We start from the raw sequence: 55,290 nt of genomic DNA on the forward strand, positions 1-55,290 counted from the left end.
CACCCTACGGGCGGCCTCGACCTTGTACTCGGTCGTGAACGACCTGCGTTTGCGGGACATGGGGACATCCTTCCAGCGGAACTATCGGTCCCGCTATCTCGGTGTCCACCATCCGGGGGGAACCTCAAGCCTCCGACGCGTGATTCCAGAAGGTGTGCACCTGATCCCGGGCTATCAGGAATTGGCCATTGCCGGGCCGAGTCCATGCTGTGGTCACAGCGTGCGGCGATCCGATCAGCGTGGTGGCCTTGTCGAGTATTTTCTCCGATGCACTATCGGGCACGTCGCCCCATCTAGCTCCGAAGTCATCGGATTCCAACCAAAGCGTCCCCATTGCATAACCTTTCGACGGAATAGTTCGCGATCTGCGGAGGGCACGAGTGTATCGATCCTCCCGCTTGTCGTGGCGGAAGTGTCACAACGGATTTCCGTATCAGGCTCACCTGAATGGCACTCGGTCGGAGATCCATTCAGCTGCGGCAAGTCTCAGTAACCCAGCGAATGGGCAACAATGCTCTGTTGGTGCCACGGGTTGCGTGAACTAGCGGGAAGCCCGAGGCTAGTCGGTGGTTTGGCCCGGCCACGCGGCGATGCTGGAGCCGTTCAGCCACCACCTGAAGTCCTGCATTTCTTCCGTTGGAGCAGCGAATGTCACTCGGCATTCAGTCGTGTCTCCGACCGCGATGAGAGGTTGTGCACACGTCGTGCGGGTCCTCAGCCCGTAGCTTTCGTCGTGCTTCTCCCAGTGGGCATTGCCGGGGGTGAAGCCGAAACGAAGGTCATCAAGGATCGAGTCGTAATATCCGCGATCCTGGTGACGTTCGATGTGAAATGTGCCGGTGGCCTCGACTTTCGCGTCAATGAGCGGACCGAACTCTGGCAGGCCGACTGTGGTCAGTCGATAGTCGGAAAGCCTGCCTTCCCAAGTGTTTCCGTAGCCGACATCGCCATAGTCCCATGAGCCGTCGCTCGGCCCAACCCACGGCTCAGGTTCAAAGGTCCGCTCGGCTTGAGACGCCGCGGCGTCGGCTTCGATGGCAGGCGGGGGTGCTTGCTCGGCATCGCCGGGTGTCGACTCCGAACATGCGGTGAGTACGACGATGGGAAGTAGTAAGGCAACGATGGCAGGCAGGCGCATGTTTCTGACCATAGCGGCACCTGGTGTGCCGGACATAGACTCGCCAACTGGGACGGCGGTCCTTGTCGAGTGGGAAATCCTGGACGGTCTCGCCCCCGACGAGTACCCCGACCCCTCGCGCTGCGTCGCAACGTTCCACTCCGGTGGCGGCGGATACCTCTGTCTGTACGTCGACGGGGACGCCGCCCGAGGGGTGGTGTGGTCGTCAGACGAGGCCCCGTACCTCGTCGACTATTCCACCTACCTCGACATTTGGACTAACGTCGGGCTCGGAGCGTAGTCCCCGCGGCAGCCCTGTCCCTCACGGCAATCACCTGATGCGTCGCGGCGAGAACCAACGCAAGCAAGGCCGCCGGGACACTACCCACCATCGCTACCAGAGACGGGGTTGTGGAGCTGAACGCGACGGCGAAGCCCCACACCGCAGTGGAGAGCATCGCACCGGCAACGAGCCAAGACACCACAGGCCGCGGGATCACCGACGGAACGATGCACAGCGCCACAGGAATAGCCAACACCAGGAACAGTTGGCGACCGAAGTACTCGTGAACAGTGCCGAGGCATACCGCCGAAGGCAACGAGTCGAAACCGATTTCGCAACTGGTGATTTCGTACACCGGCCACTGAGCGCTCGCCGATCCCAATACCCCCACCGCGATTGCCAACGCAAGCCACGCGATCCGAATGCCAGTCATGCGACAAGATCATGCCACGGCCATGCGACTGCGAAGCGGTGGGTCAGACTACCCACCAGTGAGGGAATTGCGCACACGCGAGCCGTCAAGTCGGCATGGCTGAGGGCGGGCAGTCTGACGTCATAGCGTCGCGCCCTCGAGGTCCGGTCTGAGGTGTTCAGCAGAGTCCATGATCTCGTCGGTCATTCGTCGAATCAAAGGGTCTTCATCGTCAGCTCTTCGGGTGAGATGAACTTCGTAGGACAACTTTTCGTGGTTCGAGTCGAGGACAGGTACCCACTTGAACTTCTTTGCATCCTTGCCTGCGAACTCGTGCTGTTGTTTGTACATGCACGCGATGTCAGACCCGACGATCACCGTGCCGAGATGTTCTCTGCCGAGGGTGACGAGAACATTGGTTTCCCATGCCTGCTGGGCTGTGGTCAAGATAGCGTGGGGATCGTCCCGGCGGAGAGCGTGTAGGAGTAGTTGATATGACCGAGCGGCGTTCGGCGGCAACAGTAATGGTGTGGTCCCTAGCTCTGATGTTCGTAGGGATTGGCGCGGGTCGCGGCGGGATAGCATCGCCTGCAGATGTGGCGTGTAGAGGAGGGTGTTCTCCAATCGCACTGAGCCGCTGACGTTTCGGATATCTGGTGGGGGGCCGACGACGAGGTCGAGAAGTCCGGCACGTAACGGTTCGATGGCTTGGCGGTTGAACATCTCTGTCGACCGATATCGGTCCGGCAAAATTTGAATGGTCACTTGCGTAGTTGATTGAGGAGTTGCGTTGCGTGCTCGTTCCACTCGCGCGATAGCTCTGGCAAGAAATTGTGTGTGATGAGGCAGGAAAGAGACCGTCGCAGAGGGCGTCGTCATCTCGGTGAGCCCCTCGCAAAAACGGAGGATCTGCTCTGCTTGGCGCTGAACCGTTGTTCCCAGGGACGTCGGGACGAGCGTTCCGTCAGGAGATTTCTTGAGTAGGGCTCCGCCGTTGACATAGCCCTGCAGTTCGCTCACGGCGAGGCGGTAGGCGGCTTCGCTTTTCGCCGACTGCGAAGCAGCTGCACGATAGCTGCGAGCCTGGATAACTTCGAGGTACGCGGATAGTCGCGCTGGGGTGAACTTGAGTGCTTGTCCTGAGACCGGTGGAAGCATGTCAGGAAAAGTATCAGAAAAGCTGCGCAGGTTTGAGGATATTCTGGTTCAGAATTTCTGTGGACAGCCTCGTACGCTGCACATATGGTGATATCAGGGAGCTTGGCTCCCGGCCTGGCTAGGCCCTTGGAGAAAGGACCGCACCATCATGACCGCATCGACGAAATCTCGATTCGCAACCTGGATAGCAATCCCCGTACTCGTGGCCACCGTGATTTGCGGCACCGCAACTGCTACTCAGGCCTCGGCGAGCAGCTCCACGCTCAACCCTGAGGTCGCAGCTGCATGGGCACGCACACACGCGATGGACCCGCCGACGTTCGGCGCCGACTGCACCTACTTCGTCAGCCGTGCGTTGTATCACGGCGGCCTCGACGAGACCTCGCGTTGGAACTTCGACAGCTCCGATCCAGAGAATGTGGGGGGCGGTCGATTCGGCGCGTTCACACGACCGACCGCAACCGCCACAGTCGCTGACAAGCTCACCGACTACCTCGTGAAGGAAGCTAAAGTGGCGACGAAAATCCCTCTGAACTGGCGAAAGAACGAGGTGCCACAGGCTTCCGTCGGCGACCTGATCGCATATGACTGGGACAATGGAGCCGACGGCACGATCGACCACCTGTCCATGATCACCGGGTTCTCAGCGAAGAATGGTCAGTATCCGCTCGTCTCGCAACACACACCCGAACAGCGGGACCGCGGCTGGACTTGGGCCGCATCAGACGGAACGTGGATAGAATCCGCGCGACCTGGTGCGAAGGTCTTCCTGATTCACTTTCGCTAGCACACGAACTGGCAAGTTGCAGAGAGGTTTTAAGGGAACTGCAAGCGCTGCTTCTCCGCATGATTCGCTCCGGTCATCCAGTAGAGGGTGCCGGAGCGTTTCTGCGCTCGCCGGTCAGCCCGTCCCGGCGTGTTGCCGAGATCAGGCGCCGCTTTCCGAAGAACGGATCGACTGAAATGTTGTAACGAACCCGTCGACGGTTTCGCGCACCTCTTTCTCGTCTTGCGGTGCGCGGCTCGGGTCAGCGTGCCGTAGCGCGTTCATGATTTCGATCTGCAACCACGCCCAGCGTAGGTCTTCGTGGCGATCACGCTGTTCGAGCTCGTACTTGTCGACGATGGCTTCGTAGACGGTCACCAAGGCGTGCAAAGACGTTCGGCCGTGTACGTAGTCGTCGGCTACCTCCAGGATCAGCGTGTGAGGATCTGGCGATTCGGGTGAAGTGTCGTGCGTGCGATCGGAAGCCACAGCGGTGTGTCCTTTCGGTTGGCGGTCGGGGAGTTCCGGTGAGGGGGAATGATGCGACAACACTGTCGTCTTGGGATTGGGCTCGGACGCCGCTGTGGGTACTCATGGATGGCCACCTCAGTCCAGGCTGGGCCAGTTCCACGCTGCGATCGTGCCACCAGGTGTCGAAACGACGAGCACGTTCCCGGGTGCGGAGACGTTCCAGCTTTCGAAGTCCGGCGACGGTGGCACCGACAACACGGCACCTGTGTCGAACAGTACGACGAGTGATCCGTCTGCGGGGCAGGTGCTGAGTTCGATTGTCGCGCCGATCAGTTCTGCCGCGATGTCAGCCCCGGATGCACGTGCCGGAAGGGTGATGGTGATCTCGGTGTCGTCGGGGCGGGTGAGCACGGGATTCTCCTCGACAAAGTATCGAACGCGCTCGTCAGTTTCGAACTGCACCGCGTGCCCGACCTCGGCACGGGCAACCCGCTGTCCGGCACCAGGAAGAATCATCGCGTTCACGTCAGAAGACTAAGACGGCCCCGCCCGCAACGCCCGGCATGGGCGGGGGACGCACCGCGGGGGGTGCGCTGCCAGGTGATGACGGGCGACCAGACGGGTTGGAGTTACGGGCCACTGACCAGGCCCTGGCCCCCAATCCCTACGGCTGAGTGGTGGTGGTGCGACATTTTGCGGTGGGAGCGTCGGTGGTGTCGACGACGTCGATGTCGAGGGCACCGCCGGGGCGGTGGCGTATGAGATCGACCGCGACGGAGGCGACGTCGTAGTCCACCAGCGTCCCGTTCTCGGTGCGGCAGTGCAGCGAGAAGTACACGATCCCGTCCACCACACGGTAAGCCTGTGCTTGGACGCGGAAGTCGCCGCCCAACACCAGCCCGGCGCGGTACAAGGACATCGGCCCGTCGGGAAGTCCCGGTAGTAGGGGGATTTCGTCGATTCCGCCGTCGGGGAGCATTCCGTCGACGCCGTAGACGGTCGGATGTCCGTCCGATTGCTTCGACACCACTGCCAACGGCATCGACGCCACGTTGAACAAGATTCTGGGCGCACCGCATAGAAGGGCATCGATGACAAGGGAATCACCTTCTGAGCCGAAGGAAACTCCGATGACGCGAATCTCCTGCCCCGCGACCAGCCGAGGCGCGTGAATTTCCAGGGCGAGGGCAGGCATACTCGGCCAGGGCTTGCTTTCGACCAACATCACATCACTCCTTCAAAACGGGCGTCCCAGTCAGGGTGGTCGGCAGGCGCCGGTTCAGTGTTCGACGGGCCACACACCGTCGGAGGCTTTGATCTCGCGGATCATCGACGGGCTGCCAGCGGGCCAAGTCTGGATGAGATAGTCCTCGGTAGCCGAGTCGACGTCCATGTCCCAGTGCTCGGCACGTCCTCGCGTGGCGATACGGAAGCAACGCGCGCCGATGGGGGAGGTGAGTTCCCCGAACTCCTCGACGATTTCGTTCGACAAGGTGATGAAGAGCATCGGTTGGCGGCACACCACGTGGACCTCTTCGACGTTGTCCCAGGCGTCGAGGTCGATCGCGGGGCCACCGTTGAGAAACATGTCGTCGTCGCCGGAGAGCTGTTCGAGGGTGACGTTCACCGGTCCGTAGGCGATGCCGGTGTGAACGGAGATCAGGTTATTGCCTGCATCGAACACCTGCCCCTCGGAATAGGTTTCCGTGGGATCGGTGTCGGGCGCGGAGATGAGGAACGTGTGGTGCTCGGCATCGACCAAGCCTCGTGTGATCATGCCCCGATTAGACCAGCACAGACTGGAGACCCTGGTCGAGGATGATGTGTGTCGCCTTCGTGGTTGCGATAGCGGCTCTGGGTGAGTGGCGCCGAGCCAAGGGGGCGGCCCGAACGTACGGGTCGCTAGAGGTGCGCAACGTGCCGCCCACCGGAACGAGGTGTTCTAAGGCGTTGACCGGCTAGCGCTGCGCGACCGACGTCATCCACTGGCTCAGTGCCTGCGTGAACTGGCCTGAGAGGGGCACCGGCGCAATCGCGTCCCATTGCCCGGGTGCAAGGACGCCGATGTCGCCGAGTCCGTGGTTCGCGGTCGTCAGCTGCAGGAAGGTGGTCGCCTCGAGTGAGGCTGCCGAGTGCAAACGGTGCACCTGGTCGCAGCTGACGTTGAGATCCTTTTCGGAGCACGTGATCAGGACGGGCGTGGAAGGCGACAGGGCTGCGGCGAGCTCGGCTGGATCGTAGCGGTCGGCCTCGGAGAGGAAGCGGGCGTTGGCGGGGACGAATCCGACGGTTTCGAGTCGCGGATCCTGGTCGGCGGGGATGGTGCCGCTCTCTCGTAGGGACTGCACTGTGCGAGCGAGACTGTCGCGTGTGGCGTCAGCGTCGGTCTCCGAGAGTTGCCCACCCTGCACGGTGCGGTCGAGGCTGGCGCTTATCTGGTGCGAGAGCAGATCAAGGTATCGCTGCGAGAGAGGTTGCAGCAGGCCGAGTCCCGCGAGCGGCAGTGCAGTGCGCTGTTGCAGGGCGAGCGCGGTCAGGGCGCCTTCGCTGTGCCCGAGTACGACCGTGCGCGTGGCAGGTGTGGACGTCAGGTCGCCGAGCAAGTCGAGCGCGCTGTGCGCGTCATCCACTTGCATGTCGAAGCCGTAGTCGAAAGCGTCCGGCGACGTACCTGCAAGGCCTGTGCGCCCGGATCCGAACTTGTCGAACCGAAGGCTCGGAATCCCCTGTGCCGCAAGTGCGTCTGCCACATGCGCGAGAGTATTCGGGAAGACCATGGCGTTCTCCTGATTGCCGTTGCGGTCGGTCGGACCGCTTCCCGGCAGAAGCAGCACAGCGAGATCAGCATGCTCGACGCCCGAGGGTGACCTCAGGCTCCCGTAAAACGTGATCCCGCGAGATTCGAAGGTCACCTCGCTGTCGATACCCGCAGGCGTCTCGATCGATCCCGTCGCCGACGAACCCGTAGGTATCGCCGGAAGTGCGTGTGTTGCAGGAGCACCCATGATGGAAAAACTCGTCAGAAGGGCGAGGGAGGAGACGGCGATCGAGACGCGGCGGCAAACGGTGAACATGCTTTGTAACCGTACCGGTCGGCTTGGAATTGCTGCCAACGTGGCCCCTGCGGGTTGTCCCGGGCGGCTATGTTGTCGTGACGGCGAACAGGATCCGGTCCGGCTCGCGTTGCATACGGGTGATCGCGACGCGGCCCCCGATCCACGCGCCCAGTGCGCCAATCGCAGCAGAGACCGGGATGGCGAAATAGTTCACCGGGTTCGGTAGCAGCGCCCCGAGTAGAACGCCGGGCGCCGTTGTCGCGGCGAAGATGACGATGCCGAGGATGATCAGTCCGAAGGACGAGCCGTTGAAAGACCCGCGGGTGTTGAAGGAGAACGTCTTCTTCATCTCCGGAACCGGGTAGGGCGCTTTGGCGGATATCGCCACTACCAATCCTGCACCGACTCCCATCATCGAAATGCCGACGGCGATCGGCACGGCCAGTCGGTCGGTCCCGAGGTCCCCGAAGATCCGTACAGCAGCTGTTGCGACGACCACGAAGGGTGTCATCACGATTGCCCACGCGATTTGTCGGCCCCGGACGTCAGCGGCAGCGGCTTCGGGGATCATCACCAGATGCCAGATCGATGCGCCGTCGAATCCGTACAGATTCGATCCGGCTGCCATTGCCAGGTAGATCAGGAACCAGGCACCCCATGCGGCGGAGAAGGGGATCGATGACGAGATCAGCGGTCCGAAGCCGGAGACCAAGGTCATGATGGCAACGGAGAGCAGTTGTGTTCGTCGGCGCATGTCTCCGTGCCAGAGCGAAAGCTCGCGAGAGATGACGGTGCCCAGTCGGGATGCGCGCCAACCGGTTCGAATGTCGCGGCCCTGGTTCTTCAATTGCACGGAAGTGGCGCCCGCTGATTCTGCGACCTTCCCGTTGAAGTAGCGAACGACCAGGCGTTGCCATGACCACAGCAGTGCGAGATCGACCAGCACCAGGGCGAGGACTGCTCCGGCGGCGAGGAGCCAGGCGCCTCCTGCTGCTGCGTCGACACTGGTGATTCCCCACGCGAACGGGATCGAATGCGCGACCGTGAGCGGCCACGTGACGTCGCCGTCCACGACCGTGCCGAGGCGACTCTGCAGCGGAAATTGCAGCAGATACAGCCCGCCGAAGAACGTGCCGAATGCCAACAGTCCCAGTTCGCGGCTGCGACGACTCCGCAGGAGCTGCGACATCGCCAGCATCGCGACCCGTGAGGTGCCGACAATGAGCAGGACCGTTGCGGGCCAAGCGATAATGGCCAATGGCAGTGCGGCAGGGTGGTGTGTAGCGGCATAAATTGGAATCGCTGCTGCAGCCAACGCGGTAATCGGCACGGTCATACCGACCAGCGACGTCGAGAACAGTGCTCTGGCGAGTCGGACGGGTTCCAGGGGGAGTAGTTGGAACTGTCTGGGGTGAAGATTGTCATCTGACAGACCAGACATGATCGGCATCAAGATCCACATCACGCCGATAGCCGACAGTGCGAGACTGGTTGTGCCGCCGACGAGTTCGGAAGAGCTCGCGCTCGTCCCCGAGGCTTGCAGGCACAGCAGAGCTGCCCCCAGAACGCCGAAGAGTGCTGCCACGACCTTGATGACGGCTCTGCCGCCGGTGAATTGACGTTTGTAGAGGGTCACGCGCATGCGGAGAACAGTGCGCCACAGTGAGGTTCGGGCGCTGCGCGACGTCGGCAAGCTCGTAATGCTCATGCGCGCATCCATGACAGTCCGTCGGGACTGGGACTGCGGCTACCGACAAGGCGAACGAATGCCTCGTCGAGAGTGTTGCCTGCGCGCACCTCGTCGACCGTTCCTGAAGCCACGACGCGCCCGTCTGCGATGACTCCGATGTGAGTACACAGTTGTTCGACAAGGGCCATCACGTGACTGGAAAGAATGACCGAGCCACCTGAGTGGACGAACGAGAGCAGAATGCTCCGAATTCCGGCCGAAGAAATGGGGTCGACAGCTTCGAACGGCTCATCCAGTACCAGTAAGCGAGGGCCGTGCAACAAGGCCGAGGCCAACCCGATTTTCTTCGTCATACCCGCTGAATAATCGGCGATGACCGTTCCACCTGCATCGGCGAGATCGAGCGCGGCCAACAGTTCGTCGCGTCGTGACGCGATGACGTCCTCTGGCATACCGCGCAGTCGCCCGAAATAGGTGAGTAGTTCATGACCGGTGAACTGGGCAGGTAGCGCCAAACCGTCGGGTAGAACGCCGAGCAGACTCTTCGCTGCCACAGGGTCGTTCCACACGTCGTAGCCGTACACCAGGCTGCGACCGTAGTGCGGGCGAAGCAATCCGACAGCCATCGACAGTGTGGTCGTTTTTCCCGCACCGTTAGGGCCCACCAGGCCGAACAACGAACCTGAGGGCACCGCGAGGGAAAGGTCGTTCACAGCAACTTTCGCGCCGAACGCCATGCAGAGGTGTTCCACATGCAATGCCATCGGTCCGGGCGGTAACTGTCCAGGGTGGGGGAGAGGGTGCATTGGTCGAGGGTAACTGGATGGAGGCGCAGGCGCGGAGGCCTGGTTCTGGAGCGGGCGGCGCACTGCCGGTGTAGGTCTCAGGTGGGGTGCGTCTTCGACATGTTGGGCGCCAATGGAGTTCGAGGGGGGTGATGCTGAATGGTGGTATTCGCGACCGAGCGAGGCGGAGCGTCGTCGCCGGACCAGGGTGAACAGTTCGTCGTGCGGGCATGGGAAAGCCCCTGCCGACCTTCTCGGTGGGCAGGGGCTTGAGTGTTGTTGTGTACGAGTCGAATTTACACCCGATCCGCGTCAGCGGATTCGTAGTGCCCGGTCTCGGGGTTCCACTGCACGCCGGGAACGTACTTTGCCCTGTCGGGGTCGGGGCCAGCGATGTTCTCGGGGACGCCGCTGACGAGGTCGCTGCGGGTGGGTTCGTTCGTTGTCATGAGCTGTTTCTCCGATGCGGTCAGGTGCGGTTAGGTGTCGAGTGGTTCCCAGTAGTCCAAGCCGACCATCACGCCCTGTCCGTATCCGTTTCGAGTGAGGGCGTCGCGGGCGCTGGTGCCCTGGTAGTCGGTGCTCGGCTGTCCGTCCTTCCAGTGGAATCGGAAGGTCTTGAGTGGTGAATCTGATTCAGCGGCGGGGGAACTCATGCGTCGAGGATAGGTGAGAAATCCGTGTCGTGGTCGGGGAAGGTTGCTGCGGCTGAGGGGTTCTCGGATATGGCGCGGGCGTGCACTGGTGGACTGTGATCGACAAGAACGGCTCCCAACCCGGGGAAGGGGTGGGAGCCGTTGCGAGGGTGCGAGTGGGTGTCAGAACATCTTGCGGAGCAGATCGGTGTGGACCTTGCCCGGTGTGGCGATGTCGTGTGCTTCGCCGTTTACGTCGAACCAGCGGCCGTCCTCGAGGCTGGCGTAACTGCCCTCGACAGCGACGACGCGTGCGGTGAAACGGTCCTGGTTGGTGCCGACGCCGTCGGCGACGATCCTCTGGACGGTGTCCCCGGGACTGATGCTGGTGGCACTCATACGGTGGCTCTCTCTACTTCCTGGATTCCTGCGCGGAATCGACTGGCGGCGTTCGCGTTTGCTTCGACCTTCAGTATGACGCAATCGGTGGGCCCGTAGTCAGAACGCGCTGACGGTGACTTCGACGGAGGTGGCGGTCGCCGGAGCGAATCCGGTGACCGGTGTGGCCTCGTTGATCGTGCCGTTCGGCGGGATGGCGCTCTGCGTGAAACCGAACATGCCGCCGACGATTTCGCCGCCCGCATCACGGAAAACGTAGAAGATCCGCTGAGGGGACTTGAGGGTGGTCGCGCTGTCGGACTGCGCGGTCAATGCGACCCGAGTGTCGTACCCGGTTCCCAGGAGCTTGGCCTCAGCGGTGACGGTGACCTGCGGATCCGAACGCGACGGTGACCGGCCCGGATCGGTGGTGACCTTCAGATCGGCGATGGCGGACGAATCGATGAGCATGCCGCCGACGTAGGCGTCCGCGCCAGCGGCGAGAAAGGCCACAGTCTCCTGCTTCGTTTCCAGCGGTGTGCCCGACGCGTCGAGGGCGGTGACCGTGACCTCGGAGAAGGCGACAGCCGACCCCGGATTGTGAACCCGGATGCCGTAGGTGACGAAGTCGCCGTCCGCGACCAAGCTCCATCCCTGCTCGACGACCTCAGGTGCCGTCGGCCCACTGTTGGACACACCGGGCGCTTTCGTCGTCGTGGACGGCCGTGACGGCGCCGAGACGTCGCGGGCGGTGGTCTTCGTCGTGCTGGTGGAGGCAGCGTCCGCTGCGACCGCCTGACCCCGTGTCGAGTCGTTCGAACACGCAGCGGAGACCAACACGGCAGCGCAGAAGATCGCGGCTGCGGCGGAAAAGCGTCGACGGGACTGCACAAGGGCCTCCTGCTAGTTGGACAAGTGCCGGGAGCGTACCGCTCCGGTCGCCGGACCTGACTGCGAGAGCGGTCGCGACGCGGAACCGCCGTGCGAACCACGCCAACTGCATATGTGTAAACATCTGCGGTACAACGCTGTCGCGTGATGCGACCGGCCCAATCTCGAGGTGAGACGTGCGAACGATGATTCTGGCGGACCGACCGGCCGAAGTGGACCTTCTGACGACAATCGTCGAAAACGACATCGAGTGCGTCATCACCTGCGGAGACCTGCACAAGTACTACCTCCGCGACCTGGCGTCCGTGACGATTCCGAAGTTCGGCGTCTACGGGAATCACTGTTCCCGAGGATATTTGGACGAACTCGGCATTACCGACTTGCACGGCAGGAGAGGGCGGCTCCCCAACGGGATGAGTGTCGTCGGTCTCGAAGGATGTGTGCGGTACAAGAACGAGCCGGATGTGCTGTACACACAGGAGGAATACGCCGCGATCCTCGCCGCGTATCCATGGAAGGTCGATGTCGTTGTTACCCATGCTCCGCCGGAAGGGATCAACGACAGTAGCGACGCGGCCCACGTGGGCATCACGGCGCTGCGAGAGTACGTCGACGTGGTCGGCCCGCGGTACCTGCTGCACGGGCATACGTACCCGAACCCTGTTCTCGAACAGGTGGGACGAACGAGCGTGATCTACACGCACGGGATGCAGATCGTCACGTTGTGACCGCACCGGCCGTGGGCGGTGGCAATTCAGGAGATGCTGGATGGAAACCGGCGTGGAATGTGCTTGCCTCGAACGGTCAGTCGAGCGCTGTCGTCTCGGAAGGAGGAACATCGAGGCCAGGCGGGACGTCGTTGTCGAGACCAGTAGGGCCGTCGAGGATTTCGTCCGGGAAGACGAATCGGCGCATCGCCCACCATCGGAAGCCTGTCGCCAGAAGTGTTCCGATCAGTGAGCCGCTGACGAAATCCGCCAGATTTTCCATCACCATGGACACTTCCGGTTGCCGCCAATTGAATACGTACCGCGAAGTCCACAGCGGAATCTGATTGATGCCCGTCCCGACCCCGGCGATCACGAAGAACAACGCTGCCTCGTGATGCCGCTGCCTGCCCCCGCGCTGCGCGAACGACCATTCGCGATTGAGGACATAGGACACGACCGTGGCGACCAGTATCGCGAGGATGTTCGCTGTCACCGGATGCTCGGGCAGCACTGTCCACTTCAAGCCGAAGAACAACACCGTGGTGACGATGAAGGCGATACCGCCGACGACCAGGAACTTGAGCATCTCCGCGTGAGGGAGAATTCTCACGAGAACCCGCTCGGGAAGCCTGTTGACAATTATTCCGACGAACGCCATTGCTCGACACTAGCCGCAGCAGGGGAGTCGCAGTTCGTCTCAACGGATTCGTGACAGTGGCCTGAAGGTCACGTCGAGTGCGCGAAGGTGTTGTCGCGCAACGTGGAACGTGGTCTGGTTGGTCAGCTCGCCGATCCGACTGCCAAGGCGCAATCCGCTATACGATTGCGGGAGAACAGAATCAAAGGCAGAGAAAGGGTGTGCGCAGTGAAGGTGACAGAGCAGCATGTTGCGGCGCTGAAGGAACTGATCGAGCCGGTGGACACGGATGACGTGCGCGAGAAATACCGCAAGGGCGAGTTCCCCCGCGCCGATGCTGTCGAAGACTTGGACGTGAGGTACCGGTGGGATCTGTTCCACGCAGTGAAGGGGTACTCCGCCTTCGGCGACGATCACGGCTACAACAGTGACCACATCGACACCGCGTTGCGCAGCATCGTCACGCCGTTGTAAGTTCCGAAACGGTCCCACCGCTCGTGGGCCTGTGTTGGGGTGTGTTGCGGTTCTCGGCCCCTGCTGACTGAAAAGTCGGCGGGGGCCGATTCGTCGGCTGTAGGGGCAGTGAAGGTGCTTTCCGGTCCACGTAGAGGCGGATGGCTGGGATGGCAGGATAGTCGAGACGCTGCTGCCACAGGGAACGGAATAAACGATGATGGGGATGTTCGGTGTTCTCGGCCCAACCGAAGACAGCAATCCGCCACTTGCAGAGAACTTCGGCCTCGCCGATCGGTCCGCCGATACCGATTCCGTTCTGTCAGGTGTTGAGCAATCACTGCTCCAACAGTTGAGCGCAGCGATACCGGTCGACGAGGTGCATGCGGATGCGGGGGAACTCCTGATCGGGCAGGCGATCGACAGTTACTACACGTATCACTACGTGGCGCGCGCACTCGGCGAGCCGATCGTCATGGCGAACGCGGTCGTGCGCGAGGCCGTACTCGGTTTGCTGCGGGCACAAGGGCGCGTTGCGATCATCGACGTGGCGGGTGTCTTCGATCGCAATGCGAATACGAAGTCCTTGGTGCAAGTCATCTCGCGGATCAGAGCGAATATCGAGTCGAGCGATCGAAGTCCGGCGGGGACCGACGCGGACCTCGAAACCATCGCGCATATCGCGAACCTCACCAACCCGGTCGACGCCAGTACGCGGCGTTACCCACGGTCCGCCCTGACAATCAGTACCGAGTTCATGGTGCACACCAAACTCGAAATCGGGTACGTCAAGGCGCTGAGGAATTCCTTTGCGGCGCACCCGTCCTACGCGCTGAAAGTCGATCCAGGCAAGTTGGGTGTGAACGTCGACTGGGGGATCGTCGAGAGAAATCTCGTCCTTGCAGTCAACATCTACGACTACCTCAGCGAACACTTCCGTGCTGATGTCGAGGCGGCGCCGGGTGTCGGTGGACCGAACGAAACAGCCGACAAACCGACGGACATTGGGATCGAGTTCAATTCGTCCATGGCCATGATCGTGAGGGACGGCGCCAAGAGGAAAGTCGATGCCCTGATCGACGGACTGACCTCCGTCCCGGGGTACGCCGCCCCCGAGGTGGATCCGCGCAGAGTGTGGGAGGGTGCGCCCGGTCGGCGCCACCGGGTGATCAAGCACTTCGGTAAGCGCGTCCAAGAATTGTTCCCCGGGAACGGCGGCGTCCGTGACAGGCGAGATGACGCCGTCATCGACGGAATAAACGCTGCGGTAACACGTTTGATGAGAAACCGGCCCGTCCGTGTCGGAGCCGACGATGACGCGCCGGAATGGCTGCTGAACATCCGCATCGTCGCGGCCCTGTTGGACATCAGCGAATCCGAGGTCGCACGGCGCCGACGATCGGAGCGCCTGGTGGCGTTCAAGGACCGCAGAGCCTGGGTTTTCCCTGCATCCCAATTCGTACGTGCCGATCCCGAATCCGAGGAGTGGACTGTCAAAGTGGATCTGGTCGACAGGTGGTGGAAATCCCACGAAGGAAGTAACGGATGGGCGACCTTCCTGGCCGGAGAGCGCCAGGTCAGCGCGGACGGCTGACCTCGAACGAGCCATCGGAATCGGTGACCGTGACAGTGACCTCGCTAGCCTCGCCAGCGATCCGGAACGTGCACGTGAACGTGTTCATGATCTGGATGGGTTCTCGATCCGGGCAGTGGATATCGGTGAGATCCTTCGCGCCGTACGACTCGGCGACGACCTTGCTCACGCCTTTCGCGACATCGATGCCGTCCAAGTAGCGGCTGGCCTCCGGCTCGTCCGGAGTGGTCGGGGCGGGCGGGTAGGTGAACTCCTGGACAGTGGCGGGCGAGGATCCTGGCTGCGTGGACTGACGGCCCACCAGGAAGGCGGCGAGGACGATGGCGGCGACAGCGACAAGTGAGACCGCACCCAACGCCCAGAGCAGGGGCTGGCGGGACGGCGGCGTTCCTGGCTGCTGCATGGACATCGAAGGATCTTCCCACGTGAGTGCCCCCGGATCGATCGCGGCTGTAGTCGGCACCGGACGATAGTCTGGGCGCTGAACAGGGGAGAGAAGCGATGACGAAAAAACAGGCGCCAGGTCCGCGATACGCGGGGCAAGGACACGCCATGCAGATCGAGGGGACCGTGGCGATCCTGATCGCCGTCGTGGTGATCGGTGTCGCGCTCGCAGTGTTCGGTCCCCAAGAGCCAAACGGGATCGTCATGCTGGCGCTCGGCGCCATCAGCGGCGCAGCAGGGGTGGTGCGGCTCTACCGCGGAACCACATTTCGGTCGATCGAGGAGAGGGTCGGACCGAGCCTCTTTGAACCCGACTCGGATTGAACAGCGGTGCCCACGGCGCCCTTTGGCGATTGGTGCGCATCGATCAACGAGCGCGTCAGAAGCTCGTCGAGGTGTCTGCATCGCGTCCACCGCGTGGAACAGGGAGATCAGACAGCGGTGAGAGACGCTGCCGCCGAGGTAGACACCGCTGAGCTAGGTGTTCGGCCGCACCCTCTGGTAAGTATTCTCTGGACTCCCGCTCAGTAAAGCGTGGGCAAAGTTCCAGATACCGAGGATGAGATGACACCACTGCCGCTTTCACCGATCTGTCGACTCGCTCAGCAACCCGATCAGGCGCCCCGGCAACAATCGGACGTGCCATGCGCATGATCAAGGGCCTCGTCATCGGGCTGACGGCAGTTCTCGGGACGACAATCATCACCGCCTGCGGCAGCTCGTCAGCCGAGGAAGAGGCACAAAGCCGGACAGTCATCGTCGACCAGTCCGTGAAATCGGCTAATCGCAAGATCGTCGAAGTCGACGGTGTCAGTGCATCGTTCTACTACTCGACCGCGACCGCATCAGGCCCCATGGGGACGAACCGCCCGGTCGTGCACGTCGAACTCGAGCCGGTCACACCTGGGGGAGTGAAGAACTTCCGCGCGAAAGTCGAAGTGCGCCATGACGGAAATCCCGTCGATACGTACTACTCGTTCGACAACAAGGGTGCGTCGAAGAACGAAAAGATCACCAACGACTTCGAATACAAGATGTCCTTCGGCCTCCTGCCTCAAGTGACCGGCCCACGGCACGACGGTTCCAGTGACGACCTTGCCAGCAAGACCGGCAAGGACTTCGAATTCACGATCGCGGACATCGAGATAGCGGACACCCCGTTCGCTCCGACCGAATTGGTGCGCCGAGCTCTACCGACATTCGCCGACACACCAGAGGACCAGTTCAACAAACTCGCCTACGACCGACGGTGGCCGGTGTCGAAGAACTTCACGCCACCTGCGAACTCAGGATCGACGACCGATCCGGTTCGGCTCCCGGCAACGGCGATGATCAGCTTCATCCGCCAGGTGAACGAGCGCGCTGACAGCAAGACCGCGGCGACCTCCCCGACGCAAGTCTTCGAAGACTGGATGAAGACCTGGAACGTCGACATGCTCGCCAAGGGCATCGAGGTGTTCGGCGACGACAGGATCAAAGAGACGTACCGCCGGGTCCTCGCTGGGGACATCGAGCGCTGGTTCCCCAGTTCCACCTACATCGTCGGCACCGGCCCCGGACAGATCCCTCCCGGTACCTACCAGACGACTGCACCTGACCGCCTCTTCAAAGACGGATATTGGGAGAGGACAAGCGTTTCCGGCGACATCATCGACAACAACTTCGTCTCCTCCGCTCAGCAAGTCACCGTCACGATCGGCGCCAATGACGGCCAATTCACCGCCTCGCGGCTGGGGACCTGGAAGCCTGTCGGGTAGAGGGGTTAGCGCTCCGCCTGCACTATGTCAATGGTGACCGGCGCCGTCGGAACGAGCCTGTCCCGCAGGCTGTTCCATTCTCGGGGTTTGGCGGCTGTGTCACACCTGCTGCCCGCAAGAGCCGAGAAGGTGTCGAGGGGTAGTAGGAAATCGACTACGCCTCAACGCCTTCCATGTCACTGACTAGTGCCGCCGAACTGAAGAATCGAAAGGCATCGGGATGCTAGTGCGATTCAGAGGACGCGTTCGCCGATCCATCCGCGCTCGTCATCGTTTCGGGTGAGGGGAGTGGTCGCGGCCTCGAGCGCTGCTGCGATCGCCTCCCGGATGTCCTTGCGCGTCGTCAGCCGGTTGATCGGCAGCGCTGCATCCGTGCCCGCCACCAGGAGTTGCCATCGCCCATCTACGCGTTCCTGGTACTCCGTCACCAGATCAACCGTGCCGGTGTGATCGACAAGTCCGCCGACGACGAGGCGTTTGAGATCATCCCGGTGGCGGAGCGCCAAAACGAAAGAGCCATCCCACTCGTCGTCCTCGTAGCGGCCGTGCTCATCCATGATGGCGGCAGAGCGAGGCTGATCGTCGAAGCCAGATTTGCCGCGCGGTTCGAAGTCGACACTGACAGTCTCATCCCATTTGACGGGTCCGACTGCGACTTCGCACTCACTTCGGATCACCCCGAGGAAGTCTCGCTGGTACGTATCGAGCTGTTCGAGGACTCGTCTCAGATACTCCAGCCCACGTCCATTCTTTTCTGCGACAGGCGCGGGAGGCGTGTGACGGCCGGGATACAGGGCGAGCCAAGCGCGGAGTTCGTCACCGAACTCGGCCGCTGTCGGTCGGTCGTCGGCGTTGAAGGCCGTCGCCCGCTCGATGAGAAGATCGAGTGCAGCGGCGTCCTCCCCGCCGAACCAGTACATGGAAAACTGCTGCTGTGAACGCAATACCGGCCCGGGCGGGGGCACGTGGACGGTCGTTTTGCCGTTGCTCTCCTGCCTGGGAGCGGCGATCGACCAGAAGGTCATCGCGAGGGAGTAGACATCTGCTTTTGTCCAATCGATCCCGTGAACGACATACCTGGCTTCGGGCGCGAGAAAATACATAGGGCCGATCTTGTTGCCATCAGCAGTCAAATCCCACTCGGAATCGGCCCAGGCGGCTATACCGAAGTCGGCCAACACCGGACCCTCTTGGTGCCAAAAGAGGTTGTCCGGCTTGATATCACGGTGCGAGACGGGGCTCGGGATTGCGGTCAACCCCGACAACGTGTCAGCGAGAGTGGCGAATGCATGCACCACTTCGTCGAAACTCGCGTTTTTCAAGTGCTCCGCCAGCGGCTTCGCCTTCGGCATCACGTACCAGAGTTCGGTCTCGGTCATGGAGGAGTCGGTCAAGGGAAGAACCCCTGCAGTACCAGCGTCGGTGAGTCTCTTCATCCCCATGACTTCGTCCTGGAAACGCTTGACAGATTTGTAGCCGTCGAACTGCGGACCTTTGATGACGTACTGACCGGAAGCGTCGGGCGAGCAATCAGTTGCGACCCGCACATGCTTTTTGCTTCCGTAAGCTCTCCCCGCTTTCCAGCGGTGATCGGTGCCGTATCGAGCCTCTTCGTGGATGGCGTATTTGTTCGTCTTGTCGCGCATTCGAAGACCATACCGACGGCAGCGGACGTGATGATGTGCGTTTGCGCGAGCGTGGAGGCGGTGCGTGAGCAGTCAGCCGACTAAGCCTTGGCTGGCTGAACCGATGCGAGGGACAGAGCTGCACGTGCGATACCCTCGGAGCGCTATTTCGGCTCGATTTACACAGATAGGTGCACTGCGTGGACTGCGTATCGGCTCACTCGGCCAGCGTCGATAGTCATATCACGCACTTCCGATCGGGCGCGCGATCTGATGTCGAACGGAAGGTCGCGAAAGGCCTGACGGCTGGTGGTTAGCTTCGTCAGATTCGACCGAGTTCCTACCGCGCGCCGGACGACAATAGAGAAGTTCAAAGAACCCCGCGAGGCTGTTATCGCCATCGCCGGAGCTGCGATCAACTTCGCCGACGCCGACCGCGCTCGCAACGTCGTGTTCGTGAAGAACGGATTCAACGTCGAAGACGAATTCGGGACCGTGCAAGTTGCGTTCCGGCTGATCTTCACCGAGGCCGATACAGATACCTGACGCCTTTACGGTGCTCTGTCGGCGGTACTGGACGCCCCACAGGTGGCCCGTGGAATGTGCGATAGCCGCGTGGGGGTCGGACGCGGTCAGTGTCGATCGAGGATGCGATGGCAGAGCGCGACATCGAAACCGGATTTGCGAATGTCGTCGTCGAAATCGCCGCGCCGGAACCGGTCGATGTTGGCGCGAAAGTTCTCGATCTGGTCCCCGTATTTGATGGCGCGCATGGCATCTTCGACTCGACCGAGTGACCAGCCCGGTGTCTCGAGGATATTCGCCAGGTCGAACAGGTCGCGTCCGCGGGCCACGTCGGCGACGGCGGCTCCCTTTCCGCCTACGACATCGTCGAAGATCAGTCGCAAGCCGCCACCGGTGCGGCGTTCGGGGTCGCTGGACCGCTCGTAGTAGACCATCTGGACCACGACAGGTGATCCTCTGCCTGCATCGACGAGTACTTGCTTGTCGAAGTCTTCGTTCTTGACAGTGTCAGCGTGCCAGCCGTTTTCGCGGCATGTGTCCAGAACTTTCGTGTGTGCGGCATTGAATGCGTCTGTGTCCCAGCAGTCGTCGAAGGCCTCGATGTCGTCGGTGTGGCGTGAGACCACGTCGTAGCCGATGAGTGTAGAACCGCCTGCGAGGGCGAAGCCGTGTTCGGCGATGGTGATGAGGATCGTGTCTTGAATGCGGAGGCGGTCGCTCGCGTGAGAATCCTTGTCTCTTAGGGCTGGGTGAATGGTTTCCCACGCGTTGCGTACGCGAGAGGGGAGTGAGAGGTGTTTCCAGCGAGCTACGAGGGCGTCGCGGTTGATCCACTCCGTGAATTGTTCAGCAGTGCTCGCTGAGGTGAGGGTCGATGAGTAGAACAGTTCGACATCGCCGGTGGTGGCGAAGTCGATGTCCCCTGGTTGCCAGTACAGGTTCACCGGTGGGTCGTAGCTGCCCTGTCTGGGGCCGGTGAGTGTGCGCAGATCCGCGGGGACATAAACGTCGGGTTGATGTCTTGGCCTCCATGACGGCTGTAGCCGGTACACGAGGTGGTTGACGGCCAAGGGCTGAACTTGCGAGAGATCCGTTGTTTCCTTGGCTATCTCGATGTCGTACCGAGTCTGCAAGTCGAGCCAGTGTGCTTCGTCGACGCCGAACAGTTTGGCGAGCCGATGTGATGTGTCGGGAGTGATCGCGCGGTGGCCGTGCACTATCTCGTTGATGCGGCGAGGGGGTACGGCCAGAAGGTGCGCCAGGCGTCGCTGAGAGAGACGAAGGGGGAGCATGTACTGCTGTAGCAGTGTCGTCCCTGGGTGCACCGGTTCGTGAGGGGGTGGACCGGTCACAGTCGTGCCGCCTCTCGGAACGCGGGGCATGGAGGGCGCTCCACACAAACAAGCGTAACGCGCCGCGTTACGGCACGGCCAGGCGTGGGATCACGCTGTGCCGAGTACTGAATGCAGCACAGCACACGCCCATCGTGTCCCCGGCCGGTTCCGCCATATCGACCGATACGCTGCATCAATGACGAATCCTGAAGGTCCGGGTAGTAGCGCCAAGGCTGGTTGGTATCTGGACTCTGCTGCGAACGTGTTGCGCTACTGGGATGGGCAGCGTTGGACAGATGCCACGCAAGCGATGCCCACAGCACGCGGTGCTCCGACCGCGCCGAAGCGGAATGGAAAGAAGTGGGCACTCCTCGGTGGAGCTGCCGCGGTCGTCGCGGTGGCGGTTGCAGTCACCGGAGTTGTCGTCATGGCCGACCGAGAGGACAGCGACGACACGTGGTCCGCCTTCCCCTATTCGATGGGCTGCACAGTAGAGGCCGTCAGCGACACCGTTGGCGCACCGCCCGCAGCGGCGACGGTGCACTCCTCGACGCTCACGCACCTCGGCGACAACAAGCTGGCCGTCACTGTCGAGTTCGTGGACAGCGTCCCCGCCGAGCCGAAGCAGGTCAAGTCCCCCTACATGGATACCTTCATCGACGAACCCGGAAGCCTCATTTACAACGTGGTAGTTCTTGGTTCCGAAGCGTCACTCTCAGCCAGCGTTACGGCTAACGAGTGGTCGTCGGGAGTGGACTGGTACAGCGAAGGGATCTTCGACGAGAAGGAACTACCCGACCAGTACTACCTCGACCCCCTGACATCGGTCACCTCCACCGGAAACACAGTCAAATTCGTCTACAACCTCGACAACATCATCGACCGATTTGCCGGTGAAACATTTCAACCCAAGGTCATCGTCACAGCCCTACGCGCCGGTCCGGCCAGCAGCGTAAATCCGGCCGGATCACTCGGCGACACCTACGATCCCCAGCAATGTCTCGTCGGCACGCCGATCACCGACCGAGGCGCTGTCGCCAGTCCCGGCACGTCGCAGGCTCCAGCCACTGAATCCACACCGGCTGCACCCGCCGCACCAGCAACGCCCGAATGCAGCGAATCAGATACGGCGGCACTGACATCGGCCTTGGGTCAACTGCAAGCCGAACCCATCACCGGCCGCGAATGGTCTACCACACCCATCGCGAGCAACTACGACCCATGCGCAGACCTGTCCACCATTCTCGTCACAGTCGAAGGCGCAACAGGTAGCTCACCGGTCCAGGCACTGATGTTCCACCGCGGCGAATACCTCGGAACCGGAACATCGAAGGCATACGGATTCACCGACCTCGATATCGGATCCTCGACGAACGACACCGTCGTCCTCACCTACAAAACAGGCCAAACCTGCAACGCCTGCAACGACGGAATACGAACACCGGTCGAATTCCATTGGGACGGAACGTCTGTACGTATGACCGGCACTCCACCGAACTAAATCACGACGCCCGTGGAGTTGCCGCAAACACAAGCCACCCGCAGGACTTCAGGTGTCCCCTAGCTGCCGGATCGCAGGTACCGTGTGCGAAGCAGCGAAGGGATGACACCGAAACCGTTTCGACACAATGAGTTAGCAACAGCTGAAAGGACCCAGGCCGTGGCAGATCAAGCGGAAACGTGGATCGTCGTAGATCCAGCACAGGAACCGGACGAACAATCAAATATTCTCGGCGTCTACGCGTCGAGTGACGCAGCGCAGGACGCACTGCCCGGAATCCGGGGAAACCAACGATTGGTGCGAAATGGCTTCGGCAGTGGGCGACGGTCCTTGGAGATCCAGCATTGGCACGGCGAGGAAATGATTTCTGCAGCCGAGATTGAAGACCCGAAACAGCCCTGACGGACGCCGAAAGATGAGCCTGAGCAGCTGGCTCGTTGACCTCCGAACAGCTCCCACTGCGGCGACCAGGCCGTCCGTCACACAACGCAAATAGCCCCACCGCCATTCCCTGTCGGTGGGGCTTTGCTGTCCCGCTGAGCGTTTGCGATCTGACAGAGAAGCAGCCGGGGCCTTGCGGGTGCACGCGATGGGTTGACCAGATGGTCTGCACTACGCGCCAACGACGATTGGGGGCGTGCGCGTGCGGGCGTGGATCGATTCTCCCTTGAGGGGGGCGGGCGAAGTCCGACTTGAATTGAGCGATCCTGGCCCGCCGCTGAGATGGAGACGGCCAGCCAGCATGCCGACGAGCTGGTCCCTCGCGTTGGCCCGTAGTGCGGCGGCGTGCTCGTCGCGATGTGGTTGCGCGGCTTGGTTTTTGTCGGAGTCCCTTCAGTGGTCGTTTCGAGCCGCTTCGCGGTTGGAGAGGTACTTCGCAAGAGCGTGAGCAATTTCGCGCTCGACGTCTTCCGCGGGACGGTTGGTCGGGGAGATTGTTTGATGCTGATCCCAGCTCACTTGGAGTGTGTTCAGAGCGAAGTCTCTGAGAATGCTCTCGCGCGACTTACCGCGGTAAGGGCCTGTCGCAGGGGTTGTTTCGATGAGGTCGACGCGTTGGTCTCCGAAGTTGAAGAGCTTGATGTCACGGGCGAGGATCCGTGGATCTAAGGAGTCGTCGGCGAGTGTGGGGCGTAGGCGCCCATAGTTCTTCAGTTCGTCCGCTTCACGGGCTTCACGGGCCTCGAAGAGGGCCTGCTCCCACGGGTGGCCTTGGTCTGCTCTGATTCGACCGTGTGCGGCTGTGTAGATGTGGTTGGGGATTTCCGGTACGAGTGGTGTGTCGATCAGGTCGAGGATGGAGGTTTCGGCCTCTCGGAGGTCGCTCTCGGTTGCGCCGAGGACGCCGCACCGCAGGGCGGCGATGCGCTTGTCGTGCACGTCCGAGATCCGCGGCGTGTGTGGATGCACGGATTGGCAACGTGCATAGGCGCATTGGTAGGTGCCAAGTTCCTCCTCAAGGGTGTTGATTCCATACTCGGCTGCGTGCTGACGAACCGGCGCGATGTCGTCGAGGTGCTCGATGTCCCATTCGAGTGCGTGGTTGACGGCGCGTGTGAATGTTTCCGTTCCGCCCCACAGCTGGCCTCCAAGTTTCCACGGGTCCACCGCTACCGATTGCGCGAACGGTGAGGCATGGAACGGGGTCCGAGCGATGATTCCGACCTGTTGTTTGCGGAGCTGAACCGTTCGCGCGACGCGGGCGTGGGTGAGTCCTGCTGCGAGCAGCTGTTTGACTGTGGGGTTCACGGTCAGCATGTCCGTCAGTGCAGCGAAGCTGGTGTCGAGTTCTCTAGCGGTCTTTCGCGCGGTTTCTGCGAAAGCCAGAGTTCTGTCATCGAGGTCAAAGGCCATGGCGACACCCTACAGGGGTGGGTTCCGAAACAGTTGCATCGCGGTTCCCGATCGGAACCAGCGGTGCTCGATGTGGCGCCTGGGCCGCCCCCGGTACGGCGCAAGAACGTCCGCCACCTGCTGATTCCCGTACAGGCCGATGCAGACGAGCATACGTTTTGCATGCAAACGTCGAGAAGGGATCTGCACCAGTACATTCTGGTGGGGTGCTGGTAGCTCTGGAAAGCTCCTGACGGAACTTCCGCGCCGCCTTGGCGGTTCGAAGCGGCGACAGTGCTTACTGCTCGTAGGCCTGGATCGGGATTCCCAATTCGCGGCCAATGTAGGCCTGGTTACCGGATACAACGGTATCTCGGCGACCGTTCACGGCGAGTTCTTGTGGGCTGTTGATGCCGTGCACAGTGCGGAAGGTGTCGACCGTGAGCTGTGGGATTCGGTCGAGGCTGCGGTCGACGAAACCGGCGGATGAACTGAACGGGCCATACAGCCATTCCACGTCGGGGGCTCCCGGTCCTTCTGTTACCCGCCAGCCGAGTGCACGCAGCCGAAGGTCCAGATCACCGGAACCGGGAACGGTGTCCGCCGTGATCATGCTCGCCTCCAATCTCCCGTTGACCTGCTGGAATTGGATCGAGCCGAGGTCTTTCACTGCAGGGGCCATGAGGGTCACAATGTCGTAGCCGGGCATAGTGCACAGCACCCATTCCAGTCGCTCGGCGAAATCCGTCCAGTCGGTGCATCGGTCGGGTGCTCCGCGTTGGGTGGGCTGTTCAGCGATCAACAGGTCACCCCGGTACCTGTCGAATCCGGTTTCGTCACCGGCGGTGTAGCGGATGCGCTCGAGTTCCATTCCGAGCCCGTCGCGCATGACCGCGACGACCGAAGCCGATACCTCCCGAAGTTCGCTGGGTTCGGAATGGGTCGGGCTCCACGGGCTGATTTTGAAGCGTTGTTCGTTGTCATCGGGCTGAAACCATAACGGCTGGGTTTGCAGCACGCTCAGCAACTGCTGCGCGGCAACCGGATCCGGTGGGACCATGACCCTGGCCTCGACTCCACCACCGTTCTCGTAGAACACGATGTCACGGCCGGTTCCGCTGTCACGCAAGCGGACGAATTGCGATATCTGGATCGGTTCGGCGTCATCGTCGAAGTCGACGTACACCAGCTCCGGAATCGCGGCCTGCAGCTTCTCCCAGCCCTCGGCAGTCATGCTTGTCCCTCTCAATAGTCTCTCTCGCCGTACAACATATCTCCCGCTACCGAGGCCCACGAGCCGCCAGGGGCGCGATGACCGGTATGGATCTCACGCGAGCCAGAGCCGTCAAGGGGCAACACAGCGAGATCTGGCACAAACGTGCCCGCAGGAAAAGCGCTCAGCCCGACCACGTCCTCACGCGGTCCCAATGGCGTCGGCGTCACCAGAGCCGAGCGAGGCTGTGCCACTACCGAACTCGCGAACAGGGCAGATAGACGCGAATGCAGTACCCGGTCGCGGGGAGCTTCAGGGCCGCCCAGACGAACCAGCCAGGCCCCGGACCTGGATGGGCTGGTGGCAAAACGTGCTCGGAAGGCCTTGACAGGAGTCCGTTCAACTGGGTTGGAATTCGTCGAAAACCGCTGGCGTGTAACTGGTTTCGAGCCTTGCAAATCGTCGGTGAGGTCGGTTAGGTTGTGTGTGTTCCCAGTTGATGTGGGGCGGGGGTGACCACCTCGCCGCATTCGTTTCCCGAGGCCTGCGTTTCGGGGGTTTGGAGTTCGTATGTCTGTCGATGCTTGCGTTGATGGTTCTGTGGGTGTGGTAGCGGTTCTCGGTAATCGCGAGGCGATCGAACGCGCGGTGTCCGTTGTCGACGGTGCGGTGTTTCCACCTGTTGATGGATCCTTCGTGTGGGTGGACACGGGTTCGGAGTGGTTTCGGGGTTGGGTTGCGGTGGACCGTTCGCAGGTGACCGCGTTGCCGGAGATGTCGGCTGTGGTGACGGTGGTGGGGGTGAGTGCTGATCGCGGTGTCTGGGCGGGTCGAGTGACGCCTGATCAGGTGATCGTGGAGGAGCCTGGGGCTGTTGCGCTGCCGGGATGGTGGGAGCGCGTTGCACCAATGTTGGTCGAGACGATGGCGGCACGTCGGGCGGCGGGTGCCGCTGAGGAGAACAAAGCGGAGTTGGTGGCAGCTCACGTGCGGTGGCGTGACGCCTTGGTGGAGTCGGCACATACGTGGGCTGATGAGAACAGTTTGTGCTCGCAGTTCGACAACTTCATGGAGTCGCATGATCTGCCGGGCCGGTCGCGGATGTACGACGTGGAGGTGGAGGTCAATATTTCTCGGAGGGTTACGGTTTCTGTGTCCGCATCGAGTTGTGACGATGCCGCTGATGCGGTGGATACCCGTGATGTTGAGTCAGCGTTGCGCGACGAGTACGGGATCCCGAGTCATGGCGATCTGGGCCTCAACTGCGGCGACTGGTCTACCGAGAACGTGGAAGAGGCGTAGGTCATGACTGTGATTGCCGAGTCGGTGGAGATGGACCGCGCTGGTGGGGCTGAATCGGAGACGTTCCGAACTGTTGTTCTGGAATGGGAGGAAACGTCGAGACATCGTTTGGCAGTGAATGTTCCGGCCGGTTGGACCGACGATGCCGGGGATTTGGGTGATGCGGTCGCCGAGGTGTCAAGTGACGCGTTCCTGTACGTCGAGCGCGACGGGTTCACGTGGACACCGACGACATTCCAGCCCGGCGCGCCATCTCTGAACTTGGAGCTGTGACAGCGATGAACGAGAAAGCTGCTGGCGCAGTTCAGGGCACGTGCTTCTGGAAATGCGGAGACACCGCACCTGGCCACGAGCACTACACAGTGATCGTGCGAGAAAACGGAAAACTGCTAGGAAGGCTGGCACCGGGCGGTCGGACGACGACCCGCAAGATTCGTGCATCGCTTCTGTCGAAAGCGACCGCGACGAGAATCGCAGGAGAAATCAACGGCGACAATGACGCCGGTGCCGACCTGTTCGCGAAGGTCGCAAAGTTCTGAGCATCTGATAAACCCGGTTATCGCGCCACTCTGGCGGGTGGACAGCGGCCCCAAACCCACGCAGGTGAGGGGCCGCTGTTGCATTACGGGTCCGAGGGGAGAGAGGTCAACACCTATGACTAGCAGGGTATCGAACGGTCCGGGCGCGGCAGTTGCGAGTGCGGCGCTGTGCCCGGGGCAAAACGGCGACGAATGTGGCGCACCGGTCGCCGACCACGACTCATTCAATCTCTGCGGCGGTTGTCAGGACGACTACTACGAAAACCATTGCAGCATAGAGGGATGCGGCGAGAGTCTGGATGGAGGGGAAGGATTCGACGGCTACTGCGGCACACACGCTGACAGGGCTGAAGCTGAAGGCGAATGGGACCACCACGACCGATAGCGGCCGAATACACCAATGCGGCAACAGAACAGGAAAACTGAAATGGCATTTGCAATACCGACCCTGACTGACAAGCAACAAGAGGCACTGACGTACTGGGAAGAACAAGCCGGAGAGGAAGGGGACTGGTTCATCAGCCCGGTTGGCAACGACGGAATCGTTGAAGCGATCATGCTGGACGACGGTGTTCAGTGGGCCATAGACATTGGCCCGGACGGGTCAGGAGTGAAGAAAACCCGTCAGATCACAACGTGGTGGGACGAGGGAGTCGAGTTCTGATCGGCTGGTGACATGAAGCCGCGCCTGGGCATGGCGAATCAGCGTCCAATTGTTCGGGCCTAGGCGCGTGCCGAAGTTCTGCGCACCGGTGTGATTGCGAGGTTTCAGATCGAGCCTCTGTCGCTTGCGCACAAGTCCCCGTCGAAGTGAGGCGGGGACTTGGCCGTTTGTGTGGGGTTCGTTGGTGTGGTGAGCAATGAGGCGTGTTTCAGAGTGGAGTCATGCCGCCGGTGATGTTCTTGCGTAGGTCTCGATAGAGGGTTTTGAGCTGCGTTTCGAGTGCAGCGATGTCGGTGGGGAACAGTCCGGGGTGTTTTTCGAGGTATTGGGCTTTTACGCGTCGAACAAGTGCGTTCCACTGGTTCTTTTCGATGAGGGCTGCGCACGTGTTGCAGGCAGCCCAGTTTTCGGCGCTGATGTGGTTGTTGATGGCGGTGAAGGTTTTGGCGGGTAGCTCCCATACGGCTTGGTCGGTGGAGCAGAAGTCGCATGCGCCCCGCCAGTCGGCGGGTGCTTCGATGGGGTCTGGTTCGTGGCCGAGGTCGCCGTGTTGCTCGCCGTGGATGTAGGTGACGCCGTCCTCGTCGAGTTTCGAGTCGAGTGCTTTGAGGCAGATGTTGCAGATGATGGGACGGTTGCTCATGGTTTCCTTCTGCACTACGCAAGGGACGGGTCGTTGGGACGATTCTAGTAGTGGTGGTTCAGGGTGAGTTGGTCGCTACTGGTGTCCGCTTCTGATTTGGGATCGGTCTGTGTGGCGCTGGTGTTTATGTGTGGGTGTGCTGGAAGGCCCCGTCGGCTGGGTTGTCGGCGGGGCCTTGTTGGTGGTGTGTGGGGTGGAGGGCGTCGGGCTCGCGTCGTACCTGCTCATCGGGTTCTGGCAGCACAAGCCGTCGGCAGCATCGGCCGCACGAAAAGCCTTCGTGGTCAACCGGGTCGGTGATATCGGCCTCGCCATTGCGCTGATGATCATGTTCGTGAATTTCGGATCGGTGCAGTACGACGTCGTGTTCGCCGGAATCGGTACCGCCGGTGAGTCGGTCGCGACGGCGATGGCGCTGATGTTGCTGTTGGCGGCCTGCGGCAAGTCGGCCCAGGTGCCGCTGCAGTCGTGGCTCGGTGATGCGATGGAGGGCCCGACGCCGGTGTCGGCTCTCATCCACGCGGCGACCATGGTCACTGCAGGTGTGTATCTCATCGTGCGCTCCGGCCCGGTGTTCGAGGCGTCGCCGGTCGCCCGAGCCGCTACCGTCACCGTCGGTGCCATCACGTTGCTGTTCGGTGCCGTGATCGGCTGCGCCAAGGACGACATCAAGAAGGCGCTCGCGGCGTCGACGATGAGCCAGATCGGGTACATGGTGCTCGCCGCCGGGCTCGGCCCGTCCGGATACCCCTTCGCCATAGCGCTGCTGCTCTCGCACGGGTTCTTCAAGGCCGGTCTGTTCCTGGGGGCGGGCTCGGTGATGCACGCGATGAACGACGAGACCGACATGCGACGGTTCGGCGGGCTTCGCGCCGCGATGCCGATCACGTTCGCCACGTTCGGCCTCGGCTTCCTCGCCATCATCGGGGTACCACCGTTCTCCGGCTTCTTCGCCAAGGACCCCATCATCGAGGTCGCGTTCGCGGCCGGGGGAGCGGAGGGTGTGGTGCTCGGCTGCGTGACGTTGCTCGGTGCGGGACTGACGGCGTTCTACATGACCCGGGTGATGCTGATGACATTCTTCGGGCCGAAACGATGGGCGGCGCAAGCACATCCGCACGAGGCACCGCCGACGATGACCGCCCCGATGATCGTTCTGGCCATCGGCTCGGTCGCTGCGGGTGCCTTCCTCACGGTGGGCGGACGCCTCGAGACGTGGCTGGAGCCGGTGGTGGGGTCGGCGCACGAGGAGCACACGATACCCGCCTGGGTCGTGACGGTCGCAGTGCTCGTGGTGGTGCTCGCGGGCGCGAGCGTCGCCTACCGCAAGTACATCGCCCACGAGGTTCCCGAGACACCACCGGAGAATGTGTCGGGCTTGACCAGAGCGGCGCGAGTGGATCTGTACGGAGATGCCGTCAACGAGGCCGTGTTCATGCGTCCGGGCCAAAAACTCACGCGCACATTGGTACTCGCCGACACAGCGGGCATCGACGCCGTCGTGGACGGGGTGGGGAGATCGATCGGAGGCGTATCGACTCGATCTCGGCGCCTGCAAACCGGATTCGTTCGGTCCTATGCGCTGGCGATGTTCGCCGGGGCTGTTCTCGTCGTGCTGATGGTGGTGGTTCTGTGACGATTCCCGGGTTGACCGTCCTGTGGGTGCTTCCCGTTCTGGGCGCTGTCGTCGTCGCCCTTCTCCCAGCTGATCGACCGAGGATGGCGCGTAGCGTCGCAGTGGGTTTCGCCACCGGTACCCTCGCGGTGTCGGTCGCACTCGCGGTCGCCTTCGACACCGGGGGAGATCGGTACCAGTTCGTCGAGGACCATTCCTGGATAGCGGCGTTCGGTGCGCGCTACACGCTCGGTCTCGACGGACTCGGCCTGGTGCTGGTGTTGTTGACCACCGTTCTGACGCCGCTGTTGCTGATCGCGGGCTGGCACGATGGCAGCCGGGTGGCGAACCACGGTTCTCGACGGTCCCCGCACACGTACACGGCGTTGATCCTGGTGGTCGAGTCCATGGTGATCGTCTCGTTCTTGTCGCTGGACGTGTTGCTGTTCTACATCTTCTTCGAGGCGATGCTGATCCCGATGTACTTCCTCATCGGTGGTTTCGGGGGCGTCGAGCGGACGCGAGCCGCGGTGAAGTTCCTGCTGTACAACCTGTTCGGTGGACTGGTGATGCTGGCTGCAGTCATCGGGTTGTACGTCGTCACGGCCAGGGCGGGGAGTCCGTTCGACGGGGGTACGTTCGATCTGCGCACCATCGCGGATGCGGCGGCAGCGGGCGGGCTCGGCGTGGATTCGGCGGTGCTCAACGCGCTGTTCCTGGGCTTCATGTTCGCCTTCGCGATCAAGGCGCCGCTGTGGCCGTTCCATACCTGGCTGCCCGATGCCGCCGTGCAATCCACTCCCGCGACAGCCGTGCTGATGATGTCGGTGGTGGACAAGGTCGGCACGTTCGCGATGCTGCGCTTCTGCCTCGAGCTCTTTCCCGGATCATCGCAGACTTTCGCGCCATGGATCATCACCCTGGCGGTGATCGGCATCGTGTACGGAGCGATCCTCGCGATCGGCCAGACCGACATGATGAGACTGATTGCGTACACCTCGATTTCGCATTTCGGATTCATCATTCTCGGTATTTTCGCGATGACGGGGCAGAGTCAGGCCGGTGCAACGCTCTACATGGTCAATCACGGGATTTCCACGGCTGCGTTGTTCTTGATCGCGGGCTTCCTCGTCTCTCGTCGTGGTTCACGGGCAATCGCAGATTACGGTGGGGTGCAGAAGGTCGCGCCGGTACTCGCCGGAACTTTTCTGATCTCGGGACTGGCCACGCTCTCGCTTCCTGGACTGGCCCCGTTCATCAGTGAATTCCTGGTATTGATCGGCACATTCGGTCGGTACGGTGTCGCGGCGATCGTGGCCACCGGGGCGCTGGTGCTGTCGGCGATCTACATTCTCTGGCTCTATCAGCGGGTGATGACGGGTCCGGTCCGAGTGGGCAACGACAAGATCTCCGATCTCGTCCCTCGTGAGTTGGTGGTGGTGGTTCCGCTGCTCGCATTGCTCATCGTGTTCGGGGTGTATCCGAAGCCGGCGCTCGATGTCATCACTCCGGCTGTGCAATCCACGATCGTCGACAGTTCAGGAGGTTAGTGATGACCACACCCGAGGTGCAGTACGGTCTGCTCTCGCCGATGCTGATCGTCTTCGGAGTCGCGGTTCTCGGAGTCCTCGTCGAAGCTTTCGTACCGGGGCGGGCACGTCGGGCAACGCATCTGGGTCTTGCGCTCGCCGGTCTGGTGGCGGCACTGGTTGCTGTGATCGCTCTGGCCGGCACCGAGGCTTCGGCGATGTCCGGTGCGGTGGCAATCGATGGGCCGACGCTGTTTCTGCAGGGAACCATTGTGTTGGTGGCGATTCCGGCCCTTGCGCTCCTGGCGGAACGCACTGTCGCCGTCACCGAGTCCGGTGCCGAGCGCCGAATCGACTCGTTCACCCCTCAAGCCTCCACCACTCCCGGAAGCGTGGCCGAACGAGAAGCCGTCGACGCCGGAGTTGCTCAGACCGAGGTCTTTCCGCTTGCGATGTTCGCGATCGGCGGCATGCTGCTGTTCCCGGCGTCCGCGGATCTGCTGACGATGTTCGTCGCCTTGGAAGTGTTCTCGCTGCCGTTGTATCTGCTGTGCGGTCTGGCACGGCGACGCCGGTTGCTCTCCCAGGAAGCGGCGCTGAAGTATTTTCTGCTCGGAGCTTTCTCTTCCGCGTTCTTTCTGTTCGGAGTCGCGTTCTTGTACGGCTACGCCGGTACCGTCCGGTTGGACGGCATCGCCGAGGCCATCGCGGCAGATGGACAGGGCAGATCGCTGGCGCTGATCGGTGTCGCATTGCTGGCTGTGGGGCTGCTGTTCAAAGTCGGTGCAGTGCCTTTTCATTCGTGGATTCCCGATGTCTATCAGGGTGCGCCCACGCCGGTGACCGCATTGATGGCGACGGTGACCAAGGTTGCGGCCTTCGGCGCGATCGTGCGGATCTTCGGGATGGCGCTGCCTGGACTCGAGTCGAGTTGGCGGCCGATGCTGTGGGTGATCGCGATCGCGACGATGGTGCTCGGTTCGGTTGTCGCAGTGACGCAAACGGACGTCAAGCGGATGCTGGCCTACTCGTCTGTGGCGCACACCGGCTTCATCCTCACCGGAGTGACCGCGCTGGGAAATTCGGGTGATGTGGGTGATTCCGGTGTCTCGGCCACCATGTTCTACCTCGTGGCCTACGCGTTCAGCACTCTCGGTGGATTCGCGATCATCGGTCTGGCCCGAGACGAACGTGGTGAGGTGGGCGATCTGGACCGGTGGGCAGGGATCGGTCGACGTTCGCCGCTCGTCGCTGCCGTGTTCGGACTGTTTCTGCTCTCTTTCGCCGGTATCCCGCTCACCAGTGGTTTCATCGGCAAGTTCGCGGTGTTCAGTGCTGCCTCGGGCGCCGGCGGAGCCGCACTGGTGGTCGTCGGGGTGGTGTGCAGCGCGATAGCCGCGTTCTTCTACGTTCGAGTGATCGTGCTGATGTTCTTCACTGATCCCACCGACCGCACCGCCACGATGGTGCGTCCGACGGCGTCGGTGACGCTCGCTATCGGAGTATCGGTGGTAGTCACCGTGGCGCTGGGAGTGTTCCCGCAGCCGGTACTGGACCTCGCGTCCCGGGCCGGCACCTTCCTGTAGGGCCACATCGTCAGTGCCCGCGGGTCATTCGCTGCTTCCACGTCTGCGATCCGGGGCCGACCTCGGTACCTCCCAGCGCGGCGGCCAGACCGAACGAGGGCATGTTGACATAGATCGATTCGCTGTTCGTTGCGCTTGCGGTGTAGGTCTCGTGCCACACCCCGACGTGCCTGGTGGCTGCCACCGCTCGATTGAAGGAGCGCCACGCGGGAGCATGGGGCGCATCCGGATCCGATGCGAATCGCGTCAGGTCCTCGGCGCTGCGCCAGTAGCTGACGAGTACGGTCGTGCGGCCGAACCACGAGTGGTAACTCAGCAGTCCCGATTTCGGGTCGCGTTCGAGATGGCGAAGCATCTTCGGCATCGCGCCCGCGACGGGAAGCCAGGAACGAATCGCCACGGGATTGTTGATGCGCATTCCGATGAGGAACACCGTCACGGTCTCGCGATCGGATTCGACGGTGCGGCGACCTTCGATGATGGGTGGCATGGGGGTCCAATCTCTCAGGGGCTGCTCACTATTTCGTCACACTGTTATAAAACACTGTTGTGGTAGGTTTCGCAAGTGGCGAGACCAAGAATTCACGACGCGGAGCTACGTACCAGGCTGCTCGAGGCTGCAGCGGAAAGCGTCGCTCAGCACGGTGTCGAATCGTTGTCACTGCGCAAATTGGCCGCAGCCGAAGGGACGTCGACCACGGCCATCTACTCGTTGTTCGGTGGTCGTGCGGAGCTGCTGGTGGCGTTGTTCTCTGCGTCGTTCTCCAGTTTCGGTGACGCACAACGTCGAGTGCCCGTCACCGGCGATCCCGAGGTCGATCTCCGCGAACTCGCGGCGGCGTACCGGAACTGGGCACTGCGTAACCCCAACCTGTACGCGGTGATGTTCGGGGGTGTGCTCGGCGGAGTGGATGTAGCGGACGAGGCGCATCTCGCCGATGCAGCGATGGATCCGCTCCGGGCGGCAGTCACGAGCGCCGTCGGGGGCGGCGTTCTGCGCGGCGCGTCGGTCGAGTTGATCAGCCACTCGTTCTGGGCGATCGTGCACGGATTGGTGTCACTCGAGCTGGCAATGCTTGCCGATTCGGACGAACAGACCCGTCGAGCGATGTTCGAGGCGGGAACGGAATCGGTACTGCGGGGATGGTCGCGTCAGTAGAAGCGCGGGATTCCGAGGATCTTGGTGGCATCGACGGTCATGCCCAACCGCGAGGTGGGAGCGAGTGCAGGAAGATCGGGTATGTCCTCGGGAGTTGTTGTCGCAGCTCCGATCACGTCGGCACCGGCAATCTCGAAGTCGGACATTGCGCGTCGCAGATGGCTCGGAGTCGTTGCCAGCACGATGGACTCGGCACCGATCTCCGCAGCCAGCGCGGTGGCACGCTGCGCGTTCTGCACCGTCGAGTTCGCAGTGGATTCGGCGTGAATACGGTCGGCTTCGATCCCGTTGTCGATCAGCCATCGCCGCATCGCCTCGGCCTCGGTGATCCCGTTTTGCGGATTTCCGCCGGTGACGATGATGGGCGAATCGGGGGAGAGCTCGGCTGCCGCGACGGCGGAGCGTAGCCGCTGAACCAGCTCCGCTGCCATACTGCCGTCACCGTTCAGGCCCAGACCCAGCACCACTATCGCGGTGCGCGGACCGTCGGTCACCGGCGCGAAGTCGATCTCTTCGGTTGCTGTGCGATCGATGACGGCGATAGCCCGGTCGACCGCATCGGCGAGTGTCGGAGACAGCGCCCGTAGGCGGGCCGAATGCCGAACGCGGGCATCGGCATCGGCGGTCGCGTTGGCGTAGAACGTCTGCAGTGCCGCTACGTTGGCATCGTCGGGGGCCGCGGCCGCCAGCGCCTCCAATGCGGCGAACCCGGAATCGTAGCGGCCTTTGACCAGAGCGTTCTGTGCATCGTTGTACTGCTGCGCATCGGCCGACCGGACAGTCTCTACTGCGCTGACCGAAGAAATGGAGGTGTCGGGCTGTGCCGTCGCCACACCCGCGCCGACGCCCAGTGTGAGAGCAGTACTCCAGGCCAGGACGGTAACGCGCATCGTCGGGCGAGCTGGGCGGTGACGCACGGCTGATGCCTTTCGGAGGTGACGGGTTTCCGCCACCCTAGCTCAGTTCGGTGCCAGTGTGACTGGTGTGGGTGAAGTTTCCAGAGTTACACGAATGTGCTTCTGAGCAGGCATTCCGTGGTGGCTACATGGTGACCGGGGCCCGGCCGCGATCGGCAGGCTCGATCGTCACCTCGGCGTCGGGAAGAAACACTCGTTCGGTCGTGGTGGTTCCGTCGACGCCATCGGTGACGGTGATCGCAACATTTTCGGCCACCTGCCCTGCGCTCTCGATGAACCCGGTCGCAACGCCTTCCTCGATGAGCAGATGATCACCCACCAACAGGAGTAGCTCGTCAGCTGTCACCGTTCGTCTGCCACCGATGTCTTCGATCGTCATGAACACCACCATAGTGCGGTTTGCGTGCAGTGCGGTCCTGCGCGAACTGCACTCGAATGCTCTCGCTGCTCGCAATCGTTCGGTATCGCGCGCCGAAGTGCGACGCGACCTGATTCGTTGGCGTCACCGGCCCCCTGAGGGCATACCGTAGAACCACGATCAGGCCCACACACGGAAGAAGGCGTTTCAGTGACCGACTCCGATGCAGGACTCGACCCGACTTCGCTGCGACCCTCACTGTTGATCGACGGGCAGTGGCAAGGATCCGGTGACGGCGGTACCCGAGAGGTCATCGATCCCGCGAACGGCAGCACGGTCGCAGTGGTGGACGAGGCCACACCCGATGACGCCCTGCGCGCGGTTGCCGCGGCGCGGACCGCGTTCGACGACGGGCCGTGGCGTTCGGTGACCGTGGGCGAGCGCAGCGCTCTGCTCACCCGTATCGCAGATCTGCTTCAACGCGACAAGGCAGAACTCGCGCGCATCGAGACTCTCGACACCGGAAAGACGTTCGGCGAGAGTGAGATCGACATCGACGACGTGACGTCGGTATTCCGGTTCTACGCAGATCTGGTTGCGGTGCAGGCGGATCGACTGATCGACGTCGACCGGCCCGAGATTCTCAGCCGTGTGGTCCACGAACCGATCGGTGTCTGCGTCATGATCGCGCCATGGAACTATCCGTTGCTGCAGATCTCGTGGAAGATCGCGCCCGCGTTGGCGGCAGGTTGCACGATGGTGCTCAAGCCCAGCGAGGTGACTCCGCTCAGCACCATCGCGTTCACCAAGTTGATCGAGGAAGCCGGCGTGCCGTCCGGGGTGGTCAATCTGCTCCAAGGCAGCGGCGCGGTTCTCGGGGACGCGCTCACCAGAAACCGCGACGTGGACTTCATCTCGTTCACCGGCGGGTTGGCAACCGGTAGGACCATCCTCGCCGCGGCGGCGGAGAACGTCACCAAGGTCGCCGTCGAGCTCGGAGGCAAGAATCCGCACATCGTGTTCGCCGACGCGGTGGCCGACGATCAGTCTTTCGCCGATTCGGTCGACAACGTGTTGACCGGGGTGTTCCTGCACTCGGGTCAGGTGTGTTCGGCCGGTACTCGGCTGATCATCGAGGAGTCCGTTGCCGACAGGTTCGTCGCTGCCGTCGCCGCGCGCGCCCAGGACATCGTGATAGGGCCGGGTATGGACCCTGCCACCGAGACCGGACCACTGGTATCGCAGGCGCAGCGCGAGAAGATCGAAGGATTCGTCGCAGGGGGGATCGCAGAAGGCGCGACTCTGGTGATCGGTGGGAGCAAGCCGGACAATTCGGATTTGGATGAGGGTAGCTATTTCTTGCCGACGATATTCGACCATTGCGACAGGTCGATGAATATCGTGCAGGAGGAGACATTCGGTCCCATACTCACTGTGGAGCGTTTCGACACCGAGGCCGAAGCGCTCCTGCTGGGAAACGATACGAATTATGGTCTCGCCGCGGGAGTTCGGACGTCCGACGCCGCTCGAGGCGAAAGAATGGTGCGTGGGCTGCGCCATGGAACGGTGTGGCTCAACGATTTCGGTGTCTATACGGCCGCCGCGGAATGGGGCGGCTTCAAGCAGTCCGGAAACGGCCGCGAACTCGGTCCGTCCGGTTTGTCCGAATATCAAGAAGCGAAGCATATTTGGCACAACACCTCACCCACGGCGGCGGGGTGGTTCGGCACCCGGTAATGCACGATGGGAAAGGCCGCGAGCATGGCATCGATACAGGACAGCTCGAGTGGGATGAGCGATTTCGGCTACAAGGAATCACTCGACCGCAGTCTCGGTAAATTCGCCAGCTTCGCCGCAGGCGTCAGCTATATCTCCATTCTCACCGGCACATTCCAACTGTTCTACTTCGGCTTCGGCACCGCCGGGCCGGCATACCTGTGGTCGTGGCCCGCGGTTTTCGTGGGGCAGCTCTGCGTGGCCCTGTGTTTCATGGAACTGGCCGCCAAATATCCGGTAGCCGGATCGGTGTACAACTGGGCAAAGCTGTTGGGCCGTAGAATCGTCGGATGGTCAGCGGGATGGTTGATGCTGACGGCCTCGATCGTGACGCTGGCTGCCGTCGCCCTCGCGCTGCAGTTGAATCTGCCACGCATCTGGAGCGGGTTCCAGATCGTCGGTGACGGTAGCGGTGCCCGAGACTTCGCGGCCAACGCCGTCCTCCTCGGAGCGATTCTGATCGCGATCACCACCACGATCAACGCGCTCGGAGTTCGCCTGATGGCGATGATCAACAGTGCGGGTGTGTTCATCGAGCTCATTGCTGCCGTGCTGATCGCGATTCTGCTCGCGGCCAACATCACTCGTGGCCCCGAGGTGTTCTTCTCCACCAACGGTTACGGTGCCGGGGAAAGCGGCGGGTACCTCGGTGCGTTCTTGGTCGCGTCGCTGGCCTCGGGCTACGTCATGTACGGGTTCGATACTGCGAGCTCACTCGGCGAGGAAACCGTCGAACCTCGGCGCACCGCCCCCGCGGCCATCCTGCGCGCCATCCTCGCCTCGTTCGTGATCGGCGGAGCCATCCTCGTGTTCGCCGTCATGGCTGCGCCGGACCTCGACGATCCCTCGCTCGGCAGCCCGGACGGCAGCTTGCAATCCATCGTCGAAGCGGTGATGTGGGGCCCGCTGGGCACCGTTTTCCTGATCTGCATCGTCATCGCGGTCTTCGTGTGCTCGTTGGCAGTGCACACCGCGGCGATCCGACTCACGTTCGCCATGGCTCGAGACAACGCGTTGCCGTTCGGTGAGAGCCTGGCCAAGGTGAATCCGAAGACCCAGACCCCGGTGGTGCCCGCGGTGACCATCGGCGTACTGGCCATCGTCATCCTCGTGGTCAACATCGGTCAGCCGCAGATCTTCACGGTCCTGACCTCGATCGCGATCATCATGATCTACCTCGCGTACCTGATGGTGACCGGCCCGCTGTTGGTCAAGCGGGTGCACGGTCAGTGGCCTCCGAAAGAGGTGAAAGCCGAGGGGTACTTCACGATGGGTAGGTGGGGGCTGCCGGTCAATATCGCAGCAGTGCTGTGGGGCGGCGGAATGGCCCTCAACCTCGCGTGGCCGCGCGAGGCCGTGTACGGCACCCCCTGGTACAACACATTCGGCGCGTTCGTCTACATCGGCGGCATCCTGGGCGTGGGCTTGCTGTGGTACGCAGTGAAGGGACGCAATCACATCGGCACTCTGAAATCTCATGCCTCCACGGGCGATTAGAAGGAGCGTGCAGTGACAGACACTCAGTTCGACTACGTCGTCGCAGGAGGTGGGACGGCGGGATGTGTGCTCGCCGCGAGACTGAGCGAGGATCCCTCCGTGAGAGTGTGCCTGGTCGAGGCAGGACCGACGGACGTCGGTGACAGGGCGATTCTCGAACTGAGCCAGTGGATGCATCTACTCGACTCCGGCTACGACTGGGACTATCCGGTAGAACCGCAGGAGCGCGGAAACAGCTTCATGCGGCACGCGCGAGCGAAAGTGCTCGGTGGCTGCTCGTCGCACAACTCCTGCATCGCATTTCACCCGCCGCCGGAAACTCTCGACGATTGGGCCGCCGCCGGTGCGACCGGTTGGGGAGCGTCGGACATCCTGCCGTTCGTCGCGCGTGTGGAGAACAACGACACCGGTCGTGGACAGGCTGGGCCTGTGCGAATTCGCGACGTGCCCCCCGGTGACCCATGCGGCGCGGCGGTACTCGCCTCGGCCGCCGAGGTAGGGATTCCCACAGTCGCCTTCAACCGCGGTGCGACGGTTCTCAACGGTGCAGGCTGGTTTCAGATCAACGCGGACGCCGACGGCCTGCGGATGTCGACCTCGCACGCGTACCTGCATCCGATCATCGGCACGCGGACGAACCTCGAGGTGCGTACCGACTGCTGGATCAGCGACATCCTGATCGACGAGTCGCTGACCGCGACGGGTGTGCGGTACCAACGTCCGGACCTGACCGGATACGACACCGTGTCCGCGCGACGCGAGGTGATCGTGACCGCAGGTGCCATCGACACTCCGAAGTTGTTGATGCTCTCCGGCATCGGACCCGCAGAACAGCTACGGGAGATGGGAATTGCCGTACGGGTCGACTCGCCCGGGGTCGGCGAGAACCTCGACGACCACGTCGAAGGTCTGGTGTTCTGGGAGGCGAGCAAACCCATGACCACCACATCCTCGCAGTGGTGGGAGATCGGTGTGTTCGCACAGACCGACTCGACACTGAACTACCCGGACATCATGATGCACTACGGCAGCGTGCCGTTCGATATGAATACGCTGCGGTGGGGCTATCCGACCACAGACAACGGGTTCTGCCTGACGCCCAATGTGACCCAGGGGCGGTCGAGGGGCACTGTTCGATTGCGGAGCAGGGACTTTCGGGACCGCGCAAAGGTGGATCCGCGGTACTTCACCGACCCGGACGGCCACGACGACGCAGTGATGCTCGCTGGTCTGAAACTGGCGCGCGTCATCGCCGCGCGCGGTCCACTGTCGGGATGGATCGAACGCGAACTCGCCCCAGGACCCGATGCCGTCACCGACGACGACCTGCTCGACTACGTCCACAAGACGCACAACACGGTCTACCACCCCGCCGGCACCGCGCGGATGGGCTCGGTGGACGACGCCATGGCCGTGCTGGATCCGGAATTACGCGTCAAGGGAGTCTCGCACCTGCGCGTGGTCGATGCGTCGGCGATGCCCAAGCTGCCCTACGTCAACCCCAACATCACCGTCATGACGATGGCGGAGAAATGCGCCGACCTGATCCGTGGCGGATAGCTCAGCGCTCGCCGACTTCCTCGGCGCGCACCCACCGTTCCAAGGAGCGCCACCCGCGGCGCTGACCGAGATCGCCGCGGCGGCCGTCGAGCACGAATATGCCAGTGGTGCATGGGTTGTGGGTCCGGGACGAGCGACCGAGCAGACCGCAACCGACACAGTGTTCATGGTGCGCACCGGACGAGTGGTGATTTTGCACCCGGACCACGCCCAGCCCGCCGAGGTACCGATCGACACCATCGGAGTCGGTGGGGTGTTCGGATTTTCGGCGCTGCTCTCGGGCGGCACCGTCGAATTCGGTGTGCGGGCAATCGAACCGAGCGTCGTACTCGAGCTGCCCGGCGAGCTGAGTCGACCGTGGTTCGCGACGCCGACCGGGCTGGCGTTTCTGGCCGATGCCGTCACGTCCGCTTCCGCGCACCGGGCCGGACCGCGGGAAGGCACTGCCGGCCGCACCGTCGGCGAATTGATCTCTGCCCCTGCTGTGTTCACGACCGTCGGCACCACCGTACGAGACGCGGTTCGACACATGACCGAGCAGGGCAGTTCGTACGTTCTGATTCCGCTGCGAGGTTCGCGGCATGCGATCTTCACCGACCGTGATCTCAGAGTGCGCGTGGTGGCCGCCGGGGTCGGCATCGACACCCCGATCGAACGGGTGATGACCTCGCCCGCCGAGACCGTCACTGCGGACCGTCTCGCAGGCACTGTACTGATGGACATGCTCGAACGTGGACTGCGGCATATGCCGGTGGTGTCGAGCCGCGGTGAGATACTCGGCGTCGTCGACGATTCCGACCTGTACGCCGCGTCCACCAGGCGAAGTTTCGTGGTCCGTCGAGCTGTGATGTCGGCGTCGACCCCCGCCGAACTCGCCGAGGTGGGAAAGCTCGTGCCGGGCCTCGTTGTGGACCTGTTCCGAGGTGGGACCGACGCCATGGCAGTCAGTGCAATCCTGTCGGTGGTGGCGGACAGTCTCGTGCGTCGAGCCGTCGAGATCGAGTGGTCGGCTCGGCCGGAGGTACCGCGCAACAACGTCGCCTGGATAACTCTCGGCAGCGTCGCGCGTCGAGAAGCGATGCCGTCCTCCGATATCGACAGCGCTTTGAGCTGGTTGGATGCCACGGCCGACCCCGATTCGACTGGACAGTCGGATGCGATGCCGAGAACCCGCGACGAAGCACTGATGGAGTTGGCCGTCCGAGTGCACGCAGATCTCGACGGTGCCGGACTGCCCTCGGACACCAATGGTGCGGTGGCGAGTTCGCCGCGCTTCGCGCGCTCGGCACGGCAGTGGGAATCCGCCGCCGAGCACTGGCTCAGCAACCCCTTCGGCGACCGTGGCAATCCGGCAGGGGATTCCGGTCTCATCATGTCCTCGCTGATGATCGACGGCAGGGTGGTCTGGGGACCGAGTGAACTGCACACCGTCCCCGAGGCCTACCGTCGACAACTGGTCGATCACCCCGACGCGCTGCGGTTGCAACTGCGTGAGGCACTCGCCGGACGAGCCCGGCTGCGCTCACTTCGAGATGTGCTGGCTCGCAGAGGCGGCACCTTCGACCTCAAGGCCCACGCGCTGACCCCCATCGTCAACCTCGCTCGCTGGGGTGGACTGTCGGTCGGGATCGGGTCGTCCTCGACCCCTGCGCGACTGGAGGCGGCGTCGGGCAACGGCCTGCTCTCCGAACGCGATGTCGCCACACTGACCGAGGTGTTCGCACTGTTGCAGCGTCTTCGTCTGTCGCATCAGGTGAACCAGCTCGTGGCGGGCCATCGACCCGGAGACGTGTTGATCATGGCGGAGCTGTCCCCGCTCGAACGGAGCATGCTCACCGATGGCGTCCGAGAGATTGCCGCAGTCCAACGCCGCGTCGGGTATCTGGCGGCAAACGTCGGCGTGCATCGTTGAGCGCGAACGACCAGACTGTGTGCCGTGACCACCAACCCCGTGACCGTTCCCACCCCGTCCACCGTCGAACACACTCGGTTGGCAGAATCGCCCGGAGTCAGCGGCCCGTGGCGTCAGTGGGGTCCGTACCTGGCGGGACGTCAGTGGGGCACGGTGCGCGAGGACTACTCCGAGGACGGCAACGCCTGGGCGTCGTTCCCGTTCGATCAGGCCCACAAGCGGGCATACCGCTGGGGTGAGGACGGCATCGGCGGAATCTGCGACCGCTTCGGGTTCCTCAACTTCTCGTTCGCACTGTGGAACCGCAAGGATCCGATCCTCAAGGAACGACTGTTCGGCCTCGCCAACGAGGAGGGCAATCACGGTGAGGACGTCAAGGAGTACTTCTGGGCGGTCGATGGAACGCCGACGCACAGCTGGATGCAGTGGCTCTACCGCTATCCGCACGCAGAGTATCCCTACGCTCATCTGCGCGAGGAGAACGCCCGACGTGGGCGTGACGACCGCGAATACGAGCTGGCCGACACGGGCATCCTCGACGAGAACCGGTTCTTCGACGTTCAGGTCACTTACGCGAAAGCCTCACCCGACGACATCTGCATCACCATCTCCATCACCAACCACGGCCCCGAGGCGGCATCGGTGGACCTTCTGCCGCACCTGTGGTTGCGCAACACCTGGTCCTGGGGACGCGACGAGCGCGGCGGAAAATTGACGCAGCTCAGTCCGCCGGACCTCGTGGCAGGTGGTCTCGAAGCCATCGCCGTCGACCACGGATTTCTCGGTCGCTACTACCTCAGCGCCCAAGGAACACCGGCAGTTCTGTTCTGTGACAACGAAACCAATGCCGAAGCCCTGTGGGGGCAGGAGAACATCTCGGCCTACCCGAAGGACGGCATCGGCCGCCGAGTCGTCGACGGCGATCTCGATGCGGTCAACCCCGAGCAGACCGGGACGAAGGCCGCCTTCTGGTATCGCTTCGACGACATCGCCCCCGGTGCAACGGAATCGGTCCAACTGCGGTTGTCGCCCAACCGGCCGGACGAGCAGACCTTCGGGGCCGGATTCGACGCCGTCAACGTCGACCGTCGGGCCGAGGCCGACGAGTTCTACGGCGCGGTGATCGGTGCCGACCTCACCGAGGCCGATCGGCACGTGGCGCGGCGCGCCTACGCCGGACTGTTGTGGACCAAGCAGCTCTATCGCTACGACGTAGACCAGTGGATCGAGGGTGACAAGGTCGGTGCGCCGACCCCGGAATCGAGGCAGGATCCGGGCGGGCGGAACGCGCACTGGCGGCATTTGGCGCTGGCCGACGTGATTTCCATGCCCGACGAGTGGGAGTACCCGTGGTTCGCGGCCTGGGACTTGGCCTTTCACACGATTCCACTGGCACACGTCGATGCCGATTTCGCCAAGGAACAACTGGTACTCATGTGCCGGGAATGGGCCATGCACCCCAACGGCCAACTGCCCGCGTACGAGTGGGAGTTCGGTGACGTCAATCCGCCCGTGCACGCGTGGGCGGCATGGCACGTCTATCGCATCGACGGGTATCGGGATCGCGAGTTCCTGGTGCGGGTGTTCACCAAGCTGCTGCTCAACTTCGCCTGGTGGGTCAACCGCAAGGACTCCGAGGGCTCGAACATCTTCGAGGGCGGCTTTCTCGGCATGGACAACATCGGATTGTTCAACCGGTCCGCGCCGCTGCCTCCCGGATTCCGGCTCGAGCAGTCCGATGCAACGAGTTGGATGGCGTTCTACTGCCAGCAGATGTTCAAGATCGCCCTGGAACTCGCCCGCCACGACAGCGCCTGGGACGACGTCGCGACCAAGTTCTTCTCGCACTTCCTCTCGATCGCGAAGGCCGTCAATTCGTTCGGTTCGCGGCACATTTCGCTGTGGCACGAGGAAGACGGGTTCTTCTACGACGTCCTGGTTCAGCCGGAGGGCGATGCCGTCCCGATGCGGGTTCGATCCATGGTGGGACTGCTGCCGATTCTCGGTGCCACCGAGATCCCGCCGTGGGTGGAGAAGGAGTGCCCCGACCTCGCGGCACGGCTGCGGTGGGTGCAGCACCGGCGGCCGGACATGGTCAGCCCGCTGCTGGCGCGGCGTGAGGGCAACGAGGTTCGGATGTTGCTCACGCTCGTTCAGCCGGAGCGACTCAAGCGGATCCTGGCGAGAATGTTCGACTCCGAGGAGTTCTTGTCGGAGTTCGGAATTCGCTCGCTCTCCGCCTCGTATCGCGAACCGGTGACCTTCGACGTCGACGGCAGGAGCATGTCCATCGAATACGAGCCGGGGGAGTCGCGCACCGGAATGTTCGGTGGAAACTCCAACTGGCGCGGGCCGGTGTGGTTCCCGGTGAACGTGCTGTTGGCCGACAAACTTCGCGCCTACGGCCGGTACTACGGCGACTCGTTCACCATCGAAATCCCCACCGGTTCGGGAAATCATCGCACCCTCACCGACGCCGCTGATCTGATCGACAACGGTCTCGCGGGACTGTTTCGGCCGGTCGACGGCAAGCGGCCGGCCGACGGCGATCGCATCGAATCCAGCCTCGACCCACTGTGGAGCGAGCATCCCAGTTTCAACGAGTACTTCGACGGCGACACCGGTGAGGGACTCGGGGCCACCCACCAGACCGGCTGGACGGCATTGGTTGCGCACCTGCTCAGGCCGCGTCTGCCGTTGTGAGGGCCTGCGGCCCATGTGCGTGGAAATTCGTAGTGGGCTACGAATTTCCACGCACATGCGGCGGAGCCGCATAGTCTGGCAGGATGAAGATTCGCGGCGCTGTACTCGAAGAAATCGGCCGATCTCGTCCCTTCGCCGACTCGCATCCCATCACCGTCTCCGATCTCGAACTCGGCTCGCCGGGCGACGGGGAACTGCTGATCAGGATCGAAGCCGCGGGACTGTGCCACTCGGACCTGTCGGTGGTCGACGGCAACCGTGTCCGCCCGGTTCCGATGCTGCTCGGCCACGAGGCAGCAGGCAGGGTCGAAGAAGTCGGGTCGGGTGTCGACGACATCGCGGTCGGTACTCGCGTCGTCATGACGTTCCTGCCGCGATGCGGCGACTGCGCCGGATGCGCCACCGACGGCCAGATGCCCTGTGTTGTCGGTAGTGCGTCGAACAATGCAGGAACGCTGCTCGGCGGCGGCATCAAACTGCACCGCGACGGTGCCGAGATCAAGCATCACCTCGGGGTCTCCGGATTCGCCACCCATGCGGTAGTGAGCCGACAGTCGATCGTCCCGGTCGAGGACGACATCCCAGCCGACATCGCAGCCGTCCTGGGGTGCGCAGTGTTGACCGGTGGTGGCGCGGTACTCAACGCCGGGACCCCGAAGCCCGGACAGTCGGTCATGGTCGTCGGCCTCGGCGGCGTCGGCATGGCAGCGGTGCTGACGGCAGTATCGATCGGTGCAGGTGAGGTGATCGGTGTCGACGGCGTCCCGGACAAGCTCGCCACCGCGACCGATCTGGGCGCAACGCAGGTCTACTCGCCGGCCGAGCTCGCCGAGAAAGGCATCAAAGCCGATATCGTGATCGAGGCCGCAGGCAACGCCCGAGCCTTCGAGACCGCCGTTGCTGCAACCGCGCCCGGCGGAAAGACCATCACCGTCGGCCTCCCCGCACCCGACGCGCGGTCGTCCATCTCGCCCCTGGGCCTGGTTGCCGAAGCCCGCACGATCATCGGCAGCTACCTGGGCTCGGCCGTACCGGCGCGCGACATCCCGACGTACGCCCAGATGTGGCGTGAGGGACGACTTCCCGTCGAGAAGTTGATCTCCTCTCGCATCACGCTGGACGAGATCAACCGCGGCATGGACGAATTGGCCGACGGCAACGCGATCCGTCAGGTCATCGTCTTCGACTGATGGGTCAGCTCGGGGAGGCCGTGGCCAGCCAACGGCCGCGCTGCTTGGTGATCTCGACGGGATGGTCGAAACAGGCGCTGACGTTCTCGGTGGTCAGCACCGCATCCACGGTGCCCTGCGCCAGTACTCGTCCGTCTCGGATGAGAAGCGCATGGGTGGTCGAGACCGGGATTTCCTCGAGATGATGAGTGACCAGAATGCTGGCCAGACTCGGGTGCTCGGATCGAAGCGAGTCCAGTGCGCTGAGGAGTTGTTCGCGGGCAGCGAGATCGAGACCGGTGGCGGGTTCGTCGAGCAGCAGCACCGCCGGGTCGGGGAGTAGGGCACGGGCGATGAGCGCTCGGCCACGTTCGCCCTGGGAGAGCGTGTGCCAGGACGCGTCGCTGCGGTGATCGACCCCGAGCGATGCGATGAGACGGTGAGCACGGGCGATCTGAGCCTCGGTGGCCGACCATCGCGGGATCAGGTCGGGTGTGTTGGTGAGTCCGGTCAGTACCACCTCGAACAGTGTCAGGGGTGCGTCGATCGTCAAGCGTGGATCGACATGACCGATGTGCGTTCGCAGTTCGCGCATGTCCACCCGTCCGAGGCGATGACCGAGCACGTGCACGACGCCGCGGGTGGGATGCACGACCGCGCCGAGCAGGCTCAGCAAAGTACTCTTGCCTGCGCCGTTGGCCCCGAGCAGCACCCAGTGTTCGCCCTCGTCGACCCGCATCGTCGCGTCGCTGAGCAGGTGACGGCCACCGCGGACGAGATCGACTCGGTCGGCGAAGAGGACGGTGGTGTTCACCGGTCGACCGTAGCTGCCGGTGCGTGCCACCGGGAAAGTAGGCTTCGTGGTCGAAGGACCAGTGGACGATGACGAAATGAGTGTGGGTACGACGTGAGTGCAACGGCACCTGTTCGAGTAGGGGTACTGGGATCGCGCGGCAAGGTCGGGCAGGCGATCTGCGCCGCCGTCGAGGCAGCCGCAGACCTCGAGCTCGTGGCAACCGTCGACCAAGGCGATCCGCTGGCGAACTTCGTCGACAGCGGAGCCCAGGTGGTGGTGGATTTCACCCATCCCGACGTGGTGATGGACAACCTCCAGTTCCTCGTCGAACACGGCATTCACGCCGTCGTGGGCACCACCGGGTTCGACGATCAGAGGCTCGAGCAGGTTCGCGAATGGTTGGACGGATCGCCGCAGACCGGAGTGCTGATCGCCCCCAACTTCGCTATCGGCGCAGTGTTGTCGATGCGATTCGCCCAGCAGGCCGCCCGGTTCTTCGATTCTGTCGAGGTGATCGAACTGCATCATCCCAACAAGGCCGACGCCCCCTCGGGTACCGCGTACCGCACGGCCGCGCTGATCGCCGAAGCGCGCGCCGCGGCAGGTACACCGCCCAGCCCCGATGCCACGACGACCGAGCTCGACGGCGCACGCGGTGCAGATGTCGACGGGGTGCGGGTGCATTCGATCCGACTCGCGGGACTCGTTGCGCACCAAGAGGTTTTGCTGGGTACCCAAGGCGAGACGCTGAGTATTCGGCACGACTCGCTGGACCGGACGTCCTTCGCGCCCGGAGTGCTCCTCGGAGTCCGTGAGATCGCAGCTCGCCCCGGGCTGACCGTTGGCCTCGATCCGCTACTGGATCTGTGAGCTGATCGACGGTGAACAAAGCGACCAAAGTCGTCGCCATCATCGCGGTGATGGTGCTGATCCTCGGTTTCTATTTCTTCCTGCTCGGTCAGCGCGGTGTGACGCTGATCCAGAGCGGAGGCGCGGCGAGCATCTCGCTGGGGATCGGGGTTCTGCTGCTGCCGATCATCGGACTGTGGATCGTGTGGGCGACGCTCAAAGCAGGATTCGACCATCAGCGGTTGGCGTCGCGCATACGGGAGGAAGGTCTCGAACTCGACGTCGACGATCTCCCGCGGATGCCGTCGGGACGGATCGACCGCGATGCAGCCGACGAGCTGTTCCAACAGATCAAGGCCGAATGGGAGAAGGACCCGGACAACTGGCGAAGCTCGTACCGACTGGCTCGGGCCTACGACTATGCAGGCGACCGGGGACGCGCCCGCGAGACCATGAAACGCGCAGTGGCACTCGAACAAGCAGAACGCTGACAGCGCATGAGGCGCACTCTGCTGGTGGTTCACCACACCCCGAGCCCACTCACCCGAGAGCTGCTCGAGGCCGTTCTTTCCGGTGCACGTGATCCCGAGATCAGCGGTGTGGACGTGCGTAGTGTGCCTGCCCTCGGTGCGACGATCCCGGATGTGCTCGGTGCCGACGGCTTCCTCTTCGGCACGCCCGCGAACTTCGGCTACATGAGCGGGGCGTTGAAGCACTTCTTCGACACCGTGTACTACCCATGCCTCGACGCGGTCGCCGGAAAGCCCTACAGCGCATGGATTCACGGCAACAACGACACAGTGGGTGCCGGTCGCGCCCTCGAAAGCATCGCCGCGGGGTGGGGCCTGGCACAGGTGTTCGGCACGGTACGCCTCGCCGAGGGCGGCAGAGATGCTCGCGAGCGGTGCTACGAATTGGGCGGCACAGTGGCCGCGGGATTGTCCGACTGACGGCCAAGATCCGGGTATGGATTGGGTCCGATATGACCGATTTCTTCCCGAGCGGTACCACTCGGCTTCTGCACACCGCCCGGAGCCGACCTACTGGACATGGAAAAATACGAGTGTCCATATCGCGCGAGCGTCTAGACCCGAATCGAAGGTTCGGGTGATTGCAGTGCACGGTGCCGGGGGATATTCCGGACTGCTGTGGCCCTACGCCGCTATCGCAGCGGCTGAGGGATTCGAGGTTCTGTGCCCCGATCTACCGTTGTACGGAGATACCGACGTTCCCGATCCCTCGGCAGTTCGCTACCGAGACTGGATCGATCTCCTCTGTGACCTCGTCGTTGCGGAAAAGTCGAAGGACGACCGTCCTCTGATCCTTTTCGGCGCGAGCATGGGCGGGATGCTCGCCTATGAGGTGGCGCACCGAACGGCACTGGTGGACCGGGTTGTTGCCACGTGCTTGCTCGATCCATCGGATCCGGACGCCCGTCGGGCAGCAGCTCGATTTGCGGTACTCGGCGGGCCTGCTCCATGGCTGCTGCGTGCGTGCGCGGTCCCGGCCGGTCGGGTTCGTGTTCCCGTCAGGTGGATGGCGGACATGGCGAACATGAGCCTGAATTGCGAACTGTCCACCCTGTGCGCCGGAGACACCAAGGGTGGAGGCGTACGGGTTCCCGTCGGTTTTCTCGCCGACTACTTCGGTTACGCGCACGTCCGGCCGGAAAAGTACGATGGCCCACCGGTGTTGCTTGCCCATCCCGCCGAGGACCGATGGACGCCGCCGCACGTCAGTATCCGATTCCTGCAACGTATCCGGGCAGAGACCGCGATCGTGATGCTCGACGGGTGCGGTCATCTGCCAGTGGAGGAACCGGGCCTGACGCAGCTGGCCGACGCGCTGAGATCTGTCCTGAAAGACTACTGACTCAATCGGAATCAGCGGGGGAGTCCGGGCGCAGAATGTCATCGGCAGGGATCGGCAGTGGTATCTCGAGTAGACGCTCCGGCCAACTCGGGTACGCGGGCCGGATCCAGACTCGATTGTCGTCGAGTTGGGTCATCAGTACCCGCCGCCATTGCCAATCATCCTGCGGTGCAATCAGATCGGTTTCCGGTGCGAGCGGCAACGGCGCTTTGGTCCAGTGCGGTGCCGACAGTGATGCCAGCCCACGCTCTTCGAGGTGAGCGACGGCTGTCTCGATCGGAACGCCCTGTGCAACAGTGATCCCAACGGGGTTGACGGCATCGACCAGATATCCTTCTTCTTGTTCGTCGAGCGGTGCCGATGCGTGCGATCGATGGGCCACGGTCCACCCGATCACCTCGCCGTCCGAGGCTCGCTTCACCGGCAATCTGCTGCGCCACCGCTCGATATCCACTGGCTCCAGAATACGCGCGCCTAGGATACGAAGCCGATGTTGTGAGTTCGGGGAAGAAACTATCCTGATTGTGAGCAAGCAGGGTGGTTCTCGTGTTTGACTGCACGCAATAGTTGATCTTTCTACCGCTCTCGATTCCAAGGGATTTCGATGACCCTCCCCATGCTCGACCGCTCCGCAATAGTGGCCACGCCCGAGTGGAGCCGCTGGTTGATACCGCCGGCAGCCCTGTCCATCCACCTCGCGATCGGCTCTGCATACGCCTGGAGCGTGTTCAAGAACGCCATCTCGCAACCGGAAGCCCTCGGGCTCAGCGGCACCGTCACCGCCATACCGTTCCAGCTCGCCATCGTGATGCTCGGCCTGTCCGCCGCGATCTTCGGAACCCGCGTCGAGAAGAACGGTCCACGCTGGGCGATGGCCGTCTCACTGGTCTTCTTCGTATCGGGTCTGCTGATCTCCGCGCTCGGCATGGCGCTCGGGCAGTTCTGGTTGGTGATCTTCGGCTACGGGTTCGTCGGTGGCATCGGCCTCGGCATCGGCTACATCTCACCCGTCTCCACGCTGATGAAGTGGTTCCCGGACCGGCCGGGAATGGCCACCGGCATCGCCATCATGGGATTCGGCGGCGGCGCTCTCATCGCGTCACCGCTCACCAGCCAGCTGATGATCAACTTCGGCGGCTTCACCGACGGTTCGATCGCCAAGACGTTCCTCACCCTCGGCGTGGGATACGCCGTCTTCATGGCGTTGGGTGTCGTGCTCATCAGAGTCCCCGCCGAGGGCTGGACCCCGGCAGGCTGGACCCCGCCTGCGGCATCGGCGATGGTGTCCCGGCACAACGTCTCGGCCGCCAATGCCGTCAAGACCCCGCAGTTCTGGCTGCTGTGGGTTGTGCTGTGCTTCAACGTCACTGCCGGGATCGGCATTCTGGAGCGCGGCTCGGGCATCTACCAGGATTTCTTCCCCGACGCGACCTCGCCGCAGGCGCTGGCCGCTGCCGCCGCAGGCTTCGTCGCCTTCCTCTCGCTGACCAACATGATCGGCCGGTTCATCTGGTCCTCGGTCTCCGATCTGGTGGGCCGCAAGAACATCTACCGGCTGTACCTGGGCGTCGGCGCACTGCTGTACCTGTACATCGCCGTGTTCACCAATACCAACAAGGTCTTGTTCCTGGTGTCGGCACTGCTGATCCTGTCGTTCTACGGCGCGGGATTCGCCACCGTTCCCGCCTACCTGAAGGATCTTTTCGGCACGTACCAAGTGGGTGCGATCCATGGCCGACTGCTCACCGCGTGGTCGGTTGCCGGGGTCCTGGGGCCACTGATCGTCAACGCGATCGCCGACGCCGGAGAGCCGGGAACCACTGCTCGGTACCTTCCGGCCTTCTACGTGATGATCGGGTTGCTCGTCGTCGGCTTCCTGGCGAACGAAGCGATCAAGCCGGTGGCCGAGAAGTTTCACGAGCCCGATTCGGCCGTCACCGCAGACACCACGACCTCGACGGGAGCACAGTCATGAGCGGCGGGCAGATGCGGGTGACGATGACAGTCGCCTGGTTGTGGGTGACCGTTCCGTTCGCGTACGGAGTGTACGAACTCGTCCTGAAGGCGAAGAACCTCTTCGGTTCCTGATGGATCGTGTCGGTGGGGCGTGACAGGCTTGGCCGATGCGAGAGATGAGTGCCGCTGCGGCTCGTCGCACTGCGTTGGGTGCCCAAGGACTGGCATCGACGCGTTCACGGACGCGTCCGGCGAGCAGAGCGGCCGTTCACCGTGCCATCGACACCACCGGTCTGTTGCAGATCGACTCGGTGTCGGTGGTGGTCCGCGCGCACTACGCACCGGTGTTCAGTCGGGTCGGTGCCTACGATCGAACGATCGTGGACGATGCCGCATGGGCGGACTCCACGCGACGCCCCCGCAGGTTGGTCGAGTACTGGGCTCACGAGGCTGCACTTGTGCCGGTAGAAGACTGGCCACTCATGCGATGGCGCATGGAGTTGTATCGACACGGTCGGTGGGGTGGAGCGGCTCGAATCCTCGACCGTGAACCCACTCTGGTGGACGATGTTCTGGCTGTGATCGAAGATCGTGGCGCGAGCAGCGCAGGCGAGATCGAGAAGCATCTCGATCTCGACACACCCGGGCGCAAGGGCCCCTGGTGGGACCGGAGCGATGTCAAGGTCGTCTGCGAGCAACTCTTCGCAGCGGGAGTGGTGAGCGTGCCTGCGCGAACCGGGTTCGTTCGTCAGTACGAACTCAGCGAGCGGGTGCTTCCCGACAGCGTGCTGCGCAGGCGGGTCGACGAATCCGATGCGGTGCGTGCGCTGGTCGAAAAGTCATCTCGTGCATTGGGAATCGGCACCGAGCCGGACCTGCGTGACTACTACCGCCTTTCGCAGAAGCAGACCAAGTCGGCGATCGCGGATCTGGTCGAGGACGGCGTCCTCGACCAAGTATCGGTGCGAGGGTGGAATGCACCGGCCTACATACACAGCGAAGCCCGAACACCGCGTACCGCGACCGCTGCCGCCCTGTTGTGCCCGTTCGATCCGATGATCTTCTTTCGTCCACGGGTGGAGCGAATCTTCGGCTTCCACTACCGCATCGAGATCTACACGCCGCAGCACAAGCGAATTCACGGCTATTACGTATTCCCCTTTCTGCTCGACGGGCACCTGGTGGCACGAGTCGACTTGAAGGCTGTGCGGGCGCGGTCGGAGCTGCACGTCATCGCGGCGTACATCGAGGGGGACCGCGACGCCGGCACGATTGCTCCCCGTTTGCGCGAGGTTCTTCACGAGATGGCGCAGTGGCTCGAACTCGAACGCGTCGTGGTGGGGGACAGGGGAGACCTGGTCGACGCGTTACGACGATGATTCACTCGGCTGAATCGGAGGCCACCGATGTGCGCTCGGCGAGAAACGATGCCAGTATTTCCAGTGTGACTTCACGCCGGACCGAGACCGTCTCCGAACTTCCGCCCCAGGTGGTCGTGCTGTTCGGCGCGACCGGAGACCTGGCCAAACGCAAACTCCTGTCCGGGATGATGCACCTGGCACTGTCCGATCTGGCACCGAACATCCGGGTAGTGGGCACCTCGCTCGAAGAGATGTCCACCGAGGAATTCCGTACGCTCGCGCGCGAATCGATCAACGAGTTCTCCAGTCGTAAGGTCGGCGACGAGCAATGGCGACAGTTCGCCTCGCGGTTGACCTATGTTTCGCAGAAAGCCGGACCGGCAGCGCTGGGTCAAGCGGTTGCCGAAGCCGAGATCGACCTGGGCGGGAGCGTACGCAGGTTGCACTACCTGTCCGTTCCACCGAGAGCAGCGCTGGCAGTGGTGGATACGCTCGCGTCCGCCGATCTGGTGAAGCGCTCACGGATCGTCATGGAGAAGCCGTTCGGTACCGATCTCGAGAGCGCGATCGCATTGAACGCTCGGGTACACGAAACATTCGACGAGGATCAGATCTTTCGAATCGATCACTTCCTCGGCAAGGAGCCGGCGCAGAACATTCTGGCCTTCCGTTTCGCCAACGGGCTCTTCGAGCCGATCTGGAACCGCAACTTCATCGACCACGTACAGATCGACATACCCGAGAAGCTCGGTTTGGACGGCAGAGCTGGATTCTACGAATCCACCGGTGCCTACAAGGACATGGTCGTCACTCACCTGTTCCAGGTGCTCGCGTTCATGGCAATGGAACCGCCCACGGCCCTCGAACCCCGCGCGATCGGCGAGGAGAAGAACAAAGTATTCAGATCCATGGTGCCGCTGGACCCGAAAAACGTTGTCCGAGGTCAATATACGGGGTATCGGTCCGAGGAGGGAGTAGCTCCCGATTCCGATACCGACACCTTCGTCGCACTCAAATGCGAGATCGACAACTGGCGCTGGGCAGGCGTGCCGTTCTACCTCCGCAGCGGCAAACGTCTCGCCGAAGGACAGCGCATCATCTCCATCGCGTTTCGCGAACCACCCAAGTCCATGTTCCCGGCGGGCTCCGGTGTCGGTGCGCAGGGCCCCGACCACCTGACCTTCGACCTCGCGGACGCATCGAAGGTGTCGCTGTCGTTCTACGGCAAACGACCGGGACCCGGTATGCGCCTGGACAAACTGAGCATGCAGTTCGCGATCCAGGAAACCGAACGTGTCGGAGATGTCCTCGAAGCCTACGAACGGCTGATCCTCGACGCCATGTACGGCGATCACACGCTGTTCACCACCGCCGAGGGCATCGAAAGGCTGTGGCAGGTATCGGAGCCGTTGTTGGCCGATCCGCCGCCGGTGCGCTTGTACTCACCAGGATCCTGGGGTCCCAACGCCATCCATCAACTCATCGCTCCACATGCGTGGCGGTTGCCGTTCGAGCGCGAGTGGCGCGAGAAGAAGTAGGTGCCCCCCGGAGGACTCGGTCGTTCCAGCCGGTCAGTTGTTCCAGCCGCGGTCCTTGCGCATCTGCTCGCGCAGTGCACCCTGAACCGCCTGTGACAACCAGGAATTGAGGGATACTCCGCTGTTGTTCGCGGCGTCCTCTGCGCGCTCCTTGATCTGCTCGACCAGTCGCAACGTCACTCGACGAACCTCTCCTGAGACATCGTCCATCGTCGGGTAGTCCTCGGCTGCGGCTGCCTCCGATTCGCCCGAGTCCACGGTCGGGAGATCGCGTCGAACATCGGCATGCGCCCGGGCGCCGTCGAGACGAACGGTCACGGTGTGGCCGTCCAGGTCGTTGGAGATCTCGGCCGCGAAATCGGACAGCGCGGTCAACAACATCAATCGGGCCGAGGCCTCGGCAGTCTTGCCGAGCGCCTCGGCCGTCTGCCGAGTGTGCTCGTCGCCCAGGGCTGCGGCGGCCAGAAGATCGGTACGAAGCGTCTCGGTGTACTTGTCGAGTTCCATGACGCCAGTGTGACGCCATAGATGACGTCAGTCAAGGCAGTCGAGTGGCGTCCGGTGACGGCATCATGGCGTCAACTTTGGTCGAATCGGGGGGACCGCACTTACTGTTGTGCGGTGTCGAGTGAAAACGAAGGTAGAGCAGCGCCCCGAACGGTGACACTGAACGTGCAGTTGGTTGCCCGGACCGAGTTCACACCGCCGACGGACATTCCGT

The 55,290-nt window shown here is 62.8% G+C and carries 59 protein-coding genes (1 of these 59 running past the window's edge); 32 read left to right on the forward strand and 27 right to left on the reverse strand.

Translation table 11 applies throughout. The annotated features are described in order from the left end of the window. Nucleotides 1-559: 559 nt before the first annotated feature. Nucleotides 560-1,138, reverse strand: coding sequence for a hypothetical protein (locus J1M87_RS16375; RefSeq protein ID WP_206490530.1), 579 nt, complete (start codon nt 1,136-1,138; stop codon nt 560-562). On the opposite strand from J1M87_RS16375, the gene J1M87_RS16380 reads away from it, so the two are divergent. Continuing rightward, the gene (locus J1M87_RS16380; protein WP_241256979.1) at nt 1,122-1,418 is read left to right on the forward strand and encodes a hypothetical protein; all 297 of its coding nucleotides are present in this window, start codon (nt 1,122-1,124) and stop codon (nt 1,416-1,418) included. The genes J1M87_RS16375 and J1M87_RS16380 overlap by 17 nt on opposite strands. Here J1M87_RS16380 and J1M87_RS16385 read toward each other — a convergent pair. Then, nucleotides 1,396-1,833, reverse strand: a complete 438-nt coding sequence (locus J1M87_RS16385; RefSeq protein ID WP_206490531.1) for a hypothetical protein — start codon at nt 1,831-1,833, stop codon at nt 1,396-1,398. The two genes, J1M87_RS16380 and J1M87_RS16385, sit on opposite strands and share 23 nt — an antisense overlap. 120 nt (nt 1,834-1,953) lie before the next feature. Next, on the reverse strand, nt 1,954-2,970 hold the full coding sequence (locus tag J1M87_RS16390; protein ID WP_206490532.1) for a hypothetical protein: 1,017 nt from the start codon (nt 2,968-2,970) through the stop codon (nt 1,954-1,956). A gap of 148 nt (nt 2,971-3,118) precedes the next feature. On the opposite strand from J1M87_RS16390, the gene J1M87_RS16395 reads away from it, so the two are divergent. After that, a complete protein-coding gene (locus J1M87_RS16395) occupies nt 3,119-3,757 on the forward strand; it encodes an amidase domain-containing protein (RefSeq protein ID WP_274610949.1) in 639 nt (212 codons plus the stop codon). Between the two features lie 141 nt (nt 3,758-3,898). Here J1M87_RS16395 and J1M87_RS16400 read toward each other — a convergent pair whose 3' ends face one another. The 11 genes from J1M87_RS16400 to J1M87_RS16450 all read right to left on the reverse strand — a co-directional run bounded on the left by J1M87_RS16400 (nt 3,899) and on the right by J1M87_RS16450 (nt 11,642). After that, nucleotides 3,899-4,225, reverse strand: coding sequence for a hypothetical protein (locus J1M87_RS16400; protein WP_206490534.1), 327 nt, complete (start codon nt 4,223-4,225; stop codon nt 3,899-3,901). 117 nt (nt 4,226-4,342) lie between these two features. Further along, nucleotides 4,343-4,723, reverse strand: coding sequence for a DUF6188 family protein (locus J1M87_RS16405; protein ID WP_241257080.1), 381 nt, complete (start codon nt 4,721-4,723; stop codon nt 4,343-4,345). A 148-nt stretch (nt 4,724-4,871) separates the two neighbouring features. Next, nucleotides 4,872-5,432: a hypothetical protein gene (locus tag J1M87_RS16410; RefSeq protein ID WP_206490536.1), complete on the reverse strand. Its 561-nt coding sequence runs from the start codon at nt 5,430-5,432 to the stop codon at nt 4,872-4,874. Nucleotides 5,433-5,486: 54 nt separating this feature from the next. Next, complete coding sequence (locus J1M87_RS16415; RefSeq protein ID WP_206490537.1) at nt 5,487-5,984, reverse strand: hypothetical protein; 498 nt, start codon at nt 5,982-5,984, stop codon at nt 5,487-5,489. 181 nt (nt 5,985-6,165) lie between these two features. Continuing rightward, nucleotides 6,166-7,281, reverse strand: a complete 1,116-nt coding sequence (locus tag J1M87_RS16420) for an alpha/beta fold hydrolase (protein ID WP_206490538.1) — start codon at nt 7,279-7,281, stop codon at nt 6,166-6,168. A 67-nt stretch (nt 7,282-7,348) separates the two neighbouring features. After that, nucleotides 7,349-8,971 carry an ABC transporter permease gene (locus tag J1M87_RS16425; protein WP_241256980.1) on the reverse strand — a complete coding sequence of 541 codons (1,623 nt, stop codon included), beginning with the start codon at nt 8,969-8,971 and terminating at the stop codon, nt 7,349-7,351. Beyond that, the gene (locus tag J1M87_RS16430; RefSeq protein ID WP_241256981.1) at nt 8,968-9,717 is read right to left on the reverse strand and encodes an ABC transporter ATP-binding protein; all 750 of its coding nucleotides are present in this window, start codon (nt 9,715-9,717) and stop codon (nt 8,968-8,970) included. Before J1M87_RS16430 ends, J1M87_RS16425 begins: the two co-directional genes overlap by 4 nt. A gap of 317 nt (nt 9,718-10,034) precedes the next feature. Next, entirely contained in the window at nt 10,035-10,187 is a 153-nt protein-coding gene (locus tag J1M87_RS16435) for a hypothetical protein (protein WP_206490541.1), read from the reverse strand. A 30-nt stretch (nt 10,188-10,217) separates the two neighbouring features. Further along, nucleotides 10,218-10,394 (reverse strand): hypothetical protein, encoded by a 177-nt coding sequence (locus tag J1M87_RS16440; protein ID WP_206490542.1) that lies wholly within the window; start codon nt 10,392-10,394, stop codon nt 10,218-10,220. A 162-nt stretch (nt 10,395-10,556) separates the two neighbouring features. Next, nucleotides 10,557-10,772 (reverse strand): hypothetical protein, encoded by a 216-nt coding sequence (locus J1M87_RS16445; RefSeq protein ID WP_097388284.1) that lies wholly within the window; start codon nt 10,770-10,772, stop codon nt 10,557-10,559. A gap of 99 nt (nt 10,773-10,871) precedes the next feature. After that, nucleotides 10,872-11,642 carry a hypothetical protein gene (locus J1M87_RS16450; RefSeq protein WP_206490543.1) on the reverse strand — a complete coding sequence of 257 codons (771 nt, stop codon included), beginning with the start codon at nt 11,640-11,642 and terminating at the stop codon, nt 10,872-10,874. Nucleotides 11,643-11,827: 185 nt separating this feature from the next. Between J1M87_RS16450 and J1M87_RS16455 the strand changes: the two genes are divergently transcribed. Further along, on the forward strand, nt 11,828-12,370 hold the full coding sequence (locus tag J1M87_RS16455) for a metallophosphoesterase (RefSeq protein WP_374222398.1): 543 nt from the start codon (nt 11,828-11,830) through the stop codon (nt 12,368-12,370). Between the two features lie 76 nt (nt 12,371-12,446). Here the strand turns inward: J1M87_RS16455 and J1M87_RS16460 are convergent, their stop codons facing one another. Further along, nucleotides 12,447-13,010 (reverse strand): GtrA family protein, encoded by a 564-nt coding sequence (locus J1M87_RS16460; protein ID WP_206490544.1) that lies wholly within the window; start codon nt 13,008-13,010, stop codon nt 12,447-12,449. A gap of 207 nt (nt 13,011-13,217) precedes the next feature. On the opposite strand from J1M87_RS16460, the gene J1M87_RS16465 reads away from it, so the two are divergent. Together J1M87_RS16465 and J1M87_RS16470 are read left to right on the forward strand one after the other, a co-directional pair. After that, nucleotides 13,218-13,463 (forward strand): hypothetical protein, encoded by a 246-nt coding sequence (locus J1M87_RS16465; RefSeq protein WP_275233098.1) that lies wholly within the window; start codon nt 13,218-13,220, stop codon nt 13,461-13,463. Between the two features lie 196 nt (nt 13,464-13,659). After that, nucleotides 13,660-15,036: a hypothetical protein gene (locus tag J1M87_RS16470; protein WP_206490545.1), complete on the forward strand. Its 1,377-nt coding sequence runs from the start codon at nt 13,660-13,662 to the stop codon at nt 15,034-15,036. Here J1M87_RS16470 and J1M87_RS16475 read toward each other — a convergent pair. Then, nucleotides 15,020-15,499, reverse strand: coding sequence for a DUF4333 domain-containing protein (locus J1M87_RS16475; protein WP_206490546.1), 480 nt, complete (start codon nt 15,497-15,499; stop codon nt 15,020-15,022). The genes J1M87_RS16470 and J1M87_RS16475 overlap by 17 nt on opposite strands. Before the next feature lie 89 nt (nt 15,500-15,588). On the opposite strand from J1M87_RS16475, the gene J1M87_RS16480 reads away from it, so the two are divergent. Continuing rightward, the gene (locus J1M87_RS16480; RefSeq protein ID WP_206490547.1) at nt 15,589-15,804 is read left to right on the forward strand and encodes a hypothetical protein; all 216 of its coding nucleotides are present in this window, start codon (nt 15,589-15,591) and stop codon (nt 15,802-15,804) included. 320 nt (nt 15,805-16,124) lie between these two features. Next, the gene (locus J1M87_RS16485) at nt 16,125-17,237 is read left to right on the forward strand and encodes a hypothetical protein (RefSeq protein ID WP_206490548.1); all 1,113 of its coding nucleotides are present in this window, start codon (nt 16,125-16,127) and stop codon (nt 17,235-17,237) included. Between the two features lie 233 nt (nt 17,238-17,470). Here J1M87_RS16485 and J1M87_RS16490 read toward each other — a convergent pair whose 3' ends face one another. Next, entirely contained in the window at nt 17,471-18,883 is a 1,413-nt protein-coding gene (locus tag J1M87_RS16490) for a protein kinase (protein ID WP_206490549.1), read from the reverse strand. A 288-nt stretch (nt 18,884-19,171) separates the two neighbouring features. On the opposite strand from J1M87_RS16490, the gene J1M87_RS16495 reads away from it, so the two are divergent. Next, nucleotides 19,172-19,408: a hypothetical protein gene (locus J1M87_RS16495; protein WP_206490550.1), complete on the forward strand. Its 237-nt coding sequence runs from the start codon at nt 19,172-19,174 to the stop codon at nt 19,406-19,408. Between the two features lie 86 nt (nt 19,409-19,494). Here the strand turns inward: J1M87_RS16495 and J1M87_RS28710 are convergent, their stop codons facing one another. After that, entirely contained in the window at nt 19,495-20,739 is a 1,245-nt protein-coding gene (locus tag J1M87_RS28710) for a HigA family addiction module antitoxin (RefSeq protein ID WP_307830827.1), read from the reverse strand. A gap of 178 nt (nt 20,740-20,917) precedes the next feature. On the opposite strand from J1M87_RS28710, the gene J1M87_RS16505 reads away from it, so the two are divergent. Further along, nucleotides 20,918-22,222 carry an LppP/LprE family lipoprotein gene (locus J1M87_RS16505; protein ID WP_206490551.1) on the forward strand — a complete coding sequence of 435 codons (1,305 nt, stop codon included), beginning with the start codon at nt 20,918-20,920 and terminating at the stop codon, nt 22,220-22,222. Between the two features lie 159 nt (nt 22,223-22,381). Then, complete coding sequence (locus J1M87_RS16510) at nt 22,382-22,624, forward strand: hypothetical protein (RefSeq protein ID WP_206490552.1); 243 nt, start codon at nt 22,382-22,384, stop codon at nt 22,622-22,624. A 432-nt stretch (nt 22,625-23,056) separates the two neighbouring features. Here the strand turns inward: J1M87_RS16510 and J1M87_RS16515 are convergent, their stop codons facing one another. Next, nucleotides 23,057-24,076 carry a hypothetical protein gene (locus J1M87_RS16515; protein ID WP_206490553.1) on the reverse strand — a complete coding sequence of 340 codons (1,020 nt, stop codon included), beginning with the start codon at nt 24,074-24,076 and terminating at the stop codon, nt 23,057-23,059. A 277-nt stretch (nt 24,077-24,353) separates the two neighbouring features. Continuing rightward, complete coding sequence (locus J1M87_RS16520; protein ID WP_206490554.1) at nt 24,354-25,289, reverse strand: hypothetical protein; 936 nt, start codon at nt 25,287-25,289, stop codon at nt 24,354-24,356. A 735-nt stretch (nt 25,290-26,024) separates the two neighbouring features. Between J1M87_RS16520 and J1M87_RS16525 the strand changes: the two genes are divergently transcribed. The 4 genes from J1M87_RS16525 (at nt 26,025) to J1M87_RS16540 (ending at nt 27,773) form a co-directional block, all read left to right on the forward strand. Further along, nucleotides 26,025-26,570: a hypothetical protein gene (locus tag J1M87_RS16525; RefSeq protein ID WP_206490555.1), complete on the forward strand. Its 546-nt coding sequence runs from the start codon at nt 26,025-26,027 to the stop codon at nt 26,568-26,570. Nucleotides 26,571-26,573: 3 nt separating this feature from the next. After that, nucleotides 26,574-26,843, forward strand: a complete 270-nt coding sequence (locus J1M87_RS16530; RefSeq protein WP_206490556.1) for a hypothetical protein — start codon at nt 26,574-26,576, stop codon at nt 26,841-26,843. Nucleotides 26,844-26,848: 5 nt separating this feature from the next. After that, the gene (locus tag J1M87_RS16535) at nt 26,849-27,109 is read left to right on the forward strand and encodes a hypothetical protein (RefSeq protein WP_206490557.1); all 261 of its coding nucleotides are present in this window, start codon (nt 26,849-26,851) and stop codon (nt 27,107-27,109) included. Between the two features lie 427 nt (nt 27,110-27,536). Next, the gene (locus J1M87_RS16540) at nt 27,537-27,773 is read left to right on the forward strand and encodes a hypothetical protein (RefSeq protein WP_206490558.1); all 237 of its coding nucleotides are present in this window, start codon (nt 27,537-27,539) and stop codon (nt 27,771-27,773) included. Between the two features lie 208 nt (nt 27,774-27,981). Here J1M87_RS16540 and J1M87_RS16545 read toward each other — a convergent pair whose 3' ends face one another. Beyond that, nucleotides 27,982-28,416, reverse strand: coding sequence for a hypothetical protein (locus tag J1M87_RS16545; protein WP_206490559.1), 435 nt, complete (start codon nt 28,414-28,416; stop codon nt 27,982-27,984). A gap of 130 nt (nt 28,417-28,546) precedes the next feature. Here J1M87_RS16545 and nuoL point away from each other — a divergent pair, with 130 nt between their 5' ends. From nuoL to nuoN, 3 genes are read left to right on the forward strand one after another with little or no spacing between them, the layout of a single operon-like run. Beyond that, entirely contained in the window at nt 28,547-30,052 is a 1,506-nt protein-coding gene (nuoL, locus tag J1M87_RS16550) for an NADH-quinone oxidoreductase subunit L (RefSeq protein WP_374222393.1), read from the forward strand. After that, nucleotides 30,049-31,581 (forward strand): NADH-quinone oxidoreductase subunit M, encoded by a 1,533-nt coding sequence (locus J1M87_RS16555; RefSeq protein ID WP_206490560.1) that lies wholly within the window; start codon nt 30,049-30,051, stop codon nt 31,579-31,581. The genes nuoL and J1M87_RS16555 overlap by 4 nt, the downstream gene beginning before the upstream one ends. A 2-nt stretch (nt 31,582-31,583) precedes the next feature. Next, nucleotides 31,584-33,146, forward strand: a complete 1,563-nt coding sequence (nuoN, locus tag J1M87_RS16560; RefSeq protein WP_206490561.1) for an NADH-quinone oxidoreductase subunit NuoN — start codon at nt 31,584-31,586, stop codon at nt 33,144-33,146. A 10-nt stretch (nt 33,147-33,156) separates the two neighbouring features. Here the strand turns inward: nuoN and J1M87_RS16565 are convergent, their stop codons facing one another. Continuing rightward, nucleotides 33,157-33,636, reverse strand: coding sequence for a DUF4188 domain-containing protein (locus tag J1M87_RS16565; protein WP_206490562.1), 480 nt, complete (start codon nt 33,634-33,636; stop codon nt 33,157-33,159). Nucleotides 33,637-33,711: 75 nt separating this feature from the next. Between J1M87_RS16565 and J1M87_RS16570 the strand changes: the two genes are divergently transcribed. Continuing rightward, the gene (locus J1M87_RS16570; protein WP_206490563.1) at nt 33,712-34,305 is read left to right on the forward strand and encodes a TetR/AcrR family transcriptional regulator; all 594 of its coding nucleotides are present in this window, start codon (nt 33,712-33,714) and stop codon (nt 34,303-34,305) included. Here J1M87_RS16570 and J1M87_RS16575 read toward each other — a convergent pair. Together J1M87_RS16575 and J1M87_RS16580 are read right to left on the reverse strand one after the other, a co-directional pair. Next, nucleotides 34,299-35,195 (reverse strand): YdcF family protein, encoded by an 897-nt coding sequence (locus J1M87_RS16575; RefSeq protein ID WP_206490564.1) that lies wholly within the window; start codon nt 35,193-35,195, stop codon nt 34,299-34,301. The two genes, J1M87_RS16570 and J1M87_RS16575, sit on opposite strands and share 7 nt — an antisense overlap. A 151-nt stretch (nt 35,196-35,346) precedes the next feature. Beyond that, nucleotides 35,347-35,601: a hypothetical protein gene (locus tag J1M87_RS16580; RefSeq protein WP_206490565.1), complete on the reverse strand. Its 255-nt coding sequence runs from the start codon at nt 35,599-35,601 to the stop codon at nt 35,347-35,349. Nucleotides 35,602-35,826: 225 nt separating this feature from the next. Here J1M87_RS16580 and J1M87_RS16585 point away from each other — a divergent pair, with 225 nt between their 5' ends. The 6 genes from J1M87_RS16585 to J1M87_RS16610 all read left to right on the forward strand — a co-directional run bounded on the left by J1M87_RS16585 (nt 35,827) and on the right by J1M87_RS16610 (nt 46,218). Beyond that, nucleotides 35,827-37,317: an aldehyde dehydrogenase family protein gene (locus J1M87_RS16585; RefSeq protein WP_241257087.1), complete on the forward strand. Its 1,491-nt coding sequence runs from the start codon at nt 35,827-35,829 to the stop codon at nt 37,315-37,317. Nucleotides 37,318-37,341: 24 nt separating this feature from the next. Continuing rightward, nucleotides 37,342-38,853 (forward strand): APC family permease, encoded by a 1,512-nt coding sequence (locus tag J1M87_RS16590; protein ID WP_241256983.1) that lies wholly within the window; start codon nt 37,342-37,344, stop codon nt 38,851-38,853. A gap of 12 nt (nt 38,854-38,865) precedes the next feature. Beyond that, on the forward strand, nt 38,866-40,413 hold the full coding sequence (locus J1M87_RS16595) for a GMC family oxidoreductase (RefSeq protein ID WP_206490568.1): 1,548 nt from the start codon (nt 38,866-38,868) through the stop codon (nt 40,411-40,413). Then, nucleotides 40,403-42,325 carry a putative nucleotidyltransferase substrate binding domain-containing protein gene (locus J1M87_RS16600; protein WP_206490569.1) on the forward strand — a complete coding sequence of 641 codons (1,923 nt, stop codon included), beginning with the start codon at nt 40,403-40,405 and terminating at the stop codon, nt 42,323-42,325. The genes J1M87_RS16595 and J1M87_RS16600 overlap by 11 nt, the downstream gene beginning before the upstream one ends. A gap of 24 nt (nt 42,326-42,349) precedes the next feature. Beyond that, a complete protein-coding gene (locus J1M87_RS16605) occupies nt 42,350-45,028 on the forward strand; it encodes a glucosidase (protein WP_307830828.1) in 2,679 nt (892 codons plus the stop codon). 83 nt (nt 45,029-45,111) lie between these two features. Beyond that, nucleotides 45,112-46,218: an alcohol dehydrogenase catalytic domain-containing protein gene (locus J1M87_RS16610; protein ID WP_206490570.1), complete on the forward strand. Its 1,107-nt coding sequence runs from the start codon at nt 45,112-45,114 to the stop codon at nt 46,216-46,218. A gap of 4 nt (nt 46,219-46,222) precedes the next feature. Here J1M87_RS16610 and J1M87_RS16615 read toward each other — a convergent pair whose 3' ends face one another. Continuing rightward, nucleotides 46,223-47,011 (reverse strand): ABC transporter ATP-binding protein, encoded by a 789-nt coding sequence (locus tag J1M87_RS16615; RefSeq protein WP_206490571.1) that lies wholly within the window; start codon nt 47,009-47,011, stop codon nt 46,223-46,225. A 93-nt stretch (nt 47,012-47,104) separates the two neighbouring features. Here J1M87_RS16615 and dapB point away from each other — a divergent pair, with 93 nt between their 5' ends. Genes dapB through J1M87_RS16635 form a run of 4 tightly spaced genes read left to right on the forward strand, consistent with a single transcriptional unit; the run spans nt 47,105 to nt 49,714 of the window. Further along, nucleotides 47,105-47,863, forward strand: a complete 759-nt coding sequence (gene dapB, locus J1M87_RS16620; protein WP_206490572.1) for a 4-hydroxy-tetrahydrodipicolinate reductase — start codon at nt 47,105-47,107, stop codon at nt 47,861-47,863. A gap of 50 nt (nt 47,864-47,913) precedes the next feature. Next, nucleotides 47,914-48,333 carry a hypothetical protein gene (locus tag J1M87_RS16625; RefSeq protein WP_206490662.1) on the forward strand — a complete coding sequence of 140 codons (420 nt, stop codon included), beginning with the start codon at nt 47,914-47,916 and terminating at the stop codon, nt 48,331-48,333. 6 nt (nt 48,334-48,339) lie between these two features. Next, complete coding sequence (locus tag J1M87_RS16630) at nt 48,340-48,792, forward strand: flavodoxin family protein (RefSeq protein WP_206490573.1); 453 nt, start codon at nt 48,340-48,342, stop codon at nt 48,790-48,792. Between the two features lie 16 nt (nt 48,793-48,808). Continuing rightward, nucleotides 48,809-49,714 carry an alpha/beta hydrolase gene (locus J1M87_RS16635; RefSeq protein ID WP_206490574.1) on the forward strand — a complete coding sequence of 302 codons (906 nt, stop codon included), beginning with the start codon at nt 48,809-48,811 and terminating at the stop codon, nt 49,712-49,714. 1 nt (nt 49,715) lies between these two features. Here J1M87_RS16635 and J1M87_RS16640 read toward each other — a convergent pair whose 3' ends face one another. Further along, a complete protein-coding gene (locus tag J1M87_RS16640) occupies nt 49,716-50,168 on the reverse strand; it encodes a hypothetical protein (protein WP_307830829.1) in 453 nt (150 codons plus the stop codon). 150 nt (nt 50,169-50,318) lie between these two features. Here J1M87_RS16640 and J1M87_RS16645 point away from each other — a divergent pair, with 150 nt between their 5' ends. From J1M87_RS16645 to zwf, 3 genes are all read left to right on the forward strand, one after another. Further along, on the forward strand, nt 50,319-51,689 hold the full coding sequence (locus tag J1M87_RS16645) for an OFA family MFS transporter (protein WP_206490575.1): 1,371 nt from the start codon (nt 50,319-50,321) through the stop codon (nt 51,687-51,689). A gap of 148 nt (nt 51,690-51,837) precedes the next feature. Then, nucleotides 51,838-53,049, forward strand: a complete 1,212-nt coding sequence (locus J1M87_RS16650; protein ID WP_206490576.1) for a winged helix-turn-helix domain-containing protein — start codon at nt 51,838-51,840, stop codon at nt 53,047-53,049. Beyond that, nucleotides 53,046-54,569 carry a glucose-6-phosphate dehydrogenase gene (gene zwf / locus J1M87_RS16655; protein WP_241256984.1) on the forward strand — a complete coding sequence of 508 codons (1,524 nt, stop codon included), beginning with the start codon at nt 53,046-53,048 and terminating at the stop codon, nt 54,567-54,569. Before J1M87_RS16650 ends, zwf begins: the two co-directional genes overlap by 4 nt. A gap of 33 nt (nt 54,570-54,602) precedes the next feature. Here zwf and J1M87_RS16660 read toward each other — a convergent pair whose 3' ends face one another. Then, nucleotides 54,603-55,076, reverse strand: a complete 474-nt coding sequence (locus J1M87_RS16660) for a hypothetical protein (protein WP_206490578.1) — start codon at nt 55,074-55,076, stop codon at nt 54,603-54,605. A 153-nt stretch (nt 55,077-55,229) separates the two neighbouring features. On the opposite strand from J1M87_RS16660, the gene thyX reads away from it, so the two are divergent. Beyond that, nucleotides 55,230-55,290 carry the 5' end (the start) of an FAD-dependent thymidylate synthase gene (gene thyX / locus J1M87_RS16665; protein ID WP_206490579.1) on the forward strand. The gene runs 680 nt beyond the window's last position, so 61 of the gene's 741 nt are visible here — the first part of the coding sequence; it begins with the start codon at nt 55,230-55,232; its stop codon lies beyond the right edge, outside the window.

It is taken from the genome of Rhodococcus sp. KRD162 (assembly GCF_017168335.1).
In the GTDB taxonomy this organism is placed as follows: domain Bacteria; phylum Actinomycetota; class Actinomycetes; order Mycobacteriales; family Mycobacteriaceae; genus Rhodococcoides.

What these genes read in the sequence shown, in the direction of transcription:
- J1M87_RS16380 (WP_241256979.1), top strand. Translation starts at nt 1,122, where the DNA reads ATGGCAGGCAGGCGCATGTTTCTGACCATAGCGGCACCTGGTGTGCCG.
- J1M87_RS16375 (WP_206490530.1), bottom strand. Translation starts at nt 1,138, where the DNA reads ATGCGCCTGCCTGCCATCGTTGCCTTACTACTTCCCATCGTCGTACTC.
- J1M87_RS16385 (WP_206490531.1), bottom strand. Translation starts at nt 1,833, where the DNA reads ATGACTGGCATTCGGATCGCGTGGCTTGCGTTGGCAATCGCGGTGGGG.
- J1M87_RS16390 (WP_206490532.1), bottom strand. Translation starts at nt 2,970, where the DNA reads ATGCTTCCACCGGTCTCAGGACAAGCACTCAAGTTCACCCCAGCGCGA.
- J1M87_RS16395 (WP_274610949.1), top strand. Translation starts at nt 3,119, where the DNA reads ATGACCGCATCGACGAAATCTCGATTCGCAACCTGGATAGCAATCCCC.
- J1M87_RS16405 (WP_241257080.1), bottom strand. Translation starts at nt 4,723, where the DNA reads ATGATTCTTCCTGGTGCCGGACAGCGGGTTGCCCGTGCCGAGGTCGGG.
- J1M87_RS16410 (WP_206490536.1), bottom strand. Translation starts at nt 5,432, where the DNA reads ATGTTGGTCGAAAGCAAGCCCTGGCCGAGTATGCCTGCCCTCGCCCTG.
- J1M87_RS16415 (WP_206490537.1), bottom strand. Translation starts at nt 5,984, where the DNA reads ATGATCACACGAGGCTTGGTCGATGCCGAGCACCACACGTTCCTCATC.
- J1M87_RS16420 (WP_206490538.1), bottom strand. Translation starts at nt 7,281, where the DNA reads ATGTTCACCGTTTGCCGCCGCGTCTCGATCGCCGTCTCCTCCCTCGCC.
- J1M87_RS16425 (WP_241256980.1), bottom strand. Translation starts at nt 8,971, where the DNA reads ATGAGCATTACGAGCTTGCCGACGTCGCGCAGCGCCCGAACCTCACTG.
- J1M87_RS16430 (WP_241256981.1), bottom strand. Translation starts at nt 9,717, where the DNA reads ATGGCATTGCATGTGGAACACCTCTGCATGGCGTTCGGCGCGAAAGTT.
- J1M87_RS16435 (WP_206490541.1), bottom strand. Translation starts at nt 10,187, where the DNA reads ATGACAACGAACGAACCCACCCGCAGCGACCTCGTCAGCGGCGTCCCC.
- J1M87_RS16440 (WP_206490542.1), bottom strand. Translation starts at nt 10,394, where the DNA reads ATGAGTTCCCCCGCCGCTGAATCAGATTCACCACTCAAGACCTTCCGA.
- J1M87_RS16445 (WP_097388284.1), bottom strand. Translation starts at nt 10,772, where the DNA reads ATGAGTGCCACCAGCATCAGTCCCGGGGACACCGTCCAGAGGATCGTC.
- J1M87_RS16455 (WP_374222398.1), top strand. Translation starts at nt 11,828, where the DNA reads ATGATTCTGGCGGACCGACCGGCCGAAGTGGACCTTCTGACGACAATC.
- J1M87_RS16460 (WP_206490544.1), bottom strand. Translation starts at nt 13,010, where the DNA reads ATGGCGTTCGTCGGAATAATTGTCAACAGGCTTCCCGAGCGGGTTCTC.
- J1M87_RS16470 (WP_206490545.1), top strand. Translation starts at nt 13,660, where the DNA reads ATGATGGGGATGTTCGGTGTTCTCGGCCCAACCGAAGACAGCAATCCG.
- J1M87_RS16480 (WP_206490547.1), top strand. Translation starts at nt 15,589, where the DNA reads ATGCAGATCGAGGGGACCGTGGCGATCCTGATCGCCGTCGTGGTGATC.
- J1M87_RS16485 (WP_206490548.1), top strand. Translation starts at nt 16,125, where the DNA reads ATGCGCATGATCAAGGGCCTCGTCATCGGGCTGACGGCAGTTCTCGGG.
- J1M87_RS16490 (WP_206490549.1), bottom strand. Translation starts at nt 18,883, where the DNA reads ATGCGCGACAAGACGAACAAATACGCCATCCACGAAGAGGCTCGATAC.
- J1M87_RS16505 (WP_206490551.1), top strand. Translation starts at nt 20,918, where the DNA reads ATGACGAATCCTGAAGGTCCGGGTAGTAGCGCCAAGGCTGGTTGGTAT.
- J1M87_RS16515 (WP_206490553.1), bottom strand. Translation starts at nt 24,076, where the DNA reads ATGGCCTTTGACCTCGATGACAGAACTCTGGCTTTCGCAGAAACCGCG.
- J1M87_RS16520 (WP_206490554.1), bottom strand. Translation starts at nt 25,289, where the DNA reads ATGACTGCCGAGGGCTGGGAGAAGCTGCAGGCCGCGATTCCGGAGCTG.
- J1M87_RS16530 (WP_206490556.1), top strand. Translation starts at nt 26,574, where the DNA reads ATGACTGTGATTGCCGAGTCGGTGGAGATGGACCGCGCTGGTGGGGCT.
- J1M87_RS16535 (WP_206490557.1), top strand. Translation starts at nt 26,849, where the DNA reads ATGAACGAGAAAGCTGCTGGCGCAGTTCAGGGCACGTGCTTCTGGAAA.
- J1M87_RS16540 (WP_206490558.1), top strand. Translation starts at nt 27,537, where the DNA reads ATGGCATTTGCAATACCGACCCTGACTGACAAGCAACAAGAGGCACTG.
- J1M87_RS16545 (WP_206490559.1), bottom strand. Translation starts at nt 28,416, where the DNA reads ATGAGCAACCGTCCCATCATCTGCAACATCTGCCTCAAAGCACTCGAC.
- nuoN (WP_206490561.1), top strand. Translation starts at nt 31,584, where the DNA reads ATGACCACACCCGAGGTGCAGTACGGTCTGCTCTCGCCGATGCTGATC.
- J1M87_RS16565 (WP_206490562.1), bottom strand. Translation starts at nt 33,636, where the DNA reads ATGCCACCCATCATCGAAGGTCGCCGCACCGTCGAATCCGATCGCGAG.
- J1M87_RS16575 (WP_206490564.1), bottom strand. Translation starts at nt 35,195, where the DNA reads ATGCGCGTTACCGTCCTGGCCTGGAGTACTGCTCTCACACTGGGCGTC.
- J1M87_RS16580 (WP_206490565.1), bottom strand. Translation starts at nt 35,601, where the DNA reads ATGACGATCGAAGACATCGGTGGCAGACGAACGGTGACAGCTGACGAG.
- J1M87_RS16590 (WP_241256983.1), top strand. Translation starts at nt 37,342, where the DNA reads ATGGCATCGATACAGGACAGCTCGAGTGGGATGAGCGATTTCGGCTAC.
- J1M87_RS16610 (WP_206490570.1), top strand. Translation starts at nt 45,112, where the DNA reads ATGAAGATTCGCGGCGCTGTACTCGAAGAAATCGGCCGATCTCGTCCC.
- J1M87_RS16625 (WP_206490662.1), top strand. Translation starts at nt 47,914, where the DNA reads ATGGTGCTGATCCTCGGTTTCTATTTCTTCCTGCTCGGTCAGCGCGGT.
- J1M87_RS16630 (WP_206490573.1), top strand. Translation starts at nt 48,340, where the DNA reads ATGAGGCGCACTCTGCTGGTGGTTCACCACACCCCGAGCCCACTCACC.
- J1M87_RS16635 (WP_206490574.1), top strand. Translation starts at nt 48,809, where the DNA reads ATGGATTGGGTCCGATATGACCGATTTCTTCCCGAGCGGTACCACTCG.
- J1M87_RS16645 (WP_206490575.1), top strand. Translation starts at nt 50,319, where the DNA reads ATGACCCTCCCCATGCTCGACCGCTCCGCAATAGTGGCCACGCCCGAG.
- J1M87_RS16650 (WP_206490576.1), top strand. Translation starts at nt 51,838, where the DNA reads ATGCGAGAGATGAGTGCCGCTGCGGCTCGTCGCACTGCGTTGGGTGCC.
- zwf (WP_241256984.1), top strand. Translation starts at nt 53,046, where the DNA reads ATGATTCACTCGGCTGAATCGGAGGCCACCGATGTGCGCTCGGCGAGA.
- J1M87_RS16660 (WP_206490578.1), bottom strand. Translation starts at nt 55,076, where the DNA reads ATGGAACTCGACAAGTACACCGAGACGCTTCGTACCGATCTTCTGGCC.